The following is a 56,217-nucleotide window of genomic DNA, read 5'->3' as shown; positions in this document are numbered from 1 at the left end:
GCCATCAGCCGCGCCGACAGCGGAATCGCCTCGCCCGCCAGCCCTTGCGGATAGCCCGATCCATCCCACTTTTCCTGGTGCGAGTAGGCGATTTCGCGCGCGTAGCGCAAGAAGCCGTTGCTGCCGCCGAGCGTGCGTTCGACGCCGGCGATGGCATCGCGCCCGTACACGGTGTGCAGTTTCATCAGCGCGAATTCGCTGTCGCTCAATTTGCCCGGCTTGAGCAGCACCGCATCGGGCACGCCCACCTTGCCGATGTCGTGCAGCGGCGCCGCCTTGCGCAGCAGCGCGATGGCGTCGTTGGTCAGTTCGGCCGTGTAGGCCGACACAAAACGCAGCTCGCGCGCCAGCGCCGTCACGTAGCGCTGCGTGCGTAGCAGATGCTGGCCGACGCCGGGGTCGCGCGACTCGGCCAGCACCGCCATCGCCAGCACGGTCGCATCCTGCATCAAGCCGGCGTCGCGCACGCGCTCGGCCACCAGGTGCTCGAAGTGGCGATGCTGGTCGCGCAGCATGGCGTCGGCCGCGCACAACCTGAGCTGCGTGGCCACGCGCGCCAGCAACGCCGCCGCCGACAACGGCAGCCGCACCACATCGGCCACGCCGTCGCGCCACGCGCGTTCTTCCAGCTGCGCGCCATCGTCTGCGATGAGCATGATCACCGGCGTCTCGCTGCTCAACACCTGGCACTTCAAGCCGTGAAACACGCGCAGGCTGTCGGCATCGGCCAGCGCGCCACCCAACACGATCAGGTCCGGCAGCGGCGCCTGCTGCGCGATGCGCAGCGCGTCCTCGCCACTCCTCGCCAGGCGCACGTGGTAGCGCTCCTGCAGCAGCTCTTCGATCTGTACAAGGTTGTCGGATACGCCATCCACGATCAGGATGCTTGCCTTGAAATTCATGTCCATTCCGCCCCGCCTCCCCGCGTCCGCATCACCGCAATAACCGGCCCCGGCAATCATAGCCTGCGCCCGCGTGTATGTTTCAGCTTTTTTACAATTCCCTGAAACAATTGACTAATCGGTACGTTTAGAATACTTCCTCTTTTTCACGAGAAAAGTCAGGGAAAACATGATCCGTATGCCGGTCTTAGTTGCATTGTTCTTGGTGGCGGGCGTTGCCTCGGCCGCCGAACCGTTCGACGATAAATTCCGCCAGCTCGAGGAGGTGCTGCCGACGCCGAATACGATCCGCAATGCGGCCGGCGCTCCCGGCCACGCCTACTGGCAGCAGCGCGCCGACTACACGATCCGCGCGCGCCTCGATGAAAACAAGCGCACCATCAGCGCGACCGAGACGGTCACCTATCACAACAACTCGCCGGACACCCTGGCCTACCTGTGGGTGCAGCTGGACCAGAACATCTTCAAACCCGATTCGGACGCGCGCATGTCGGCCACGGTGGCCTCGCGCGAGGCCTGGGCCAAGGCGCGCAGCGATGAAGACGGCATGCGCTTCGAGGGCATGCGCTCGATCCTGGAAAACCCCGGCTTCGAAGGCGGCTTTGCCATCGGCGCGGTCAAGGGCGCGGACGGTAAACCACTGCGCCATACGATCAACAAGACCATGATGCGGATCGACCTGCCGCAGCCGCTGAAGCCGGGCGCGCGCCTGTCGTTCAACATCGACTTCAGCTTCAACATCAACGACGCCAAGGTCCAGGGCGGGCGCACCGGGTACGAAAAATTCGACGACAAGAACGACCTGTTCGAAATCGCCCACTGGTTCCCGCGCATGGCGGCGTACTACGACGTGTATGGATGGCAGCACAAGCAGTTCCTCGGCGCCGGCGAGTTCACGCTCGAATTCGGCGACTACGACGTGCAGCTGACCGTCCCGGCCGACCATATCGTGGCCAGCACGGGCGAGCTGCAAAACCCGGGCGAGGTATTGACGGCGACCCAGCGCGAGCGCCTGCAAAAGGCCCGCACCAGCAGCAAACCGGTGATCATCGTCACCCAGCAGGAAGCCGAGGCGGCCGAAAAATCGCGCGCCAGCGGCACCCGCACCTGGCACTACAAGGCAAAAAACGTGCGCGATTTCGCCTTTGCCAGCAGCCGCAAGTTCATCTGGGATGCGCAGGGCTACAAGAAGGGCGGCACCGACACGATGGCCATGTCGTACTACCCGAAAGAGGGCAATCCGCTGTGGGAAAAGTACTCGACCCAGGCTATCGTGCACACCATCGAACAGTACAACAAGTATGCGCTGGACTATCCGTACCCGGCGGCGATCTCGGTCAATGGCCCGATCGGCGGCATGGAATACCCGATGATTTCGTTTAACGGCCCGCGTCCGGTCAAGGACAAGAAGACCGGTGAACTGACTTATTCCAAGCGCACCAAGTATGGCCTGATCGGCGTGATCATCCACGAGGTAGGCCACAACTACTTCCCGATGATCGTCAATTCCGACGAGCGCCAGTGGACCTGGATGGACGAGGGCCTGAACACCTTCATCCAGGGCCTGGCGCAGAACGCGTGGGAAGAGAACTATCCGCAGTCGCGCGGCGAAGCGCGCACCATCGTCGACTACATGCGTTCGCGCGACCAGGTGCCGATCATGACCAATTCCGAATCGCTGCTGCAGTTCGGGAACAACGCCTATGCCAAGCCGGCGGCGGCCCTGAACGTGCTGCGCGAAACGGTGCTGGGGCGCGAGCTGTTCGACTTCGCCTTTCGCGAATATGCGCAGCGCTGGAAGTTCAAGCGCCCGACGCCATCGGACTTTTTCCGTACCATGGAAGACGCCTCCGGCACGGACCTCGACTGGTTCTGGCGCGGCTGGTTCTACACCACCGACGCGGTCGACGTAAGCGTCGACGGCATCAGCGAATATGGCGTGAGCACCAAGAATCCCGAGATCGAAAAAGCCTGGAAGAAGTCGCAGAAGGATGCCGAGCCGGTATCGGTGACCACCCAGCGCGACAAGGGCACGCCGCGCCGCGTGGACGCGCATCCGGAACTGAAGGATTTCTACAACGAGCATGACGACTTCACGGTCACCAACAAGGACCGCAACAAGTACCAGGAAGCGGTCGAAGGACTGGAAGACTGGGAAAAAGCGCTGCTCGCGAAAGGCAAGCACCTGTACCTGGTCGACTTTTCCAACATCGGCGGGCTGGTGACGCCGCTGGTGCTCGAGATCGAGCTTAAATCCGGCAAAAAATACATCGAGCGCGTTCCGGCCGAAGTGTGGCGCTACTCGGCGAAGAAGATCACGAAGCTGATCGTCACCGATGAACCGATGGTCGGCCTGACCCACGATCCGTACTGGGAAACGGCCGATATCGACAACAGCAACAACGCCTGGCCGCGCAAGATCACGCCCTCGCGCCTGGAGCTGTTCAAGACCGACCGCACCAAGGACGACATGATGAAAGACTTCAATACGCCCTTGAAGACCAAAGAAGACCCGAGCAAGACCAAGTAGACCAAGCAGCAAAGGCGGGCACGCTGGCGTGCCCGCTTTTTTTCGTACGACACCACCCTGCCCCCAATGATCATCAAACACCTTTCCCTGGCCCTGGCGGCCTGCCTGGCGAGCTGCCTGACCTCCGCCGCCACTGCGGCGCCAGCCTTCGACGACAAGTTCCGCCAGCTCGAGGAACTGCTGCCCACGCCCGGCATCACCCGCACCGCCTCGGGCGCGCCCGGCCACGCCTACTGGCAGCAGCGCGCCGACTACAAGCTGCGCGCCACGCTCGATGAGACCAAACGCCGCATCGACGGCAGCGGCACGGTCACGTATCACAATAACTCGCCGGATACGCTGTCGTACCTGTGGGTGCAGCTGGACCAGAACATGTTCCGCGCCGATTCGGACAACCGCGCCATCTCCACCGTGCCCTCGCGCGAGGCGTGGGCCAAGGGGACCGAGGCGGACGGCATGCGCTTCGAGGCGATGCGCTTCATCGCCCTTAGCCGCACCTTCGACGGCGGCTTCAACATCACCGCGCTCACGGACGCCGGCGGCCAGCCGCTCAGGTACACCATCAACAAGACCATGATGCGGATCGACCTGCCGCAGCCGATGAAACCCGGTTCGCGCTTCTCGTTCCAGATGACGTGGAACTTCAACATCCCGGAAATGAATGTGCTGGGCCGCCGCTCCGGTTACGAAAAATTCGAGGAAGACAAGAACGACCTGTTCGAAGTCGCCCAGTGGTACCCGCGCATGGCGGCCTATTACGACGCGGCCGGCTGGCAGAACAAGCAGTACCTGGGCGATGGCGAATTCACCCTGGAATTCGGCGACTACGACATCGAACTGACCGTCCCGGCCGACCATATCGTGGCCAGCACGGGCGAGCTGCAAAACCCCGGCGCGGTGCTCACGGCGACCCAGCGCGAACGCCTGCAACAGGCCCGCACCAGCAGCAAACCGGTGATCATCGTCACGCAGAAGGAAGCCGAGGCGGCCGAAAAATCGCGCTCGAGCGCCAGCAAGACCTGGCACTACAAGGCGAAGAACGTGCGCGATTTCGCCTTTGCCAGCAGCCGCAAGTTCATCTGGGATGCGCAGGGCTACAAGAAGGGCGATACCGACGTGATGGCGATGTCGTACTACCCGAAGGAAGGCAATCCGCTGTGGGAGCGCTATTCGACCCAGGCCATCGTCCACACCATCGAGCAGTACAACAAGTACGCCTTCGACTATCCGTATCCGATCGCGATCTCGGTCAACGGCCCGGTGGGCGGCATGGAATACCCGATGATTTCGTTTAACGGCCCGCGTCCGGGCAAGGACAAGAAGACCGGTGAACTGACCTACTCGCGCCGCACCAAGTATGGCCTGATCGGCGTGATCATCCACGAGGTAGGCCACAACTACTTCCCGATGATCGTCAATTCCGACGAGCGCCAGTGGACCTGGATGGACGAGGGCCTCAACAGCTTCCTGGAGTACCTGTCCGAGCGCGCCTGGGAAGAAGACTTCCCCGACACGCGCGGCGACCCGCGCGCCATCGTCGACTACATGCGCAGCAAGAACCAGGTGCCGGTGATGACCAATTCGGAGTCGGTTCTCCAGCGCGGCAACAATGCCTACGCCAAGCCGGCCACTGCGCTGATCGTGCTGCGCGAAACGGTGCTGGGGCGCGAGCTGTTCGACTTCGCCTTCCGCGAGTACGCGCAGCGCTGGAAGTTCAAGCGCCCGACGCCAGCCGATTTTTTCCGCACCATGGAAGACGCTTCCGGCACGGACCTCGACTGGTTCTGGCGCGGCTGGTTCTACACCACCGACGCGGTCGACGTGAGCGTGGACGGCATCACCGAATACGGCGTGAGCACCAAGAATCCGGACATCGAAAAAGCCTGGAAAAAGGCGCGCAAGGATGCCGAGCCGGTGTCGGTGACCGCCCAGCGCGACAAGGGCACGCCGCGCCGCGTGGACGCGCATCCGGAACTGAAGGATTTCTACAACGAGCATGACGACTTCACGGTCACCAACAAGGACCGCAACAAGTACCAGGAATCCCTGGAAGGGCTGGAAGACTGGGAAAAGGCCCTGCTCGCGAAAGGCAAGCACCTGTACCTGGTCGACTTTTCCAACATCGGCGGACTGGTGACGCCACTGGTGCTCGAGATCGAACTCAAATCCGGCAAAAAATACATCGAGCGCATTCCGGCCGAAGTGTGGCGCTATTCGCCGAAGAAGATCACGAAGCTGATCGTCACCGACGAACCGATGGTTGGCCTGACCCAGGACCCGTATTGGGAAACGGCCGATACCGACGTGGCCAACAACGCCTGGCCGCGCAAGATCACGCCCTCGCGCCTGGAGCTGTTCAAGACCGACCGCACCAAGGATGACCTGATGAAGGACTTCAGGACACCGTTGAAATCGAACGACGGCAAGGCCGCGCAATGAAGCGCCGCCTCGCGCTCGGCGCGCTGCTGGCCTGCGCCTGCCTGGGCGCGCAGGCGCACCGCTTTCACGCGGGGATCACCGATATCTCGTTCAACCAGAACACCGGCAGTATCGAAGTCGTGCACACCTACATGGCGCACGATATCGAAGCGCTGCTGGCCAACCTGTACCAGCGCCAGCCCGACCTGTCCGACCCGCACGATGAAGCGGTGCTGCGCAAGTACATCGACAGGCAGTTCTACCTGCAGGGCCCCGGCCAGGCGCGCCTGCCGCTGCGCTGGGTCGGCGTGACCACCAGCGTCGAGAGCGTGGTGATTTATCAGGAAGTGGAGAAGACCCCGCTGGCGGCCGTCGCGCGCGTGCATGACGAGGTCTTGTCCGACTTCTTGCCCGACCAGGTCAATACCGTCAACATCAACCGCGGCGGCGCCATCGGCACGCTCACCTTCGACCGCACCAAAAAAGAACAAGCACTCCCGTGACCATGCAAACCGTTTTACGCCTTACCCCGATCGCCCTGTCGCTCATGGTGTGCCACAGCGCCGCGCGCGCCGACGACCTGGTTTTACAGCGCGTGCTGATCGACGGCTCGCGCGCCAGCCAGCTCGGCATCGCGGACGCGGCCAACGCCGGCAGCCTGAGTCAGAAGCAGCTGGAAATGCGCACCGTGTACCGCCCCGGCGAACTGCTCGAAGCGATCCCCGGCCTGATCGCCACCCAGCACAGCGGCGAGGGCAAGGCCAACCAGTTCTTCCTGCGCGGCTTCAACCTCGATCACGGCACCGATCTGCGCACCACCGTCGACGACATGCCGGTCAACCAGCGCAGCCACGCGCATGGCCAGGGCTGGACCGACCTCAATTTCCTGATTCCCGAACTGGCCGCGCGCATGGATTACCGCAAAGGCCCGTACTCGGCGCGCGATGGCGACTTTGCCTCGGCCGGGGCTGCGGCCGTCACCTACGCCAACCGGCTGGCGCAAACGACCACCAGCGCCAGCATCGGCCAGAACGGCTTTGCGCGCGCGCTGCTGGCTGGTTCGCCCGAGGCGGGCGGCGGCAACCTGCTGTACGCGCTGGAGGTGATGCACAACGATGGCCCCTTCACCCGGCCCGACGACTACCGCAAGGTCAACGCGGTGCTGCGCTACAGTCAGGGCTACGCCAACAACGGTTTCACGGTGAGCGCCATGGCCTACCGCGCCAGCTGGAATGCGAGCGACCAGATTCCCCAGCGTGCCGTCGATGACGGTTCGCTCGGCCGCTTCGACGCCATCGACGACAGCGACGGCGGCCAGGCGCGCCGCTACAGCCTGTCCGGCGTGTGGCGCCGCACGGGCGCGGACCAGGCGTCCAAGGTCAACGCCTACGTGATCCGCAACCAGCTCGACCTGTATTCCAACTTCACCTATTTTCTCAACGATCCGGTCAACGGCGACCAGTTCAGCCAGCCGGACCGGCGCGTGACCAGCGGCGTCGACGCCACCCACACCTGGCATGGGCACGGCACCGGCGTCAATTCGGACGTGACGGTCGGCCTGCAACTCCAGAACGACAATATCTTCAACGGTTTGTACAACACGCGCCGGCGCGAGCGCCTTTCCACCACGCGCGAAGACCACGTCGTCGAATCGAGCTTGGGCCTGTTCGCCGAACACCAGGTGCGCTGGAGCGACAAACTGCGCAGCAGGGCCGGCCTGCGCGCCGACAGCTACCGCTTCGATGTGCAGGGCGGCGCCAGCGGCGGCGGCGGCCCGGCGCGCGCGCGCGACCATCAGCTCAGTCCCTCGCTGAACCTGATCTTCGGCCCCTGGGCGCAGACCGAGTGGTATCTCAACGCCGGCAACGGCTTTCACAGTAACGATGCGCGCGGCACGGTGGAGCGCACCACGCCGGCCCCGGGCCTGGCGCGCACGCGCGGCCTGGAAGTGGGCGTGCGCAGCGAGCTAGTGCCCAGGCTGCAAAGCGCGCTCTCGCTGTACCGGCTCGACATGGCCTCGGAACTGGTCTACGTGGGCGACGCCGGCAACACCGAAGCCGGCCCGGGGAGCCGCCGCACCGGGATCGAGCTGTCGAACTACTACAAGCCGTTCAAATGGCTCTCGCTCGATCTGGACCTGGCTTTCGCCAAGGCCCGCGCACGCGGCGCGGGCGTGGTTGCGGGCGCGGACCGCATCGCCGGCGCGGTCGAAGGCGTGGGCCAGTTCGCGCTCACGCTCGACCAGGGTCCCTGGTCGGGCGCGCTGCGCCTGCGCTACGTGGGCGCGCGTCCGCTCGTCGAAGACAACAGCGTGCGCGCTGCGGGCAGCACCACCATGAATGGCCGCATCGGCTACCGCCTGGCCAATGGACTGCTGCTGGAGATCGAAGGCTTCAACCTGACCAACCGGCGCGATTCGGCGATCGCTTATTACTATGAGTCGCGCCTGGCTGGCGAGGCGAGCGCGCGCGAGGATGTGCACTTCCACCCGATCGAATCGCGCTCGCTGCGGCTGACGCTTGTGAAAAAATGGTAAGTGCCTGCACCTGACGGCCGGCGCCGAAAAATGCTACGCTATCGGGATGACAACACACGCACCGCCCTTTAACGATATCGCCCAACTCACCGATGCGCTGCGCACCAGCGGCTACGCCCTGCTGCGCCCTGCGGACGTGGCCGCGCTGGCCGGCTGCAGCCTCGCCGAACTCGATGACCTGATCCCAAGCTGGGACCATCTGGCGCCAGACAACTACCTCAAGGACGGCGGCAGTTACCGGCGCCGGCGCCACTCCTGCTTCATCCAGGATGGCGCCACCTTGACCCAGACCGCGCACCGCGCGCACTGGCAGCCGATCGAATACAACGCCCTGCACGGCGGCATGCACCGCCTGTTCGAACCGGTCGAACCAGGCACGGTGGCGCTGCCGGCATGGGGCAAGCTGCTGCGCGCCCTGGGCGACGCCTGTTCGCGCGTGCGCCCGGCGCAGCCCTGGTACGTGGAAGCGCACCAGTTTCGCATCGATACGCTCGAAGGCATCGGCCGTCCCACCCCGGAAGGCGCGCACCGCGACGGCGTCGACTTCGTGGCCGTGCTGCTGGTCGGGCGCAGCCATATCAAAGGCGGCGAGACGCGCATTTTCGACGCCGCCGGCCCGGATGGCAAGCGCTTCACCATGCTCGAACCATGGACCCTGATCCTGCTCGACGACGCCACCGTCATCCACGAATCGACCCCGATCCAGCCGGCTGGCGAGAACGGCCACCGCGATACCCTGGTGCTGACCTGGCGCACGGGAGGCTTCCAGGGCGACACGGAGTAAAAAACAGTGACATTATCGTATCTGTAAATTTACCATGTGGCGCGATAAATCCGATATAGTCGTGTGCAACGCAGCCGCCGTGCAAGGAGCCATGTCGTGGACTCGACGTACCAAATCCAGCCAGAAGAATTCGAGATACTGATCGTCGAAGACAGCCCGACCCAGGCCGAGCGGCTGCGGCGGCTGATCCAGTCCAAGTCGTACCGGGTGCGCGTGGCCCTCAACGGCCAGCTGGCCCTTGCCCTGATCCGCGAGCAAAAACCCGACCTGGTCCTGTCCGACATCATCATGCCCGAGATGGACGGCTACGAACTTTGCCGGACCATCAAGTCCGACCCGGCCCTGGGCGAGATCCCGGTGATTCTGGTGACGGCGCTGAACGACCCCAAGGACATCATCCGCGGCATCGAGTGCGGCGCCGATAATTTCGTGCGCAAGCCGTATGCCGAGGATTACCTGCTCAGCAGGATCAGCCACATGCTGCTCAACCTGCGCCTGCGCGAAGGGCCGCCGCCGGAGGTGGAGGCGGGCATTGCGCTTTATCTCGGCAACCAGAAGCATTTCATCAACGCCGGGCGCCAGCAGATCCTCGACCTGCTCATTTCGACCTACGAACAGGCGGTGCAGGTCAACAGCGAGCTGCAGGCGCGCGAGCGCCAGGTGATCGAACTCAATATGCGCCTGGCGCACCACGCGGCCGAACTCGAAACCATCAACCGCGAAATCGCGCACAAGAACCTGGAACTGGCCGAAGCGAGCCGCATGAAGTCGGCCTTCATCGCGAATATGTCGCACGAGCTGCGCACCCCGCTCAATGCCATCATCGGCTTTACCGGCGCGCTGCTGATGAAGCTTCCCGGCCCGCTCACGCCGGACCAGGACAAGCAGCTCAACACCATCCGTTCGAGCGCGCGCCATCTGCTCTCGCTCATCAACGACATCCTGGATGTGGCCAAGATCGAAGCCGGCAAGGTGACCCTGGCGCTCGAGCGCGTGCAGTGCCAGGACCTGATCAACCATACGGCCGACACCCTGCGTCCGCTGGCTGCGCAAAAGGGATTGTCGCTGTCGGTGGAACTGCCGCCTGAAGCGATCGTGATCGATTCGGACCGGCGCGCGCTGACCCAGATTATTATCAATCTGGTTAATAACGCGATCAAGTTTACGGACCAGGGATCGGTGAAGGTGGCCTTGTCGCAGCGGCTCGACGCCAGCCAGTTACTGACGGAGTTCAGCGTGACCGACAGCGGGGCCGGCATCAAGCCGGAAGACCAGTCGAAGCTGTTCCAGGCGTTTTCGCAGCTCGATTCAACCTCGACCCGGCATGCCGAAGGGGCGGGACTGGGACTGTACCTGTGCCAGAACCTGGCCAATCTGCTGGGCGGGAACCTGTATTTCACGAGCGACTACGGCAGCGGCAGCACCTTCATCCTCGCCTTGCGCGAGAAGCGCTGACCCTTGCACTACCCGGCCGCGCGCAGGGTCTGACATCGCCAGGCCTGCGGATCGGCAGGCCTGGCCGCTGTCACGCATCAGTGACGCCACTCCCACTGTGACCCATTAGACACGACATTGGACATTGCAGGCAGGTTTGCCCCCCAAACCGTGCAGCGGCGCCCTCAACGGTTGATGCGGATTTCCTTGCTCGTTATACTCGATCGTTGTCTGCGTTTGTATTGACAAGGAGCCTGAGCGATGACTGAGCGAAGAATCATTGTAACTATGCAATCCAGTGAACCATCGAAGCCATTTTGGGAACGCCATTTAGTTGCCATTCTTGCATTTATTGCGGCAGTTTTTGCTGTGGCGCTCGCCCTGTCCGATGCAGCATCCAGGCTGATTGTGAATCAGCCTCCGGATACCGAAATCCGGATTACCGACCCGAACACTGGAACCGGACCAATTGCCCTGGCACTTGCCACTGACGGGGACGGCGAGGTGAAAGACATATCATACCGTTGGGAAGTTGCGGGATCCGGCGTCATACCGAAGGAGGTGGCCGGCACCAATAACTCGCAGGTATTTCTGCCAACCAATCGCGCCGGGCACTTTACAGTGATGGTGACTGTCACTGACAAAGGCAAGAAATCCAGGCGACGCGATGCCAAGTTTGATATCACTGCAGAGCAAGCAGCACTGGCGGCGGGTGCGCGGCCCGCCACGCCAAGCACGCCGGCGCCCGTTGCCCAGGTACCGATCGCGGGCGCCGAACGGATGGTGCTCGAGCGCCCCACCACGCTGAAGTGGGCACATTCCTCGGTACGCGACATCACCACCAACGGGCATGCCTTGCTGATCGAGGCCGATGCGATCGACAAGGACCTTGTGATTCGCGCCTTTGCCGGTCCTGCGGCCGCTGGCGTCCAGGGTGCATCTGGCCAGTCAGGAACCAATGGTGGACCGCAACAGGCCGGCTCTGCTGGGCAGCCCGGAAGAGAGGGCGCAGCGGGCACGCCTGGCAAACATGCCGGCGTAATCCGCGTGACAGTCAACAATCCTATGGTCGCCAGACTGACGATCGCCAATCATGGCCAGGACGGCGGCGACGGAGGCACAGGCGGTTCGGGCGGCCCCGGTGGGGCGGGCGGACAAGGTCATTCGGCACAGTCAGGCATGTTCGATTGTTCTTCCGGTCCCGGCTATGGCGGCACGGGGGGCGACGGAGGTAGCGGAGGCGCCGGCGGGCACGGTGCGGATGGCGGCAACGCCGGACCGGTGGAGGTCCGCCTGCTTGCTCAAGCTGACGATACGAATCTGAAGGTCACGGCGGTCGGTGGGGCGGCGGGTAAACCGGGCATGGGCGGGCCGGGCGGTGCCGGCGGAGGCGGCGGGCAGGAAGGGAGCGCGAGCGGGCTTTGCCGCCCCGCGGGACGATCCGGACAAAGCGGGCGTCCCGGCGCCATGGGTCCGTCCGGCGGGCCAGGCAAGGCAGGCGAGGACGACAATATCACTGCCAAGCTTGGAGAGCGCAACCTTAGCGGGAAAGGAACTGTCAAGCTTCCCTAAGCTGGGCTGGCCTGCACCGTTGGACGCTGTGCTCCACACCAAAAAAAACGCCCGCGACCTTGACGGTGCGGGCGGCAATCCAATCTTCTGAGAAAACTGGAGGAGACAAGTCCACTATATTCTCATTTATGGTGCGCTGCAATACGGTATTTCTACGGTGTTGCGCTACGGATACAAATATTTCACCCTACACTTGCAATAATTGAAACCCCAGCGCCTTGCGCGGCATGTCCGGAAACAATCTGGCCAGTTGACCATCCGGCAAACGCAGGTGTTTTTCGGCCACCTGCGCCAGCACCGAGCGAAAATCGGTGCTTACCGGCAGGTCGCGTCCTTCGTTGAGCGCGTCGTCGCCCACGCCCTGCCAGTCGCCATACACCTTGCCGCCGGCTACCCGTCCGCCCAGCAGCCACATGGCGTTGCCATGCCCATGGTCGGTGCCGGCGTTGCCGTTCTGGCGCGCGGTGCGGCCAAATTCCGACATCACGATGATGGTCGTGTGCTCGAACATCGGCCCGAGGCGCTGCGCCAGCGTGGCCAGCCCGAGTCCCACGGGCGCCAGCCGGTTGGCCAGCTGCCCGCTCGCCGCGCCCTGGTTGGCATGCGTGTCCCAGCCACCGAGCGCGATAAACGCCACCTGCATGCGCGCATCGCTGCGCATCAGGCCCGCCAGCCGCGCCGCATCGTCCGGAAAACCATTCGGTAGCGGCGCGCCGTTGTCGGCCGCCTGCATCTCCTGGCTCATCGCCGCCTGCATCACCTCCTTGTGCGCCACCCTGCCCTCGCTGTAGGCGCGTCCGAAGCGCGCGTGCGAGGCATACAACTGGTCGAACGCGGCGCCCACCGCCGGGCGGTCGAGCACATCGGCGCGGGTCGCCCCGGCGCCGTTGGGCAGGTTGATCGCCGCCGCCGGCCCGCTCAGGATGCGCGGCATCAGCGGGCCGATGCTGATCGCGCGGCTGGCCGCGGAGTCGCCCGGCAGCGCCGTCACCAGCCGGTTCATCCAGCCATCGGGCGTGCTTTTGCGGCCCGGCGTGGCCGTCTCCATATAGATCTGCGCGTCGAAGTGCGAACGGCTCTCGTCGGGCGAGCCGCTGGCGTGCACGAACGCGAGCTGCTTTTGCCGCCACAGCGGCATCAGGGGTGCCAGCGCCGGATGCAGGCCGAAGTAGCCGTCCAGGTCGAGCGCACCGCCGTCCGTACCGGGCAATTCCAGTCCGATGGTCGGGCGCAGGCGCCGGTAGTTGGCGTCGCCGACGGGCGCGACCACGTTCAGGCCATCGACGGCCCCGCGCAGCATCACGACGATCAGTTTCTGGCGGGTGGCGCTGGTGCCGCTGGTGCCGCTGGCAGCCCAGGCGCTGCGCCCGAGCGGCACCAGCAGGCTGGCGCCGGCCGCCATCGAGGATAAAAAGTCTCTGCGTTGCATGCGTCTCTCCTGTTAGCGCTGCATAAAATCGGGGCCGCCCAGCAGCATCGCCGCGCGCAGGGCAAGCGGCGAGGCCGCCACCAGTTCCTGCGTGCGCGGCGACACCGAAGCACCCAGGGTCGCCGCCAGCAGCAACGGGTCGAGCGGGGCCGGCGTGACCGAACTGGCGTCCGCCAGCGCCACCACTGGCGCGCCTTTGGCCAGCGCCAGCCGCCCCGCCCCGAGCGCCGTGGCGAACACGATGCGCCGGGTCAGCGCATGGGGGTTCATCCAGGCCGCTTCGGTATTCTTGTAGCCGTCCGGCGTCTGGCAGCCGTACAGCGGCATGCCGAGCTGGGTCAGGGTGCCGAGCAGCGGGCCGATGTCGCCCGGCGGCGTGGCGCTGGCGCGCGCCGCCGACACCACATATTGATACGGGGTCTTGAACTTGGCGCCGATGGCGGCCGGGTCCAGGAATTGCTCGCTGGCGAACAGCACCCGCAGCACGCCGCGAATGTCGCCGCCATTGGCTTGCCAGGTTGCCGCCATGCGCTCGACCAAGGCCGCCGGCGGATCGTCGCGCACGAAGTACTGGGCCAGCTTGTAGCTCAGGTGGCGCGCCGTGGCCGGATGCACGGCCAGCACGTCGAGCGCCATTTCGCCTTCCTGCTGGCCGTCGGCCGCCACCGCGCGTCCCAGCCAGGTCTTGGCGCCCTGGTCGTGGCGCCTGGGATCGAAGCGGAAGGTTTGATCCTCGCCGATCAGGGCGCGCTGGTCGTAGGTCCAGCCGGTCAGCATGCGTGCCAGTTCGGTCACGTCGCGCTGGCTGTAGCCGCCGTCGACGCCGAGCGTGTGCAGTTCCATCAGTTCGCGCGCATAGTTTTCGTTCAGGCCGCGCGCACGCCCCTTGGCCTTGGCCGGGGCGGCGGCGGCGGACAGATAGTTGTCGAGGTAGTACAGCATGGCCGGGTGCTTCGCGGTGGCGCCCAGCAGCTGGCGAAAGGAGCCGAACACGTACGGCCGGATCGCATCGCGCTCGTAGCTGGCTACCAGCGCCTGTACATTGCCCTTGGAGGCGGCCACGTTGAAATGGTTGAACCAGAAGTCGACCATCACTTCTTCGAGCTGGCGCGGACTGGCGATGGCGCGCAGCAGGCGCGCTTCGGCCGTTTCGCGGGCGATGCGGGCCACGCGCGCGCGGCGCAGCTCCTGGGCGGCCGGCGTGTCGTCGCGCGCATTGCGGCGCGCTTCTTCAAATTCGGCCAGGGTCTTGCCGGCGCTGCGGTTGGGCGTTTCCAGGCTGGCCAGGCGCTCGCCCAGCGCGGCCGGCAAGGCGATCGATTCGGGGGCGAGCTGGCTGTCGATATAGGCGCGCACGCCACTGCGGGTCACGCGTTCCAGGCCGCCCGGCGCTGGGCCGAAGGCGATACGGTTCAGTACATGGGCGGCCTCCTGGCCGGGCGGCAGCGGCGCGGCGCGCGCGCCGGCCAGCGCGGCGGCGGCGAACAGGACGAAGACAGTGCGTTTCATGGGCAGGCCGATCGAAAAGTGGCAAGGAACATCCCCGCCTTACAGGTATTGCGCCTCAAGCGGTAAAAAGTTCCCGTTAATTTGCGCACAAGATGGCCCTCAATGTAAGCCGAATGTAAAGATGTGCCGGTTTAGTTAAAACGAACGCTTTAGTTATATCAATCGTTTGATTTTCGTGATTAAATCGCGGCATGGAAAAAACACTGACTTTACTGGCCGACGATGCGCGCCGCACGCGCTCGGACGGCGCGCAGTCGCGCGAGCGGCTGCTGCTGGCGGCGACCCGCCTGTTCGCCGAGCAGGGCTTCGCCAAAACCTCCACCCGCGAGATCGCGCTGGCCGCCGGCACCAACATTGCGTCGATCAGCTACTACTTCGGCGACAAGGCCGGCTTGTACCGCGCCGCCTTCACCGAACCGTCGCCCGGCTGCGAGGCCAACCTGGAGGCGTTCACCGCGACCGACGCCACCCTGCGCGAAACGCTCGAAGGCTTCTACGGCATCATGATGGCCGACCTGAAACGCGGCGACATGGCGCGCCTGTCGATGCGGCTGTGGTTTCGCGAGATGCTCGAACCGACCGGCGTGTGGGCCGAAGAAATCGACAACGGCATCAAGCCGGCCCACGCGGCGCTGGTGATGGTGCTGGGCCGCCACCTGGGCCTGGCCACGCCCGACGACGACCTGCTGCGCCTGGGCTTTTCGATCGTCGGCCTGGCGGTGCAGCTGATGGTCACGCGCGACGTGATCGACCGCATCAACCCGCACCTGCTGCAAGACGACGCCGCCATCGATGCCTGGATGGCGCGCCTGGTCGACTACGGCGAAGCGATGGTCAACGCCGAACTGGCGCGCCGCAAGGGCGACGCCGCGCAAACAATCCAAGCGACTCAACCGATTAAAAAGCCACGAAAGAAGAAAGCATGAAGATCGTCCATGTACTGAGTGCGGCCCTGCTGCCGCTGGCCCTGGGAGGATGCGCGCTGGCGCCCCCAAGCAAAACCGACGCGCCAGTGCCGCCCCAATGGCAGGCGCCGCTGCCGCACAACGGCAGCCTGACCGACCTGTCGGCCTGGTGGCGCGAACAGGGCGACCCGCTGCTGGGGCAACTGGTGGAGGCGGCGCAGACGGCCAGCCCGAACGTGGCCACGGCGCGCTCGCGCATCGTGCAGTCGCGCGCCGACCGGGTGGCGGCCGGCGCCGCGCTGGCGCCGACCCTGGACGCTTTCGGCAATGTGAGCCGCACCAACCAGCAAGGCACCCAGGCCCTCGGCACCACCAGCCAGGGCGGCCTGCAAAGCGCCTGGGAGATCGACCTGTTCGGCGGCCTGCGCGCCACCCGCAACGCGGCCGAGGAACGGCTGGCTGGGGCCAACGCCAGCTGGCACGACGCGCGCGTGGCGGTGGCGGCCGAAGTGGCGAACCAGTATTACAGCCTGCGCTCGTGCGAGCAGCTGCTGGCGGTGGCCCGCCTCGACGCCGCTTCGCGCGACGACACGGCGCGCCTGACCGGGCTGTCGGCCGACGCCGGGTTCCAGGCGCCCGCCACGGCGGCCCTGGCGCGCGCCAGCGCGGCCGAGGGCAAGAGCCGCGCCACCTTGCAGCGCGCCTTGTGCGACATCGATATCAAAACCCTGGTGTCCTTGACCGCGATCGACGAGCCGGACCTGCGCGCGCGTCTGCTGGCCAGCACGCCGGTGACGCCCCCAGGCGTGACGATTGCGGCCCTGCCGGCCCAGGTGCTGGCCCAGCGCCCCGACGTATTTATCGCCGAACGCGAAGTGGCGGCCGCCAGTTTCGAGGTCGGCAGCGCGCAGGCGCAGCGCTATCCGCGCCTGTCGCTGCAAGGCTCGATCGGCCGTGCGAACCTGCGCAGCGGCGGCGACAACAACCAGTTCGACACCTGGAGCATCGGCCCGCTGGCCTTGACCCTGCCGATCTTCGACGGCGGTCGGCGCAGCGCCAATGTGGATGCCGCCAGGGCGCGCTACGACGCGGCCGTGGTCGCGTACCGTGCCAGCGCGCGGCGCGCCGTGAGCGAAGTGGAACAAGCGCTGGTAAACCTGAACAGCGCGGCCGAGCGCAGCGTTGATGCGCAGGTGTCGCTGGACGGCTACCGCGCGGCCTTTCGCGCCGCCGAAGACCGCTACAAGAATGGACTGGGCAGCCTGCTGGAACTGGAAGACGCGCGCCGCACCCGCCTGGCCGCCGAGAACGCGGTCGTGACCTTGCAGCGCGAACGCAGCGCCGCATCGGTGGCGCTGTACCGCGCCGCCGGCGGCGGCTGGACCGCCACCCCGAACTGACCGCCCGACACGACTACGGATACAACACCATGACAAACTCTGCACAGACCACTTTGAAAAACCTCAAGCTCAAACCGGCCGCCGCGCTGGTGATCGGCGCCCTGGTGCTGGCCAGCGGCGCCCTGATGGCCGTCTCCTCCGATTCGGTGGCGGCCGACGACAAGAAAGACGCCGCGCCCAAACCGGCGCTGACCGTCACCACCACCAAGCCGTCGCCGGCCACCCTGGCGATCAAGCTGGGCGCCAACGGCAACGTGGCGGCCTGGCAGGAAGCGGTGATCGGCAGCGAGTCGGGCGGGCTGCGCCTGACCGATGTGAAGGTCAACGTCGGCGACGTGGTCAAAAAAGGCCAGGTGCTGGCCGTGTTCTCGGCCGACAGCGTCAACGCCGACGTGGCGCAGGCGCGCGCCGCCCTGCTCGAAGCGGAAGCGAATGCCGCCGAAGCGGTGGCCAACGCGGCGCGCGCCCGTACGCTCGAAAATTCGGGCGCGCTGTCGGCCCAGCAGATCAGCCAGTACAAGACGGCCGAGCAGACCGCCAGGGCGCGCATCGCCTCGGCCAGGGCGGCGCTGTCGTCGCAGCAGCTGCGCCTGAAGTACACGCAGGTGACCGCGCCCGACGATGGCGTGATTTCGGCGCGCACCGCCACCGTCGGTTCGGTGGTGGGCGTGGGCACGGAACTGTTCCGCATGATCCGCCAGGGACGCCTGGAGTGGCGCGCCGAAGTCACGGCGGCCGAACTGGCGCGCCTGAAACCCGGCACCAGCGCCGTGGTCAAGGCGGCCAACGGCAGTGAATTGACCGGCAAGGTGCGCATGATCGCGCCGACCATCGACCCGCAGACCCGCTCCGCGCTGGTGTATGTCGACCTTCCGTCGGCCACCTCTGCCGCCGGCGCCAACGCGCCCTTCAAGGCCGGCATGTTCGCCAGCGGCCAGTTTGAACTGGGCACCTCGGACGCCATGACCGTGCCGCAGCAGGCGGTGGTGGTGCGCGACGGCTTCAGCTACGTGTTCCGCCTGAACCAGGATAACCGGGTCAGCCAGCTCAAGGTGCAGGCCGGACGGCGCCTGGGCGAGCGCATCGAAGTGACCAAGGGCCTGACACAAGATTCGCTGATCGTGGTCAGCGGCGCCGGCTTCCTGAACGAAGGCGACCTGGTACGCAACGTGCCTGCCGCCGCTCCGGCCAAGACGCCGGCGAGCGCGGCCAAATAAGGAACCACCATGAATTTTTCATCCCTATCAATCAAGAACCCGATACCGGCGATCATGCTGTTCGTGTTGCTGACCCTGGCCGGCCTGCTGGCCTACAAGGCCAACCCGGTACAGGACTTTCCGGACATCGAACTGCCGATCGTGAGCGTGACCGCCACGCTCGACGGCGCCGCGCCGGCGCAGCTGGAAACGGAAGTGGCGCGCAAGATCGAGGATTCGGTCGCCACCCTGCAAGGCGTGAAGAACATCTCGACCAAGGTGCTCGATGGCGTGGCCACGGTGACGGTCGAATTCATCCTCGAGAAAAATATCTCGGAAGCGGTGAACGATGTGCGCGACGCGGTGGCGCGGGTCAAGGCCGACCTGCCCGCCGAAATGCGCGATCCGACCGTGACCAAGATTTCCACGGCTGGCCGCGTGATCCTGACCTATAGCGCCAGCGCGGCGCCGGGCAAGGGCGGGGTGCCGCTGGACGACCAGGAACTGAGCTGGTTCGTCGACAATGCGGTCGCCAAGCGCATCCTGAGCGTGCCGGGCGTGGGCGCGGTCAAGCGCGTGGGCGGCGTGCAGCGCGAGATCCGGGTGGAACTCGACGATGCGCGCATGGCGGCCTTGCAGGTGGCTGCGGTGGACGTGTCGCGCCAGCTGCGCAGCGTGCAGCGCGAAGCGCCGGGCGGACGCGGCGACGTCTCGGGCGCCGAGCAGTCGGTGCGCACCATCGCCACCGTGCAGACGGCCGATCAACTGGCGGCGATGGATATTCCGCTGCCGGACGGCCGGCGCGTGCGCCTCGACCAGATCGCAAGCGTGACCGATACGGTGGCCGAGCCGCGCTCGGTGGCCGAGCAGGATGGCAAGCGCGTGGTCGGCTTCGAGATTTTCCGCACCAAGGGCGCCAGCGAACTGGCGGTGGCCGAAGGCACGCGCGCCGCCGTGGCCGAACTGCAGGCGGCCCATTCGAACGTGGCGCTGAAGGAAGTGATCGACAACGCCCAGCCGGTGCAGGAAAACTTCGACGGCTCGATGGAGCTGCTGTACGAAGGCGCGATCCTGGCGGTGCTGGTGGTGTGGTGGTTCCTGCGCGACTGGCGCGCCACCCTGGTGGCCGCCGCCGCGCTGCCGCTGTCGGTGATTCCCGCGTTTTTGGGCCAGTACCTGTTCGGCTACACGCTCAACACCGTGACCCTGCTCTCGCTGGCGCTGGTGGTGGGGGTGCTGGTGGACGATGCGATCGTCGAGATCGAGAATATTTCGCGCCATCTGCGCATGGGCAAGAGCCCGATGCAGGCGGCCATGGAAGCGGCCGACGAAATCGGCATGGCGGTGATCGCCACCACCTTCGCACTGGTCGCGGTGTTCCTGCCGACCGCCTTCATGGGCGGCGTGCCGGGCCTGTTCTTCAAGCAGTTCGGCTGGACCGCGGTGCTGGCGATCCTGGCCTCGCTGGTGGTGGCGCGCCTGCTGACACCGATGATGGCAGCCTACATCCTCAAGGACCTGCCGCATGAAGAGGAAAAGGACGGCTGGCTCATGACGCGCTACATGAATGCCATGCAGTGGTGCCTGAAGCACCGCCTGGTGACCGTGATCGCCTCGGCCCTGTTCTTCGTCGGCTCGATCATGCTGGTGCCGCTGCTGCCGACCGGCTTCGTGCCGGCGGCCGACCGCGGCCAGACCATGATCAACGTCGAACTGCCGCCCGGTTCCACCCTGGCCGAGACGCGCGCGGTGGCCGAACGGGCGCGCCTGGCGGCGATGGAAGTACCGGGCATCCAAGGCATCTTCAGTTCGATCGGCGGGGGTTCGAGCGGCGACGCCTTCGCTCCCGGCGCCTCGGCCGAAGCGCGACGCGCGGTGCTGACCCTGACCACGCTGCACCGCAACGACCGCAAGGAATCGATGGACCAGCTGGAGCGCCAGATCCGCGCCAAGCTCGATCAGATCCCCGGCGCCAGGTTCAACGTGGGCCCGGCCGACACCGGCGTCAAGATGCAGCTGGTGCTGCGCAGCGAAGACCCGGTGGCGCTGACCGCCGCGGCGCAGCAGGTGGAACGCGAAATGCGTACGCTCAAGGGCGTCGGCAACGTCAGTTCGAGCGCATCGCTGGTGCGTCCCGAGATCATCGTGCGGCCCGACTTTGCCAAGGCGGCCGACATGGGCGTGACCGCCGCGTCCATCGGCGAGACGGTGCGCGTGGCCACCGCCGGCGACTACGACACGGCGCTGACCAAGATGAACCTGAGCGAGCGCCAGGTGCCGATCCGGGTCAAGCTGCCGGACGCGGTGCGGGCCGACCTGTCGGCGCTGGGACGGCTGACGGTGCCGGGCAAGAACGGCCCGGTCATGCTCGACAACGTGGCGAGCATCACCATGGAAAGCGGACCGGCGCAGATCGACCGCCTCAATCGCAGCCGCAATGTCACGCTCGAAGTGGAGCTGTCGGGCCGCTCGCTGGGCGAAGTCAACGACGAAGCGCGCGCCCTGCCCGCGATGCAAAACCTGCCGGCGTCGGTGAAGATCGCGGAACTGGGCGACGCCCAGGAGATGCAGTCGCTGTTCGCCAGTTTCGGCGTGGCGATGCTGATCGGGGTGCTGTGCATCTACGGCGTGCTGGTGTTGCTGTTCAAGGACTTCTTGCAGCCGGTGACCATTCTGGCGGCGCTGCCGCTGTCGATCGGCGGCGCGATCGTGGGCCTGCTGCTGACCGGAAAAGCGCTGTCGATGCCGTCCATGATCGGCCTGATCATGCTGATGGGGATCGTGACCAAAAATTCGATCCTGCTGGTCGATTATGCGATCCTGGCGCGCGAGGCGGGCATGAACCGCTTCGACGCGCTGGTCGACGCCTGCCACAAGCGCAGCCGCCCGATCATCATGACCACCATCGCCATGGGCGCCGGCATGATGCCGCTGGCGCTGGGCTGGGGCGCCGACCCGAGCTTCCGCTCGCCGATGGCGATTGCCGTGATCGGCGGCCTGATCACCTCCACCCTGCTCAGTTTGCTGGTGGTGCCGGCCGTGTTCACCTACATCGATGACCTGGAACACTTGCTCAAGCGCGGCATGGAGCGCCTGCGCCGCGACAAGGGCGTGGTCCACCACACGGCGGCGGTCGATTTGTCGAAATAAGACGGCAAGCCCCGCAGCATCGAACGCCAGCCTCGCGCTGGCGTTTTTCTTTTGAAAACAATAAATGGCGCTAGCGTTGTTTTTTTATCAGTTAAATTGCATCAATATAACTTTCTTGCTTGAAAATCACCAATATACGCGTTATGATGTGCCCCATTCCCGCATTTGCAACAAGCCTTGCCTCATCCCCGCAATGCTCCTCCATTTAATTCCCCCGTTATCGGAAACGACATGAAAAACATTGCTAAAAATATTACCCTGGGTGCGGCACTGTGCACCTCCCTGCTGTTCGCCTCGAGCGCGCAGGCGACCTGGAACGGCACGACCGCCAAGAGCGACGTGACCCTCAACGGCGCCGGCGCCGATGCGGTCGACTACGCCGTGCTGGTCAATCCGCAGGGCTTTTTCGTCACCAAGGGCGGCAGCGGCGGCTTTGCCAGCGACTTCGCGCTGTACGGCTCGAAGCAGGGCTGGACCTCGATCGCCGCCTTCGGCAGCCACGCCGACAATGGCGTCTCGGTCAGCACGAACAAGCTGGGCACCAACCTGACCTTCACCTTCGACAAGGCCGACAGCCGCCACGGTTCGTGGACCGTCGCCAACAACGATGCGAAAAACAACGTCAAGCTGGACCTGGTGTTCGCCATGTACGGCGGCATGGGCAGCTCGGCCTTCCTGTTCGACAATGAAACCATCGGCGCCGCGTCGACCAGCAACGGCAGCTGGACCTTCAACGGCCTGGCCCTGTTCGGCAACAAGGCCGGCTACGAAAACCTGACCATTTTCGCGCGCGATATCAGCAAGACCGCCTTCGAGGTACCGACCACCCCGGTGCCGGAACCGGAAACCTACGTCATGCTGCTGGCCGGCCTGGGCCTGGTCGGTTTCATGACGCGCCGCCGCAAGACCGCGCAGCCGCTGTTCAGCTGATCGCTGCGCCGCACCCATCCATAACGCCAGCCTCGTGCTGGCGTTTTTGTTGGGCTGCGACAACGTTGAGAATGCCACGTGAAGGTGTCCATCGCCGCCTGCCGCTCGGCCGGATTGCCGCATGTAGCCCGCCGTTGAGGCCGGTACAGCATCTTTTTCGGTGCGCTGTTATTACTCATTAGCAAGATACTAACGCGTAATAGTTGCATTCAGGTCATTTTCATTGCATCGAAATAACATTCTCACTTGAATCTCATCAATACATGCGATACTATTCGTCATGTACTACCGCATTCGCTTTAAGCGCTGCCTAACCCCCGCAATGCTTTCTCGATCACTTTCTTAAATTTCGGAAACGACATGAAAAACATTGCCAAAACGATTACCGTGGGCGCGGCACTCTTTACCACCATGCTGTTCGCCACCGACGCGCACGCTGCCAATGGCAGCGCCGGCAAGACCGCCAGGAGCGACGTCACCCTCAATGGCGTGGGCGCCGATGCGCTCGACTATGCCGGCGGCGTCAATCCCCAGAGCGGCAACGCCAGCAAAGGCGGCAGCAGCGGTTTCGCCAGCGACTTTGCGCTGTACGGCTCGAAGCAGGGCTGGACCTCGATCGCCGCCTTCGACAGCAGCGCCGACAATGGCGTGGCCATCTCGACCAGCAAGCTGGGCACCAGCCTGACCTTTACCTTCGACAAGACCGACGGCCGTCATGGTTCGTGGACCGTGGCCAACAACGACCTGAACAACAACGTCAAGCTCGACCTGGTGTTTGCGATGCATACCGGCGGCGGCAGCTCGGCCTGGCTGTTCGATAACGAAGTCCTCGGCGCCGGCGCCAAAACCAGCGGCAACTGGACCCTGAACGCGCTCAACCCGGGTGGCAAGCTGTCCGATTACTCGAACCTGACCATCTTCGCGCGCGACATCAGCAAGACCGCCTTCCAGGTGCCGACCACGCCCGTGCCGGAACCGGAAAGCTATGTCATGCTGCTGGCCGGCCTGGGCCTGATCGGCTTCATGTCGCGTCGCCGCAAAGGCGAGCACGACACCTTCCACTGATCCGCACGCGGTTTTCCGGACGAAAAAAAACGCCAGCATCGCTGGCGTTTTTTTTGGCTGAAGCTGACCTGCCGTGCTTACACTTTCGGCGGATCAGTTTCGCGCGCGAACGAACGGTGACCGGCCAGCGCCGTCTTGAACGCCGTCAAGGCCGGGGCCAGGGCGCCGCCCTCGGTGCCGATCAGGGCCGGATCGGCCGAACCGTCCGGCAGGGCCGGCGGCACGCCCGCCTTCTTCAACAGTCCGGCACCGGCCCCGACCACCAGGATCGGCTTGCAGTGACGATACTGCTCGCGCACGAAGTCGAGCGCGTGGGCGTCGCGGCCGAGCACGGTGACGGCATCGCCATCGGGCACGACCACCGCGTCGTACAGGACCGACGGGCCGGCTTCGAGCGTGATTTCCACGTCGAGGGTGCCGCCCTCGCTGGTCTTGACCTTGCCCAGCTGGCTGCCGACCACGCGCGGTACGGCGCCGTCTTCCAGCAACGAGCTGTAGATGGCGCGCACCATGGCGCCATCGACGCCGTTGGCGACCAGCAGCGCCACCTTGCGCGTGCGGATCCCGGTTTCACCCGGACGGCTGAGCAAGGACAGGGCTGGCGACGGCTCGTACTCATGCATCGGACGGTCGGTCGCCAGCGGCAGCGGCGCCGGCACATCCATGCCCAGGCCGGCGGCGATGGAACCGGCCAGCACCGGATTCACATTGGCCAGGGTGGCCAGCACGCGCTCGCGCACGGCCGGGGTCTGCACGCGCGTCAGCTCGAAGCGGAAGGCGGCGGCAATGTGGGCCTGTTCCACCGGGCTCTGGCTGTTGAAGAACAGGCGCGCCTGCGAATAGTGATCGGCGAACAGTTCCGGATTGCCGCGCACCTTGTCTTCCGAGATGGTCTGCGGAAAACTGGTGAAGCCGTTTTTCATGCCGGCCTGGAACGGGCAACCGCCTGCCAGCGAGTTCGGCTCGTAGTTGACGCGGCCACGGTGGATGGCCTGGCGGTGCATGCCGTCGCGCTGGTTGTTGTGCACGGGCGCGATCGGCGCATTGACCGGGATCTCGTGGAAATTCGCCCCGCCGAGGCGGCTGATCTGGGTATCCAGGTAGGAATGGATACGGCCTTGCAGCAGCGGATCGTTACTGAAATCGATGCCGGGAACGATGTGGGCGGTACAGAAGGCCACTTGTTCCGTTTCGGCGAAGAAGTTGTCCGGGTTACGGTTGAGTACCATCTTGCCGACCGGGGTCAGTGGCACCAGTTCTTCGGGCACGATCTTGGTCGGGTCGAGCACGTCGAAGGCGAACGATTCGGCCTGCTCTTCGGTGAAGATTTGCAGCGCCAGCTCCCACTCGGGGAAATTGCCGCTGTCGATGGCTTCCCACAGGTCGCGGCGATGGTAGTCGGGATCGGCGCCCACCAGCTTGGCGGCCTCGTCCCACACCAGCGAGTGCGTGCCCTGCAGCGGGGTCCAGTGGAATTTGCAGAACACCGATTCGCCGGCCGCATTAATCAGGCGGAAAGTGTGCACGCCGAAACCCTGCATGGTGCGGTAGCTGCGCGGAATGGCGCGGTCCGACATCTGCCACAGCAGCATATGGGTCGATTCCGGCATCAGCGACACAAAATCCCAGAAGGTATCGTGGGCGCTCGATGCCTGCGGCATCGCATGGTGCGGCTCGGGCTTGACCGAGTGCACCAGGTCGGGGAACTTCATGGCGTCCTGGATGAAGAAGACCGGCATGTTGTTGCCGACCAGATCCCAGTTGCCTTCGTCGGTATAGAACTTGACGGCGAAACCGCGCACATCGCGCACGGTATCGGAGGAACCCCGTTCGCCGGCGACGGTCGAAAACCGGGTGAACACGGGCGTGCGCTTGCCGGGCTGGGCAAACAACGATGCGCGCGTTACTGCGCTCATGTCCTGGTAGGCCTCGAAATAGCCATGGGCGGCCGAGCCGCGCGCGTGCACCACGCGCTCGGGAATGCGCTCATGGTCGAAATGGGTGATTTTTTCGCGCAGGATAAAATCTTCCATCGCGGTCGGTCCACGCAGGCCGATCTTGAGCGAATGCTGGTTATCGGCAATCGGCACGCCCTGGTTGGTGGTCAGGCGCTGTCCGCCGCCGTCGACGCGTACGCGGTCGAGCGGGCCCACGGTCGGGTTCACACCCACCGGCGCCACGCCGCTGCCGAGCTTATCGGAGGCGATGGTTTCGGTCGGGGTGCTGCCGGTGGCGAGCGCGGTCGATGGCTCGGCCGTCGCGCCAGCGGGCGGCGTGCGCGAAGCGTCGCCGTACTCGGCCGGCTTGTTCGGATTGAACGGCATGGCTGCCGCCAGCTGTTGACCAGCGACGGTTTTGACGAGCAACTGTTCGGCGATCGGATCGCTACTGCCCAGGCTTGTCGGCGGCTGGGCGTTGGACGGGCCGGAGACGGTGCTCAGGACGGAGCCGGCGCCATCTTCCGATGAGCCAGTTTTCTTACGTGTAACCATTAAATACCTCAACTAAAATATGTGGGACGAGAGACCGGCGCGGGAATGCGACACCACCTTGCCAGGGCACGGTAGCGAAACGATCAAAACGGGGTGTAGGGACGTACGGGCTGGCCCGGACGGCGTAAGCCGCCCGGGACCATGCCAGCGCATGAAGCGCAGATCAGTTACGACGGCCCAACAGTTTCGACAGCGTGTAGCCGATGCCCAGCGCGACCAGGACCGAGGTCGCCGGGCTGGTGCGAACATAGTCGCGGCCGGTTTCTGCGAAGTTCTTGTAGGCGTCGGTCAGCTGACGGGTTTTTTCATCGACGCGACCGGTCACGCCGCTCAGGGCGCCGCTGACTTTGTCGACGCCGGCGTGGGCGCTGGAAGCCAGGCGGTCCACCACTGGCTGGGCTGCTTCAGCGGCCTTGTCGATGGTTTTGTGCATATCGGTCGCGCTTTTGCTCAGATCGCTGCCCTTGTTGTTGTCGTTAGGCTTGTTATTGTCGCTGCGGCCGGCGCCAAGATCCTTGCCCATGCTGCTGCCCGAACCTTCGTTACCCAGATTGCTTGCGTTGCCGCCATTCGATTTTTGATTGTCCATGATCCATTCCTCTAAAAGTTTTATACCAGCGCGGTGGTGACACCTTTTTTGGTGCCGAATACAAAAAATATAACGATTGCCCTTTGCTCACTGTGCGGTGACTAACAGAGTTGCCATGCATGCCAGGAGGCATCGTTATGCGGGACGGAGGGAATATGGATGTCGGCCGCTCTGCGCGGCCTCAAAAGTGCGCTATTAATGCCTGCGAATACAGGATCGGATGAGCGAATAATCTGCCTAAGTAGGTGTGCAGAAATTATTGTGATTTTATAGCGAACAGAAGCGGATGCATTGCGAGGCGCACGCCGCGACGCAGTGCGAGCACTGCTAGGAGCCTGCGCGGCAGAAGGAGTCGAGGCGAAACGCGTGGGAAAAGAACCCAATTCACACCCACTTTTGAGGTCTGTAGCCTAGCTACAGACCGAGAAATGGGTGGGAAGTGGGACTTTTCTCCACCCGTTTCGGCCGACGAGCTTCTGCCGCGCAGGCTCCTAGCGGTGGGCAACGCGGCAAGGCGCCGCTTATGGAAGCTAGAAATCGCAAGAATTTATGCGCACTTACTTAGATTAATGGTGTTGCAGTTGCGCGGCCCAGTAAGCCCCCCGCGTCCTCTGACCTGCGCGCGATGGCGCAGTGAGCCGGGCGCGCACGAACCTGGACTGTGCGACTGGCCTGCGCTCGCAAGGCGCGGGCTGTCGGCACTGGTCGGGCCCCGCAGTGCAACCGGTCTAAGAGTCGGCTAACAGCCGGCTAGCAATCGGCCCGATGGCCGCCATGGTGCGACATGCCAAAGCCAGCTCCATGCGCCCTTCCCGTCGGGCCGAACAGCGCGGCAACCAGAGGATCGCGGTAGGGATGGCCCTTCCATTCGGATGCCAGCACGCGCTGGATCGGGTGCGGATCGGGTTCGGTCGGGTCGGGCAGGCCGGCGGCACGGTACACCATGTGCGCGCGCCGGGTACGCGGATCGCGTCCGATGGCGCCTTCGCGGAACAGCTCCAGGCATTGCTGGCGTACTTTTTCGGCGTCGGCGCCGAGGCGCTGGGCCAGCGGGGCGACTTGCGTAGGGCCGTGCGCCAGAGCGGCCAGGATATTGCAACGCAGTTGATCAACCAGATAACGTCTCATGCTGCCCTCCAGTAAGTGTCGATAGCTTGGGCCAGGGCATCGCCGTCAAGGCGATGGCGCAGCGCGGTTAATTCCCCGATCACGCCACCGGCGGCGACGGCGGCGTTGCGGCTCTCTCGCCAGGCGCATGCGACAGCGAGCAACTGGCGCGCTTCGTGATTGAGTTCTGGTTGGACGGTCATCTGTTCTCCTTGGTGGAATGCCTGCCGCTGGCGCGGACGTGGCGGGGCGGCCGCCATTGCAATTGCCAATGGCGCCGGACTTGTGGTCAAACTGGTCAAACTGCCGGATCAGGCCCGGCGGGCATCGTCGTGCGCGCGCACGCGTGGCGCCGCCACATGTTGCCGCTGTCGCGCAAGCCGCTGGCGCAACACTCAGGCTCAGCCGAGTGGCCGCGCCAGACGGTGTGCACCGGGCCCGCGCGCGGGGAAATCGCGATCTCCCCGCGCAGCAAAACCCTGCTAAAGCCGGGAAAAAACCGGACTGTTATCGTTGCATCCATAACCACTATATTAGTCTTACTAATCACCTTTGTCAACAGTCAGACTGATTGCTTTTTATTAGTTTTCCTTATATTGTTCGGTCTATGCCAGCCCTCCCCCTAAACCAACACGAGCTCGCGGAAGCAGCGCAGCTCAAGCAACTCTTCATTGAGTGGCAACACGCGCGCCGCAGCCAAGGGCTGCCTGCGTCCCAGGAAGCTGCCGCCAACCAGATGGAGTTCGGCCAAAGCGCGTTGAACCAATATCTCAACGGAAAAATCCCTTTGAATATCGACGTCGCCATCAAGTTTTCGAAGATGCTGGGCGTACCGATCTCGGCCTTCAGTGCCGCACTGGCCTCGCAGGCGGACGATTACGCCGCCGCCAAGGATGCGATGGCCATGGCGCAGTCGAGCGGGAACGATTTCCGCCTGGTCGGCAGGCGCATCACGATCGACACCGAGCAGGACGACTCCATCCCCATCAAGAAGGTCAGCCTGACCTTGCGCGCCGGCGTCATGGGCTTCGAGGCATCGCAGGAGGATCACACCGACACGACCATCAATCTGCCGCGCCGCTTCATCGAGAAGAACGACCTGGTGCCGCAATGCCTGCTGGCCATCAGCGTCAAGGGCGACAGCATGTGGCCGCTGATGATCGAAGGCGATGTGGTCGTCATCAATATTGCCGATACCAAGCCGATCAACAACGAGTTGTACGCAGTTAATTTCGATGGCGAAGCGGTGGTCAAGCAACTGGTGCGCGAGGGCCGCGAATGGTATCTGTCTTCCATGAATCCGGACCCGGCGTACCACCGGCGCGCCTGCCGCGGCGGCGAATGCATCATCGTCGGGCGCGTGGTCCGGCAAGAAGCGCGCACCTTGATGAATCGCGTCTGAGGATGCCTGCGGGCATCCAAGGAATGGATTTGACTGTCTACCTGCCCCACCGCGCCCGCCCTGTGCGGGCATGTCGACGTGCCTGCTGGCCACAGTCGCACATCAAATTATCAGTCCGACTGTTCGACGGAAAAATTAGTCGGGCGAATAGGTAAAATGGGGATCTGCATTGCGCTGCCTCAAACGCGCGGCCTTGACGCTGGTCAGCAGGACGTTATGCTTGACCGATGAACGGACCATCACGCGAGGAGATCGAGTCACGCCTGGCAGCCCACAGAAGCTGGGCCGAGACACGCATGTCCTTGATTGACGCGAATGTCCAAACGCTGGTCCTGCGGATGGACGAACGCGACCGCATAGACGCCGAGCGTCGGGCTGAACGCGCCCGGCTGGAAGCAGAGTGGCGCGAACAACAACGGGCCGAGCATGCGCGCCTGGACGCGGAGCGTGCCGAGCGCTATCGACTGGAAGTAGAACAACGAGAGGAAATCAGGAGAGAACGCGAACGCCGGGAAGCCGAGAGCGCGAAGGAACGCGAACGGCTGGAAGCGGAACGCAAGCATGCGGAAGCCGAAAGCAAAAAGGAACGCGAACGCCTGGAAGCCGAAAGCGCAAAGGAACGCGAACGCCTGGAAGCGGAACGCAAGCAAGCCGAAGCCGACAGCAAAAAGGAACGCGAACGCCTGGAAGCGGAATACAAGAAAGCCGACGCCGAATGGCGCCAAACGCAAGCGCAATGGCATCAAGCCGAGCTCGACGAGCGAAAAGAACGTCAACGTGTCGAAGCGGAGCTATGGGCCGAACACCGTCGCCAGTCGGCGGAGCGCCAGCAACGGGAAGTCGAGCGCCAGCGTGAGGCGCGGGAACAGTGGGTCGAGTACCGGCGCATGGAGGCGGAGCGGCGCGCTGAAGTCGAAAAACGCCTCGATGAGCGCTTTGACAACATGGATCGCCACTACCTTGAGATCAAGGCCGACATGAAAGACCTCAAGAAAACCGTCATCATCACCGCGATCACGGCATCCCTGGCAACCGTATTCGGGGTCGCCGCCTTCAACGCGACGCTTTTGTCGGGCATGATCAGCAGCTTCGAATCCGGCAAAACCACCGCCCGCGCGCAGGGCGGAAAAACCCTGTTACCGATTCCATCCCTGCGACCATCGACGCCGGACTGACAACACCATCAAGCCGCAACAGTGGCCACCCACAAGAAAAAACCCGCTACGCCGTGAGGCGTGCGGGTTCTGACTTGATGCATATACTTGGTGCCGATTGCCGGAATCGAACTGGCGACCTTTTCATTACGAATGAACTGCTCTACCAACTGAGCTAAATCGGCGAAGACGCGTATTCTAGCAAAGAACCCGGCAAAATTGCTAGTCCGAATCCGCGATCTTTCGGTTTTTTGTCAAAAAAACCAGTTTTACTCGGCGTGATAGCTGCTCACGCGCTCAACTTCGCTCTTCGAACCGAGGAACACCGGCACCCGCTGGTGCAGCTTGTGCGGGGCGATATCGAGGATGCGGGTGCGTCCGTCGGTCGCCGCGCCGCCGGCCTGTTCGACGATCATCGCCATCGGATTGGCTTCGTACATCAGGCGCAGCTTGCCCGGCATCGAGGTGTCGCGCGTATCGGCCGGATACATGAAGATGCCGCCGCGGTTCAGGATGCGGTGCACGTCGGCCACCATCGAGGCGATCCAGCGCATATTGAAGTCCTTGCCGCGCACGCCGGTCGACCCGGCCAGCAGCTCGTCGACATAGCGCTGCACCGGCGCATGCCAATGACGCTGGTTCGACATATTGATCGCAAATTCCTTGGTCGCCTCGGGAATCATCATGTGGCGCTGGGTCAGCACCCACGAACCCATTTCGCGGTCCAGGGTGAAGCAGTTCACCCCATTGCCGGTGGTGAGCACCAGCATGGTCTGCGGGCCGTACACGGCATAGCCGGCGGCGACCTGCATGCTGCCGGCCTGCATGAAGTCCGCTTCGGTCGGCGTGCCCATGCCTTCGGGCGCCTTGAGCACCGAGAAGATGGTGCCGATCGAGACGTTGACGTCGATGTTGGACGAGCCGTCGAGCGGGTCGAACAGGAGCATGTATTCGCCCATCGGATAACGGTTCGGGATCGGATGGATCGATTCCATCTCTTCCGACGCCATCGCCGCCAGGTGGCCGCCCCATTCGTTCGCCTCGAGCAGGATCTCGTTCGAGATCACGTCCAGCTTTTTCTGCACTTCGCCCTGGATGTTCTCGGTGTCGGCGCTGCCGAGGATATCGCCGAGCGCTCCCTTGCCGACCGAATGGCTGATGGTCTTGCAGGCGCGCGCGACCACTTCGATCAGCAGGCGCAGTTCGGCCGGAATGGAGTTATGCAGCCGTTGTTCTTCGACCAGGTGTTGCGTGAGACTGACGCGTTTCATTCACTTCCCTTTGGTGTGTTTAATATTCTTTGGTCGTCGCGGCGATTAATTGGCAAGCGCCTTGCTCACCACTTCGCGCACGTCGTTGGATAATTTTTTCACGCCGGCGACCTTCTGCAGGGCCTTCTTCATGTGCGCCTGCAGGGCCGGCGCGTACCTGCGCCAGCGGTCCATCGAGCGCGCCAGGCGGCTGGCCACCTGCGGGTTGAGGGCGTCGAGCGCGATCACCTGCTCGGCCCAGAAGGCATAGCCGCTGCCGTCGGGCGCGTGGAACTGCGAGGCATTGCCGACGCAGAAAGTAAATACCAGGCTGCGCGCGCGGTTCGGATTCTTGATGTTGAAGGCCGCATGGCGCATCAACTCGCGCACCGCCGCCACGTCGGTCGCCGGGGCCGCGGCCTGCATCGCGAACCATTTGTCGATCACCAGCGCCTCGTTGTCGAAGTCGGCGTAGAACGATTGCAGCGCCGCCTGCGCCGACGCGGCGCCCGCGTGGATCAGGGCCCCCAGCGCAGCCACCCGGTCGGTCATGTTGCCGGCGTTGTCGAACTGCGCCTGCGCCAGCGCGATGCCCTCTTCGCTGGAGGTCGACGCCAGGTAGGCCAGGGCCAGGTTCTTCAGGCCGCGCCGCCCCGCCGACAAGGCGTCGGGGCTGTACGCGCCCGGGGTCTGGTTGGCGTCGTACTGGGCCCGTAAATCGACCCGCAGCGCCTCGCCGATGGTGCGCCGCACGAACTGGCGCGCCTGGTGGATGGCCTGCGGATTGACCACCTCCATCTGGTCGGCGATCATGCTTTCGGACGGCAGCAGCAAGGCCTGCTCGCGGAAGGCGGCATCGAGCGATTCGTCGGCCAGGATCTTGCGCAGCGCTTCGATGAAGGTGGTGTCCAGGTCGAGCGTGTCGCCCGCGGCCACCGCGCTTGTCAGCTTGAGCAGGCGCGCCATGGCCAGGCGCTGGCCCGCTTCCCAGCGGTTGACCGGGTCGCTGTCATGGCTGAACAGGTGCAGCAGTTCGGTGTCGGTGTAGTCGTATTCGAGCACCACGGGCGCCGAAAAATCGCGCAGGATGGACGGCGTCGGCGCTTCCTTCACACCACTAAAGCGGAAAGTGCGCGATGCGTCGGTCAGTTCCAGCACGGCGGTGACGGCATCGAGCCCGTCGACGTTCAGGTGCAGGTCGCGCCCGTCGGCGCCCAGCAGGCCGACCGCCACCGGAATATGAAACGGCAGCTTGCGCTCCTGGCCGGGCGTGGCCGGGCAGCGCTGGGTCAGGGTCAACTCGTACGTCAATGCGTCGGCGTCGTAGCGCCCTTCGGCGTGCACCACGGGCGTTCCGGCCTGGCTGTACCAGCGCTCGAACTGCGACAGGTCGCGTTCTCCGGCATCGGCCATGGCGGCGCGGAAGTCGTCGCAGGTCACGGCCTGGCCGTCATGGCGTTCGAAATACAGGTCCATGCCCTTGCGGAAGCGTTCGCGCCCGAGCAGGGTCTGGTACATGCGCACCACTTCCGCGCCTTTTTCGTAGACGGTGACGGTGTAGAAGTTATTGATCTCCACGAACGAATCGGGCCGCACCGGATGCGCCATCGGCCCCGCGTCTTCCGGGAACTGGGCCTGGCGCAGGGTGCGCACCTGGTCGATGCGGGTCACCGCGCGTCCACTCTCGGTGCCGATCATATCGGCCGAGAATTCCTGGTCGCGGAACACCGTCAATCCTTCTTTGAGCGACAGCTGGAACCAGTCGCGGCACGTGATGCGGTTGCCGGTCCAGTTATGAAAATACTCGTGTCCGACCACCGCTTCGATGCCGGCATAGTCGATATCGGTCGCCACGCGCGGGTTGGCCAGCACGAACTTGGTGTTGAAGATGTTCAGGCCCTTGTTTTCCATCGCGCCCATGTTGAAGTCGCCCACGGCGACGATCATGAAGCGGTCCAGGTCGAGTTCGAGCCCGAAGCGCTCTTCATCCCAGCGAATCGAGTTCTTGAGCGACTGCATGGCGTAATCGGTCTTGTCGAGGTTGCCCTCCTCCACCCACACCTGGAGCAGCGCCGAGCGCCCGTCGGCCAGTTTGAACGTTTCTTCCTGGCACACCAGGCGCGCCGCGACCAGTGCGAACAGATAGGAAGGCTTCTTGAACGGGTCTTCCCATTTGGCAAAGTGGCGCCCGTCGCCCAGGTCGCCTTCTTCGATCAGGTTGCCGTTCGACAGCAGTACCGGATAGGTCGCCTTATCGGCACGCAACATCACCGTGTATTTCGCCATCACGTCGGGACGGTCGGGGAAATACGTGATGTTGCGGAAACCTTCCGCTTCGCACTGGGTGAAAAAGTTGCCGTTCGATACGTACAATCCGTTCAGGGTCGTGTTCTTGACCGGCGCGGTCAGGGTTTCGATTTCCAGCGTAAGGTCATCCGGCGCGTTGGGAATGACCAGCATCTTGTCGTCGAGGCGATAATCGCGCTTGGACAGGGTCTTGCCGTTCATGCGCAGCGCCACCAGGATGATGTTCTCTCCATGCAACTCAATCGCGCGCCCCTTGCTCTCGGGATTGCGCGTCATGGTCAGGCGGCTGGCGACGATGGTGCGCTGCGGGTCGAGATCAAAGCCAAGTTCGACCGTTTCCACCATAAAGCCGGGCGGGGTGTACTCTTTGCGATAGATGGTTTGCGGAGTGTCTGTGCGCATGGGATCTCGGAAGGGACGGTGAGTCGGGAGCCTATTTTACCAATACCACAAGCTTGCGCCGCGCCTCATTGCCTCGTAATTGCCTGTATCGCAGTGTGAACGTGGGTAACAACTTGTAAAAATTCTGCGAAAATAGACTGTGAGCCATAAAGTTAGCTTCGGTGAAATCCGTTTTGAGTCATGGGAGTAATGCAATGAGACGATTATTGATGGCCGCCGGTGCGGCGCTGACCCTGCTGCTGGGAGGCTGCGCGAGCACGATCCGCAGCGATGTGACCACCTTCCACCAGTGGCCGGCCGAGTTGCAGGATAAAACCTATGTCTTCGAAGCGCCGCCGGTGCAGGACGATACGCTCGAACTGCGCAGCTACCAGAACCTGGTGCGCGGCGAACTCAATCGCCTGGGCTTTCGCGACGCCGGCGACAGCGGCAAGCCGACCCTCAAAATCTCGATGCGCTTCACCACCACCGACATCCCGGTGCGCATCGTGGAAATGGTCGATCCCTTCTTTTACGCCAGCCCGCGCTTCGCTTTTGGGGGCTACGGCTACCGCGGCCGCTACTGGGGTGCGCGGCGTTACTGGGGCGGCTGGCACAGCCCCTTCTACGACCCGTTCTGGACCGGCGCGCCGATGTACCGCGAACGGATCGATCACCAGTACCGGCGCGAACTGCAGGTCGGGATCAAGTCCATCCCGGACGGCAAGCGCCTGTTCGACGTCACCGTGCATAACATGAGCCGCGACATGTCCACCCCGGCATTGATGCCGGCGCTGGTGCACAGCGCCTTTGCCGAATTCCCGGGCGTGAGCGGGGTGGCGCGGCGGGTCGAACTGAAACGCGAAGGCTGATTGGCCAGCCCTCACCAAAAACGCGCTCCATCGAGCGCGTTTTTTCATGGATGACCGAGCCAGGCCTCCGAGCCGAAGGTGATCCCCACGATCAGCAGCACCGCCAGAATCAGCCCGATCAACAGGCGCCCGAACTTGGGCGAGCCATCGTCGCCACCACCCTGCGCGCTCATGGCACCAGGATCGACGAACCGGTCGTCTTGCGCGCTTCAAGGTCGATATGCGCCTGCGCGGCGTCGGCCAGCTTGTAGGTCTGGTGGATATCGATCTTGACCTCGCCGCTGGCGACCACCGCGAACAGGTCGGCCGCCATGGCTTCGAGGTCGGCGCGCTTGGCGGCGTAGCTGAACAGGGTCGGACGGGTGATGAACAGCGAGCCGCGCGAGGACAGCTCGGCCAGCGAAAAATCGGGCACCGGTCCGGAGGCATTGCCGAAGCTGACCATCGTGCCGAGCGGGCGCAGGCAGTCGAGCGACTTGGTAAAGGTATCCTTGCCGATCGAGTCGTACACCACCGAGACCTTGTCGCCGTTGGTGATTTCCATCACGCGCGCCACAAAATCTTCGGTGTTGTAGTTGATAACGTGGCTGCAACCGGCGGCCTTGGCCAGCGCCGCTTTTTCGTCGGAACCGGCGGTGCCGATCATGTTCACGCCCAGCGCGCGCGCCCACTGCGAGGCGATCAGGCCCACGCCGCCGGCGGCCGCGTGGAACAAGATGGTGTCGCCGCGCTTGAGCGGCACGGTGCGGCGGAACAGGTACTGCACGGTCAGCCCCTGCAGCATCATGGCGGCGCCGGTCTCGAACGAGATCGCGTCCGGGAGACGCAGCAGCAGCGCCGACGGCATGTTGCGCACTTCGCTGTAAGACCCGTTCGGGCGGCCCGCGTAGGCCACGCGGTCGCCCACGGCCACTTCGGTCACGCCCTCGCCAATGGCTTCGACCACGCCCGCGCCTTCCATGCCCAGGCCAGCCGGCAGCGGCTGCGGATACAAGCCGGTGCGGAAGTACACGTCGATATAGTTGATGCCGCACGCGGCGTGGCGCACGCGCGCTTCGCCCGGTCCGGGTTCGCCCACGTCCACATCGACGTATTCCATGACCTCGGGGCCGCCGGTGCGGTTGATACGGATTGCTTTTGCCATCATGCTGGACTCCTGTCTGATTCTGGGATTGGTTGTGCGGCCGCGAGCCTGAGATGCGACAGCAGCAGGTGAGCGGTCGACAGATTGGTGGCGCAAGCCACATTGTGCACATCGCAGGCGCGCACCAGCGCGTTGATATCCGGTTCGTGCGGCTGCGGCGTCATCGGGTCGCGCAGGAACACCACCGCGTCGATCTGGCCCTCGACCAGCGCCGCGCCGATCTGCAGGTCGCCGCCAAAGGGGCCGGACTCCTTGCGTTCCACCGCCAGCCCCAGTTCCATGATCAGGCGCGCGCCGGTGGTGCCGGTCGCCATCAGCTGGCAGCCGCGCAGGAAATCGACGTACTCGCCGGCGAGCACGATCATGTCATCCTTCTTCTTGTCGTGCGCGATCAGGGCGATGCGGGGCATGGTCGGTGGGTTCATTCGGTCGCTTTCATGGGGTCGGGTGGGTCGGGTCGGGCTATTGGCTATTTTTTCTTCGACAGCATATAAATCCCCGCCAGTACCATCGCGGTGCCGCCCAGCTGCACGGCGGTGATCGGCTCGCCCAATACCAGCGCGCCGAGGAACAGGGTCGAGACGGGGCCGATCATGCCGGCCTGCGAGGCGGTGGAGGCGCCGATGCGCTGCACCGCGATCATGGTCATGAACACCGGCAGCACGGTGCAAAAAATCCCGTTGGCCAGCGAGTACCAGTACACCGCCGCCGGCTGCACCAGCATCGAGGCGGGCCGCAGCACGAAGAACTGGCCGATGCACACCGCGCTCGAGACGCACATCGCATACGCCACCAGGCGCAGGGAGCCGATGCGGCGCACCATCTCGCCCGACATCAAGAGGTACACCGCGTACGACACCGCCGAACCCAATACCAGCAGCGCGCCGATGCTTGTGCTGCCGGCGCCGCCGTGCAGGTCATGCACGAACACCAGCACGATGCCGCAGTACGACACGAGCAGCGCCAGCCACTCGATGCGGCTGATGTGGCGCTTGAGGAATACCGAGGTAATGAGCAGGACAAACGTCGGCGTGAGGAACAGGATCAGGCGTTCCAGCCCGACCGAGATGAATTGCAGGCCGAGGAAGTCGAGAAAACTGGAGAGGTAGTAGCCGACCACGCCCAGGAATACCAGGCGCCAGCGGTCGGCGACCGGCAGCGGCGCCTCGGTTCTCATCTTCCAGATGGCGACGGCGGCGAACACCGGCAGCGAGAACAGCATGCGGAACGCGAGCACGGTGACGGCGTCGATCTGGTAGCGGTACATCAGCTTGGCCAGCACCGCCTTGGTCGAGAACAGCACCGCGCCTGCGATGGCGAGGGCCAGGCCGGCCATCAGGGCCGGGCGCGGGATCGATTGGGCGAGGGCGGGCGTTGCGCTTTTGTTCATGCAGCGATTGTAGAACGAATCGCGCAAACTGGCTGGAGGCCGGCGGATTTCGGCAAGGCCGCTATGCTAAAATGTCGGCCACTGATGCTGAGGGCGTTGACTTAAAAGCGCCGTCGCCCCCGCGCAGGCGGGGGGTCCATAACACCTATGTTCACAGGTGCCATGGATTCCCGCCTGCGCGGGAAAGACGGCTTTAAGGTCAGTGACTGCTTTAAGCGGTTTAGGTCACGCCATTAGCCACTGATGCATACCGTCTAAGGAAATTTCGACATGGCTGGACACAGCAAATGGGCCAATATCAAGCACAAGAAGGCCGCTACCGACGCCAAGCGCGGCAAGATCTGGACCCGATTGATCAAAGAGATCACCGTTGGCGCGCGCATGGGCGGCCCCGACATCGCCACCAACCCGCGCCTGCGGCTGGCGGTGGACAAGGCGGCTGACGCCAATATGCCGAAAGAGAACGTCACGCGCGCCATCCAGCGCGGCTCGGGCGGGCTCGAAGGCGTGAACTACGAAGAGGTGCGCTACGAAGGCTACGGCATCGGCGGCGCGGCCATCATCGTCGACTGCATGACCGACAACCGCGTACGTACGGTGGCCGAAGTGCGCCACGCCTTCAATAAACACGGCGGCAACATGGGCACCGAGGGTTCGGTCGCGTTCATGTTCAAGCACTGCGGCCAGTTCCTGTTCGCGCCCGGCGTGGACGAAGACAAGTTGATGGAAGCGGCCCTGGAAGCCGGCGCCGAAGACGTGGTGGCCGACGAAGAAGGCGGCTTCGAAGTGCTGTGCGATCCGTTCAGCTTCGCGGCCGTGAAAGAAGCACTGGAAGCTGCCGGCTTCAAGGCCGAAGTGGCCGAGATCATCATGAAGCCGTCGACCGAAACCGTGATCGGCGGCGACGACGGCATCAAGATGCAAAAAAATCTCGACGCGCTCGAGAACCTCGACGATGTGCAGGAAGTCTATACCAACGTCCTGATCGAAGATTAAGCTCCTATGAAAATCCTGGTAGTCGGCTCTGGCGGCCGTGAACATGCACTGGCCTGGAAACTGGCCCAATCCGAACGTATCCAGATGGTCTACGTCGCCCCGGGCAATGGCGGCACGGCGCGCGACATCCGCCTCGTCAACGTCGAACTGTCGGACCCGGAGCAACTGGCCGAATTCGTCCAGCGCGAAGGCATCGCCCTGACCGTGGTCGGTCCCGAAACGCCGCTGGCGGCCGGCATCGTGAACCTGTTCCGCGGCCGCGGCCTGAAGATTTTCGGGCCCACCAAAGAAGCGGCGCAGCTGGAAAGCTCGAAAGACTTCGCCAAGGCGTTCATGCAGCGCCATGGCATTCCGACGGCGGCCTACCAGACGTTTTCGGACGTGGCGCAGGCGCACGCCTACATCGAAGCCAATGGCGCGCCGATCGTCATCAAGGCCGACGGCCTGGCTGCCGGCAAGGGTGTCGTGGTCGCCATGACGCTCGAGGAAGCGCACCAGGCGGTCGACGACATGCTGGCGGATAACCGCTTTGGCGACGCCGGCGCGCGCATCGTGATCGAAGAATTCTTGGCGGGCGAAGAAGCGAGTTTCATCGTCATGTGCGACGGCAAAAACATTTTGCCACTGGCGACCAGCCAGGATCACAAGCGCCTGAAAGACGCCGACGAAGGCCCGAACACGGGCGGCATGGGCGCGTATTCGCCGGCGCCGATCGTCACGCCGGCCATGCATGCACGGGTGATGCGCGAGATTATCAACCCGACCATCAACGGCATGGCCAAAGACGGCATCGTGTTCACCGGCTTTTTGTACGCGGGGCTGATGATCGACGACAAAGGCAATCCGAAGACTTTGGAGTTCAACTGCCGCATGGGCGACCCGGAGACGCAGCCGATCATGGCGCGCCTCAAGAGCGACCTGGTGACGGTGATGGAGCATGCGGTGAACGGCACGCTCGAGACGGTCGAACTGGATTGGGACCGGCGCACGGCGGTGGGCGTGGTGCTGGCAGCTTGCGGCTATCCGGACGATCCGCGCAAGGGCGATGTGATCGACGGCATTCCCGCCGAAACGCCGGAATGCGTGACCTTCCATGCGGGCACCCGCCAGGTGGATGGCAAGCTGGTGACCAGCGGTGGCCGCGTGCTGTGCGTGGTGGGCCTGGGCGACAGCGTCAAGATGGCGCAGAAGCAGGCTTACGAAACGGTCGACAAGATCCACTTCAACGGCGCGCAGTTCCGCCGCGATATCGGCTGGCGCGGGTTGAAGCACTAAGAATAGACCACGACCGCTTACATCGTCGTCCCCGCGAAGGCGGGGACGACGGTTTCAGGGGCTATATCATAAAACACCGGCACGGTGTACAATTCGTCCTCAATTTTTATTCCCGATTTTATTCTCCATTTCCGCTCCCCGATGTCATCCCCCTCCCCTGCGGCCGTCAAGGCCTGGCTACTCGACCTGCAAGCGCGCATCGTGCAAGCGCTCGAAGAAGCCGACGGCAAGCCCTTCCTGCGTGAAGAATGGCAGCGTCCCGAGGGCGGCGGCGGCATCTCGCGCCTGATCGAGGAAGGCAATGTACTGGAACGCGGCGGCGTCAATTTCTCGCACGTGATGGGTTCCAACCTGCCGCCATCGGCCGCCGCCTCGCGTCCCGAACTGGCCGGCCGCGCCTGGGAAGCGATGGGCGTGTCGCTGGTGGTCCACCCGCGCAACCCGTACGCGCCGACGGTCCACATGAACGTGCGCTTCTTCACCGCCACCGCGCCGGGCGAAGAACCCGTATGGTGGTTCGGCGGCGGCATGGACCTGACGCCCTACTACGGCGACGAAGGCGACACGCGCCACTTCCACCAGACCTGCCATGACGCCCTGGCGCCGTTCGGCAGCACCCTGCACGCGCGCTTCAAGCACTGGTGCGACGATTACTTTTACCTGAAACACCGCAAGGAGCCGCGCGGCGTGGGCGGGATTTTCTTCGACGACTTCAACGAAGCCGGGTTCGAGCTCTCGTACGCGATGACGCAAAGCGTGGGCGACTCCTTCGTCAAGGCTTACCTGCCGATCCTCATCGCCCGCAAGGACACGCCGTACGGCGAGCGCGAACGCGACTTCCAGGCCTACCGGCGCGGCCGCTATGTCGAATTTAACCTGGTGTGGGACCGCGGCACCCTGTTCGGCCTGCAGTCGGGCGGCCGCACCGAAGCGATCCTGATGTCGATGCCGCCGATCGTCAAGTGGCGCTACGACTGGCACCCGGAAGCCGGCAGCGCCGAAGCGAGGCTGTACAGCGACTTCCTGGTGCATCGCGACTGGCTCGCTACGTGACCTTGTGCGTCGCGCTGCTGGGAGGCAGTTTCGACCCGGTCCATAACGGTCATGTGGCGCTGGCCACCTTGTTTGCCACCCTGCTCGAACCGGACCAGCTGCGCATCCTGCCGGCCGGCAGCCCTTGGCAAAAGAGCGGCTTGCAGGCGCGCGACGCCGACCGCATCGCCATGCTGCGCCTGGCCTTCGCCGGCGCCGCTGAGAATATCGCGCAGGCGGTCACGCTCGACCTGCAGGAAATCGAACGCGGCACGCCGACCTACACCATCGACACCTTGCGCAGCGTACGCGCCGAACTCGGGCCGGATGCATCGATCGTTTTTTTAATGGGGTCCGACCAGTTGCAGCAGCTCGACAGCTGGCGCGAATGGCGGCAGCTGTTCGAACTGGCCCATATCGGCGTGGCTGCGCGCCCTGGATTTTCGATGGCCGATGCGGCATTGCCGGCGGCCGTCGCCGAAGAACTCACCATGCGCCGGGGCAGCCTGGCGCAATTGCGTAACACCCCGTCCGGCAGGGCTTACCTGGCCGAGACGCTGGACGTGGACATCTCCGCCACCCAGATTCGTGCGGCATTACAACGGGGCGAGAAGGCAAACTCGCTTATCTCCCCGGTAGTGCTAGACTATATTCAACAACATAATTTATACGAAATCTAATGGATATTAAAAAACTGCAGACCCTCGTCGTCGACGCCCTCGAAGATGTGAAGGGCCAGGACATTACCGTGTTCGATACCGTTCACCTGACCAGCCTCTTTGACCGCATCGCCGTCGTTTCCGGCACCTCCAACCGGCAGACCAAGGCGCTGGCCGCCTCCGTGCGCGACAAGGTCAAGGCAGCCGGCGGCGACGTGATCGGCATCGAAGGCGAAGACACCGGCGAATGGGTGCTGGTCGATCTGGGCGACATGATCGTCCACATCATGCAGCCGGCGATCCGCCAGTACTACCGCCTCGAAGAAATCTGGGGCGACAAGCCGGTCAAGCTGGGCGCGGCCAAGCGCAAGGGCACCGTGGAAGCGGCCGAAGCGGCCGAAGTCAAGCCGAAGTCGAAGCACCTCGCCTCGACCCAGGAAGCGCCTGAAGTCAAGCCGGTCAACGAACGCAAACCGGCCGCCAAAAAAGCCGCCGCCGCCAAGACCCCAGCCGCCGCCAAAAAAGCGCCAGCCAAAAAAGCCGCGTCGAAAGCCGTCGGCAAAGTGGTCAAGGTCGCCGCGACCAAGACCGAAGAAGCCGCCGTCAAGGCCCTCAAGGCACTGCCGCCGAAACGCGCCGCCGCCGTCAAGGCCCCGAAAGCTCCGGCCGACGCCGTGCCGGTCAAGAAAGTCATCAAGCGCGTCGCCAAAAAAGACGCAGAGTAAGCATCGATGCAGCTCATGATCGCTGCGGTCGGCCACAAGATGCCCGCCTGGATCGAGACCGGCTTTTCCGAGTACACGAAGCGCATGCCGCCTGAATTGCGCATCGTGCTCAAGGAAATCAAGCCGGTCGAACGTTCCGGCAGCAAGACGGCGGCTACCGCCATGGCGCTCGAACGCGAGCGCATCGAAGCGGTCCTGCCCAAGAACGCACGCATCATCGCGCTCGATGAACGCGGCAAGGACCTGACCAGCGTGGGCCTGTCCCAACAGCTGATGCAGTGGCAGCAGGACGGGCGCGACACCGTCTTCCTGATCGGCGGGGCCGACGGCCTCGATCCCGAACTCAAGGCGCGCGCCGAGGGGCTGATTCGTATTTCCAGTATGACGCTCCCGCACGGTATCGTGCGTGTTATGCTTGCCGAGCAGTTGTATAGGGCGTGGTCGATCACGCAGAATCACCCTTATCATCGCGTCTGACAAAAGGGAATGCGGGAATCCGATGAAACCGATCGACAGAAAAATCTACCTTGCCTCGAAAAGCCCGCGCCGGCGCGAATTGCTGCGCCAGATCGGCGTGGAATTCGAGCTGCTCACCTTGCGCAACGATACGCCGCGCGGGCCGGACGTGACCGAAGTGGTGCACCCGGGCGAAGCGGCCATCGACTACGTGGCACGCGTGGCCAACGAAAAAGCGGCCTTCGGCTGGAACATGGTGCAGCACCGCCGCCTGACCCTGCGTCCGGTGCTGGCGGCCGACACCACCGTGACCATCGATGGCGCCATCCTCGGCAAACCCGGCTCGCCCAACGAAGCGATGGAGATGCTCGAACGCCTGTCCGGCCGCACCCACCAGGTGATGACCGCGATCGCGGTCTATCATACCGACATGAAGCGCCAGCTCACGCAAGTGTCGCAGGTGCGCTTCGCCAAGCTGTCGGCGGCCTCGATCAAGGCCTACTGCTCCACCCCCGAACCGTACGACAAGGCCGGCGGCTACGGCCTGCAAGGCCTGGCCGCGCTGTTCGTCGAACATATCGAAGGCAGCCATTCGGGCATCGTCGGACTGCCGCTGTTCGAGACCGCGCAGCTGCTGCGCGAAGCGGGCATTCCGCTGGCCTGATGCGCCCTTGTGCGCGCGCCAGTGGCTCCCGCCGGCCTCGTCCCTATAACTATAATCTGCACGGCGGCCCTGAACCATGAACGAAGACATCCTGATCAACATCACTCCGCAGGAGACGCGCGTGGCGCTGATCCTGCAAGGCGCCGTGCAGGAACTGCACATCGAGCGCACCCTCACGCGCGGGCTGGCCGGTAACGTCTACTCGGGCAAGGTGGTGCGCGTGCTGCCGGGGATGCAGTCGGCCTTCATCGACATCGGCCTCGAACGCGCCGCCTTCCTGCACGTGGCCGACATCTGGGAAGCGCGCACCCACGAAGGCCCGAGCGTGGCGCCGACCCCGATCGAGAAGATCCTGTTCGACGGCCAGGTGCTGACGGTGCAGGTGATCAAGGACCCGATCGGGACCAAGGGCGCGCGCCTGTCGACCCAGATTTCGATCGCCGGGCGCATGCTGGTGTACCTGCCGCAGGACAGCCATATCGGCATCTCGCAAAAGATCGAAAAGGAGTCCGAGCGCGAACTGCTGCGCACGCGCCTTCACAGCCTGCTGCCGGCCGAGGAAAAAGGCGGCTACATCGTGCGCACCATGGCCGAGGAAGCGTCCGACAGCGACCTGGCGGCCGATGTGGACTACCTGCGCAAGACCTGGAGCGCGATCCTGCACGGCGCCAAGACGCGTCCCGCCACCAGCCTGCTGTACCAGGACCTGAGCCTGGCCCAGCGCGTGCTGCGCGACTTCGTACACGACGAAACGGCCACCATCCAGGTCGACTCGCGCGAGAACCACGCCATGCTGGTCGAATTCGCCAAGGCCTACACGCCGACGGTGCTCACGCGCTTGCAGCACTACACCGGCGAGCGTCCGCTGTTCGACCTGTACGGCGTGGAAGAAGAGATCCTGCGCGCGCTGGGGCGGCGCGTGGACCTCAAATCGGGCGGCTACCTGATCGTCGACCAGACCGAGGCCATGACCACGATCGACGTCAACACCGGGGGTTTTGTCGGCGGGCGCAATTTTGCCGACACCATTTTCAAGACCAACCTAGAAGCGGCGCATGCGATCGCGCGCCAGCTGCGCCTGCGTAACCTGGGCGGGATCATCATCCTCGACTTCATCGACATGGACAACAACGAGCACCGCCACGCGGTGCTGCAGGAGTTGAAGAAGACCTTGTCGCGCGACCGCACCAAGGTGTCGGTGTCGAATTTTTCGGCGCTGGGACTGGTGGAAATGACCAGGAAGCGCACGCGCGAGTCGCTCGCGCACATCCTGTGCGAGCCTTGCCCGGCCTGCGCCGGCAAGGGCCAGGTGAAAACCAGCCGCACCATCTGCTACGAGATCCTGCGCGAATTGATGCGCGAGGCGAAGCAGTTCAATCCGCGCGAATTCCGCATCCTGGCCTCGCAGGAAGTGGTCGACCTGTTCCTGGAAGAAGAGTCGCAGCACCTGGCGATGCTGGGGGACTTCATCGGCAAGCAGATTTCGCTGCAGGTCGAGACCGCGTATCACCAGGAACAGTACGACGTCATCCTGATGTAGCGGCACGGGCGGTTCATGCTAGCAGATTGAACCGCCGATACTTTTACCGGTGCGCAGGTCGAATCCGACATAGCAAGCGTAACCGGTGTCCGGATCATAGATGCACGACACGCCATCCTTGGTCCGCTCGCGATGGCCTGGGGCCGTCGTGCAGGTGTCCTTGTCATCCGGGTGCATCGAATCGAACATCTCTTTTGCCACCGTGCCTTCGACACGGATCGACACCTTGCGGTCCTTGCGGGTCGGCGCCTGCAGTTCTCCCAGCGAGCCGCTGTACATCAGATACTCGCCTTTGAGCGGCCTGTAATGGGCTTCCCACGGCTCTTTAGTCCCGGCGTGAGCGAATGAACACAGTCCGCTTGCAAACAAGAGCGCGATGAGAATATTCTTCATGCCGGCACGCTGATTACAGCCAACGGCCGCTCGACCAGGAACATCGGCGCTGGCGCCAGCCCGACAAAACCCCTGCTGTCTTGAATCGAAATTGGTGTTTTTGCCATCGTATTTTTCCTGCGTAAAGATATAAAAAAAGCGGCCAGCGGCCGCCCCTGCATCAGGCCACTTCACACCCCATGGCCTTTGTTTATCCGCGCAGCGTGGGCGGATCAAGGATCAAGCGCGCTAGCAGCTGGCGCCGCTGATGCTTTTACCGGTGCGCAGATCGAAACCGAAATTGCAGTTGTAGCCACTGTGCGGCTGGTATGTGCAGGTCACATTGCCCTTGCGCCGCTCGCGGTACCCCGCGGCATCGGTACATTTGCGCTTTTCATCGGGCTGCATCGCATCGAACATGCCCTTGGCAGCCGAGCCTTCAACGCTAAAAGCCACCTTGCTGTCATTCCGGCCCGGCGCTTTCTGTTCCTGCAGCGAACCGCCATAGATTTCATACTCGCCCTTGAACGGCTTGAATGTGCCTTCCCAAGGCGCTTTGTTGTCTGCATAAGCGTAAAAAGGCAAGGCAAGCGCCAGCGTCATCACGACAAAAATCTTCTTCATGACGCTACCTTGATTCCTTGGATTGTCTTGCGTAAAGATATAAAAAAGGCGGCCAGTGGCCGCCCCTGCATCAGACCACTTTATTGGCCGCTGCGTCCCAGCCGCCCGCGGTATTGCCGCCAGCGCCACCGGTAATTTTTTGCTGGACGTACTTCCACTTCACCTTCGAGAATTTGAGGGCGACGCTTTCGGTCATGACGCTGCCGGCACCGACGCTTGGCGCGACGTGACCGACCAGGACGTTTTCCAGTTCGATCTCGTAGTATTTGATGCGTTCGCCGGCGCCATCGGCGCGCCAGAATTCAAACTTCGCTTTTGCCAGCGTCTTACCCGAAGCGCAGTTTTGCGCGAGGATAGGCGAGGCCAGGTCGGCGATTTTGACAAAGCTAATTTCCGACAATTCGGCGCGCTCGGCGGTATGGCCGCCAGCGGTCGAGGAGGTAGCCGAACGTGGCTGCGATACAGCCCAGGCTACCGATTCACACTCGATCCAATCCTTGTGGCCAGAGTCGGCGGACTCGCCTTTGATGCCGTCGATTTGGAGATATACGTCAATTGCCATCGTAGCTTCCTTAAACAGGGGCGAAATTGCCTAACGCATTATAGCAAAAACATTAACGTTGGAATTATGTATTATTTTAATGTCAATTGTTAAATGCGCTACCGCGCGCTATCTCCCGCATGCAGGCGCAGCCAGCCGATGCGTGGCCAGTGCGATCGCGCTGATGGTGCGCGCTTTCCTGACGCCGGCCGCGCAGGCGAAAACATGCACCGCTGTCGCATCTCGATCAAACGTTAAATGGCAGCGACATGGAAAAAGTCCAGGCGCCGGCAACGTCATCGCGCCCGCCGGCCTTGAAAGGGTTGTGCAAGGAACTGAAAAAAGCGGCCAAAGCCGCCTTCTATTAAAAAACGCCTGAGGAGGATGAACTCTCCATCAGGCGTTTTGTTTGCATCCGGCGCCGCATGCCGCGCCGCTGCAGCGATTGGCGGCCAGAGGCCGCCGTTCGATCAGACGACCTTGTTGGCTGCCGCGTCCCAACCACCGGACGTATTGCCGCCAGCGCCACCGCCGATTTTTTGCTGGACGTACTTCCACTTCACCTTCGAGAATTTGAGGGCGACGCTTTCGGTCATGATGCTGCCAGCACCGACGCTTGGCGCGACGTGGCCGACCAGGACGTTTTCCAGTTCGATTTCGTAGTATTTGATGCGTTCGCCCGCGCCATCGGCACGCCAGAATTCAAACTTCGCTTTTGGCAGCGTCTTACCCGAAGCGCAGTTTTGCGCGAGCAAAGGCGAGGCCAGGTCGGCGATTTTGACAAAGCTAATTTCCGACAATTCGGCACGCTCGGCGGTGTGGCCACCAGCGGTCGAGGACGTAGCAGAACGTGGCTGCGATACAGCCCAGGCCACCGATTCACACTCGATCCAGTCCTTGTGACCGGAGTCGGCGGACTCGCCTTTGATGCCGTCTATTTGGAGGTATACGTCAATTGCCATAGTAGTTTCCTAGGTCAGGGCGAAATTGCCTTTAACTATTATAACAAAAGCACCAACGTTGAATTTATGCCTTACTATAAAATTAATTGTCAATGAGTGGGAATGCCGATAGCTGCGGCATGCACCAACCCTCCCCGCCATCCCATGGCGGCTGCCAATGCGGCCTCTCGCGGATGCCATCCTGGCGATTTACGCCCTGCCAAATGCTTTATATGCTAATCTGGTTAGATTGCAATTACAACAACATACTCAGGAATATAGAATGTCGATGCTGGTATTGAATGGCGCTACACACCCGCTTCATCTTGGCGATCACGATGAGCATCGTCATGCATAAGCACGCGCTGAGAATCGCCGCTGCGCTGCTGTCGTGCGCGTCCTTTGGTCCGGCCGCGCTGGCGAAAACATGCACCGGCAAGCAGGCCGATGCTGCCGAGGCGATGGTCGATCGCCTCGACACCTGGGAACAGTTCTACCATTTCCGCAAGCAATATGGTCACTGCGACGATGGCGGCCTGTCGGAACTCATTTCCGGTGCGGTGGCGATGCAGCTCGAAAATCGCTGGAGCACGCTGCCCGAACTGGCAAAATTCATCAAGCACGATCGCGCGCTCAAGGCCTTTGTGATCCGGCATGTGAACGGCACCCTCGACACCTCCGACACCAATCGAATCCAGTCACTGGCAACGTCATCCTGTCCGGCGAACTTGACGGGGCTGTGCGCCGACCTGAAAAAAGCCGCAGCGAACGCCTTCAAATAGCAACGCGCTTGAGCAAGGTGCCGCCGACTCAACTGCGTTGACAGAGGCAGAAAATCCCCGAAATCCGACGATTCTGCTCGCAACGTATGCCAATCTGCTATAATTGTAATTCAAACAACACTATTAATAGAAAACTATGTCCACTTTAGTATTTAATGGTTCGACCCACAAGATTCATCTTTACGATAACGATACGACGCTAATTGGATCTTGGGTGGCGTATAACAATGTTATACGCGCCGCGACGCTGACGCATATTCCCAACGGTAGATATATGTCGCAAGACAGGAGCTCGCCCAAGCACCACGTTCGGGATGCGAACGGTATGTATGGTTTGCATGGGATCGTCCGCTTCTTTGTGCCGGGCCACGAGGGGATCGGGGTGCATTCTGGCCGGCTTCATCACCCGACCAACCCAGGCCCGCGACATCCGACAAAGGGATGTATTCGCACAACAGACGAAGCAATGGCGGTGATCGTTGACCATATGCGCACCTCTCCAATCACGACGGTCCGAGTGGAACACAACTGTGGGACGCATTCACACAGCGCACGACGCCGCACCAGGCCTAGTCGTGCATAAGGCCGCATTGAAGATTGGCGCCGCCCTCATGTTATGCGCTTTCCTGAGCCCGGCCGCACATGCGAAAAAATGTACCACGGCGCAGGCCGACGCTGCGGAAACGATGGTCGATTATCTTGATAACTGGGATAAGATCGACCAGGCACGCAAGCAATTTGGTCATTGCGACGAAGGCAGCATTGGGGAAGGCTTTTCAGAAGCCGTGGCGCGCAGGTTGGTGGACAATTGGGACACACTTCCCATGCTGGCGAACCTGATCAAGAAGGACCGCGCGCTGAAACGGTTTGTGACGTGGCATTTGGACCCAACGTTAAATAGCAGCGACCTGGAAAAAATCCAGGTGCTGGCGACATCGTCGTGCCAGCCGGGGTTGAAAAAGCTGTGCGCCGAGTTGAAAAAAGCCGCCACGGCCGCTCTTAAGGAAGGACTGGAATTTTCTTGATGGCCGACTCCGCACACGAAAAAAGCGCTCAGCTGCGCTGCAAATCCACGCCATGCCCCGGCATGACTGCGGCGCACACAACACGCCGCAACAGGCCTCCACATGCATAAAACCGCCTTGAAAATCAGCGCCGCACTGCTGTTGTGCGCTTTCCTCAGTCCCGCCGCCCACGCGAAAAAACGATGCACCCGGGCGGACGCCGACGCCGCGCAGGCGGTGCTGGATCATCTCAGTAGCTGGGAAAAGATCGACCAGGGACACAGGCGATACGCCCAATGCGACGACGGCAGCATTTCCGACGGCTTTTCAGAAGCGATAGCGCGCCGGCTGGTCGACAATTGGGACACCCTGCCCACGCTGGCGGACCTGATCAAGAAGAATCGCGCCCTCAAGCCTTTTGTCATGATTCATTTGAATCAAACCTTGAATAGCGAGGACCTGGAAAAAATCCAGGTGCTGGCGACATCATCGTGCCGGCCCGAGTTGAAAACGCTGTGCGCCGATTTGAAACGCGCAGCCACGGAAGGGCTCCGCTAAAAAAAACGCTTGAGGAAGATAACTCTCCCTCAAGCGTTTTTGTTTGCGCCATGAGCCGCGTGTGCTCATGGTGCATCGCACGGCGGCCAGTGGCCGCCGTTTGATCAGACAACCTTGTTGAGCGCCGCGTCCCAACCACCGGACGTATTGCCGCCAGTGCCGCCACCGATTTTTTGTTGCGTGTATTTCCACTTCACTTTCGAGAATTTCAGTGCAACGCTTTCAGCCATGATGCTGCCAGCGCCGACGCTCGGAGCGATGTGACCAACCAGGACATTGTCCAGTTCGATCTCGTAGTATTTCACGCGCTCGCCCGTGCCATCGGCGCGGAAGAACTCGAACTTCGCTTTTGCCAGGGTTTTACCCGAAGCGCAGTGTTGCGCCAGCACTGGCGAAGCCAGGTCGGCGATTTTGACAAAGCTGATCTCGGAGAGTTCAGCGCGCTCGGCGGTGTGACCACCGGCGGTCGACGACGTAGCCGAACGTGGCTGCGAAATAGCCCATGCGACGGACTCGCACTCGATCCAGTCCTTGTGGGTGGAATCGGCGGACTCGCCTTTTACGCCTTCGATTTGGAGGTATACGTCAATTGCCATAATGATCTCTATATGTGCAGGGCGAAATTGCCTTTTACGATTATAGCAAAATTACCAACGTTAAAATTATGACTTATTCAATTCTTAATAGTTGACATTTCCGCGCCCAAGGTGTTCAAAATCCGCCTGAAAATTCGCCAAACTCGCTGTTATGTGTTGCGCATATGCTACTGAGCGCACGAGTCCGCCTGATACGATCCGCACACACGTGGCCTTCACGTGGCAGGCCCGGTGCGCTGTCGGCCCCGGGAATATGTTCAATCCTCAGCGGAGGTAGCCATGTTCTTCAAATTGATCGGCGCGGCGGCGCTTGCAAGTTGCGCCGCGCTAGCCCAGGCGGGCCCCATCGAGTTCCAGTTCAGCTATACGGGGTTTTACGACAAGGTGAGCAACCAGTTCGATCCGGCGGCTTTGATCGCAGGCAGCTTTATCGCCGATGACCATAACGGCGACGGCCTGTTTGCAAAGGAAGAACTGATTTCGTTCAAACACAATGGTTCGAACGATTACATCGGTTGCGGTGTCGGCGACCAGTATTTCTGGAAATGCAGCATCGAGCGCTTCGGCTACCGGATCGGCGGGCCGCTCAAGTTCTCCACCACCTGGTCGATCTCGGATGTGTCCTATCTGGTCACCAGCTCCACCATCACGGGCGAAGAATACGTCTACACCTACCGCAGCGCCAACGGGGTCGACAGCCGCGGCTTGATCTGGACCGACCAGACCGTGTTTGCGATCAAGGCGCTCAATGCGGTGCCGGAACCGCTGTCGCTGGCGCTGATGGCGATCGGCGCGGCCGGCCTGGGCGCGGCGCGCTGGCGGCGCCAGCGCGCTGCCTGAGCCGCCGCGCGGCCCCGGCCGCGTCAGCTTTCGACGTCGACGCCCTGGATCGTGCCGTCTTCAGCAAACTTGACCGCGACCACGTAGTTGGTCAGGTCTTCGCCGAAGGTGAAGTCGAACATCGCGAACGAGGCATCCGAGTCGTCCGGCATCGGATGCAGGCCCACATGGCTCAGGTGCAGGGTGGCCAGCATGCGCTCCTCGACCGGCAGCGCGGCGTCGGTGCCGTCGATCAGTGCTGCCAGTTCCTCGGGCGAGAACTCTTCCAGGTGATGGTCGACATACGTTTCCCGGACCACGCCGCCGGCATGGAAGTCGGCCACGCAGGCGGCATGCGCGCGCGCGATCTTGCTGTCGAGCTGCTCCATGAAACCCGCGACGCGGTCGAGCACGGCTGGATCGAGGTCCTTGACCGCCGAGAACTCGGTAATGCCATCCTCGCCGGGGAATGCGTTGAAGAAAGCGAGCGAGAGGTCGATTTCGCGTCCATCGACCAGATACGTCGCTTCGTTGTATTCCTCGGGCAACGCCAGGTTGATGGCGCCGAAGTGGGGGATGATTTTTTCCATGATGTTTCTCAATTGACCAGAACTTGCTATTTTATCAGCCGGATGCAATCGCGCCGGAAAGCCAGGCGCCGCCGCCAGCGTGCGCCAGGCCCTCAGGCCTGCCACACGCCGTAGCCGGCCTCGCGCAACCCGATGCCCAGTTCGACTTCCATGTCGGCCGCCCCCGCATACGGCATCGGGTTGTACACCGCGTACAGGTCCGGCAGCAGGCGCAGGCCGTACTTCTGCACGAACTTGTTGGCCTGGATGCCGGCCTTGTGCTTGTCGAAGCGCAGGTCGATGCTCAATCCCGTCATGCCCACGTACACGCACGGTTTGCCGGTGACGTAATCCGGGTTGGACTTCTTGAAGCGCGGCTCGTACAGCACATCTTTTGAGAGCTCGATCACATACACACTGTGGTGGTAACGCCGGCCCATCGGTGGCTTACGGCCGCGTGGCGTTGCGGCCCAGCGGTCCGATGTCGGCGCTGTCAAGCACGCGCTTGCGCGCACCGCTGCGCACCACCGCCAGCATGGCCTGCCCCATCTGGCGCGTGGTCAGCACGTGCTTCGGCATGGCGGCGCGCAGCAGCGGCAGCACGGGCTTCATCAGCGCATAGAAAATGCGGTAGGCGGGGGTCCTGGACTTGATGCCGTCGAGCGGCTCGATCATCCCGGGGCGGAAGATATACACGCCGCGAAACGGCAGCGCCAGCAGCGCGTTCTCGGTCTTGCCGCGCACCCGCTCCCACATGGTGGCGCTGGTTTCACTGCTGTCGGCGCCGGCGCCCGACACATACACGAACACCATGCGCGGATAGTTCGCCACCAGCGCATTGGCCGCCGCCAGGGTCATGTCGTGCGTCACGCGCGTGTAGTCCGCCTCGCTCATGCGCGATGACGTCACGCCGATGCAAAAGAAGCAGGCGTCGATGTCGCCCAGCTGCGTGGCGACGGCGGCGTAGTTGAACAGATCGGCGTGCACCAGGTCGCGCAGTTTGGGATGGCGCTGCCCGCTCGGGGCGCGGCCGATGGCGATCACCTGCTCCACATCGGCGGCCTGCAGGCATTCGCGCAGCACGCCCTGCCCGACCATGCCGGTGGCGCCAAACAGCAGAACTCTCACGTCGTCTTCCCCTTTGCAGCGCAGCGGCGCATCAGGGCGATATGATAGGCCTTATCGCCAGCGCGCGCAGGCTGTTGCACTCAGTGCTCGATACGCAGCGCGCGCACGCTGCCGTCGTCGTTCAGCTGGACCGCGATCACGGACGTGGTGTAATAATCGTCGAGGCCGAAGCGGAACACGGCGAACGACAGATCCGGTGTATCGGGAAGCGGATGCAGGCTGATGTGGTTCACTTGCACCATCGACAGCAGGCGCTCATCGAGCGGCAGTGCCTGGTCGGCGCGCTCCAGGCGATACTCGAACAGGTCGGGCTGCGTCAGCAGAAAATGCTCGATATACTGCTTCCTCACCACCCCGCCGTCATGGAAATCGGCGATCAACGCGGCGCGGCTGCGTTCGATATGGCTGTCGATCTCCTCCAGGAAGTGCGCGACGCGGTCGAGCAGCGCAGGGTCGAGGTCGCGCACCGGGAGCCGCATGCAGGCGCCGTCCTGTCCAGGCGCCGTTGTGTACAGCGCCAGCGACAAGTCCATCTCTTCCCAGCGCCCGCCGGACTCCAGGTCGTAGTCTGCCTCGTAATACCGGTAAGGCGCCGCCAGGTCGATGGCGCCGAAGTGCGGGATGATTTTTTCCATGTGAGTCTCGCTTTACATCATCGCGCCGGCAGCGCCGACGGAAAAAACAGTTGCTGCCCGTGCGGGCGGAAGGCGGCGATGCGGGCCTGCCCTTCGCTGGAGGTGATCCAGTCGATCAGCTGGCGCGCAGCGCGCTCGTTGATCCCCGGATGGCGCGCCGGATTGACCGCGATGATACCGTACGGGTTGAACATCCTCGGGTCGCCTTGTACAACGATCGCCAGCGCTGCCTTGTCCTTGACCGTGGCCCAGGTGGCGCGGTCGGTCAGGGTGCAGGCTTGCAGCTCGGCCGCCATGGCCAGCACCTGCGCCATGCCCAGCCCGGCCGACACATAGCGCGGCGCTGGCGGGCGCACGCCGGCCATGTTCCAATAGCTCTGTTCCATCTGGTCGGTGCCGGAATTGTCGCCGCGCGAAACAAAGCGCACCTCGCTCGCGGCCAGCTTGCGCAAGGCGGCGACGATATCGGACCCGCCCTTGATGCCGGCCTTGTCGGACGGCGGGCACACCAGCACGAAGTCGTTGTACATCACATCGCGCCGGTTGACCCCATGGCCCTCGGCCACGAAGCGGTCCTCGGCGGCGCGCGCATGCACCAGGGTGACGTCGACATCGCCATTTTTCGCCAGTTCCAGCGCCTTGCCGCTGCCCACGGCAAGCACCTGCACCCTGGTGCCGGTCTTCGCCTCGAACAGCGGCAGCAGCCAGGCCAGCAAACCCGAATTATCGGTGCTGGTGGTGGTGGACAGGCGCAGCGGCGGGTCACCCGCCAGGGCCAGTGGGCAGGCGATGCACAGCCACAGGGCGAATCCGGTTTGCTTGATCATTTGGTTTCGATCCTTCCATCACGAAGTTTAAGGCGCTGCACGCCGGGCAGGCCAATCAGGTCACGATCGTGGCAGGCCATCACCACCGTGCCGCCGGCGGCGCTCAAGGCCGGAATGAGCGATATGACCTGTTCGCGCGCGGCGCCATCAAGGTTGGCGCTCGGTTCGTCGAGCAGCAGCAGGGAAGGCCGCAGCACCCAGGCGCGCGCCAGCGCCACGCGCTGCACCTCGCCGCCCGACAGGCGGGCCGGATCGCTGCCCTGCAGATGCCCGACCCCCGCCCATGCCATGGCCTGCGCCACCGCCTGCGCCGCCTGCGCACGGGGCACGCCGCGCGCGCGCAGGCCGTAGCCGATGTTGTCCGCCACGCTGGTCGAAAACAGTACCGGATGCTGGTGCACGTACACGATCGCCGCGCGCAGCGCCGGCGGATAGGGCGACCATGGCGTGGCCTGCCCTTGCCAGGTCACGCCGGACGCGTCGCCCGCTTCCAGTCCGGCCAGCACGCGCAGCAGGGTACTCTTGCCGGCGCCGTTGATCCCGGTGAGCACATAGGCGCGGCCGGCGTCGAGCGCAAAGGCGTCGAGGTCGAACAGCACGCGCGCGCCATGCGCCTTGCGCAGCCGGTCGATGCGCAGCAGCGTCATTGGACGGCTCCGGCGGCGCGCGTGTCGCCCTGCAGCAGCATCAGCGCGCCGTTCATGAGCAGCGCCAGCGCCACCAGCACCATGCCGAGCGCGATGCCCTGCGCGAACTCGCCCTTGCTCGTTTCGAGCGCGATGGCGGTGGTGATGGTGCGCGTCTCCCCGGCGATATTCCCGCCCACCATGAGCGCGCAGCCGACTTCCGAAATCACGCGCCCGAAGCCGCTGATCAGCGCCGCCACCACGCCAAAGCGCACTTCGCGCAGTACCGTCAACATGGTGCGCCAGCGCGACGCGCCCAGGGCGAAGGCGGTTTCGGCGTAGCGCGGATCGAGCGCCTGCACCGCCGCCAGGGTAAAGGCCACCAGCACCGGCGTGGCGATGACGCACTGTCCGAGCACGATGCCCGGCTGCGAAAACAGCCAGTGCAGCGAACCCCATGGTCCGTGGCGCGACAGCAGCAGATACAGCAGCAGGCCAATCAAGACCGTCGGCAGCGACAGGCTGGCCTGCACCAGCCAGATTGCGATGCGGCGGCCGGGAAAGCGGTAGCTGGCAATCGCATACCCGAGCAGCACCGCCGGCGCGCTCGCCAGCAGCAGGCCAAGCACGCTGGTCTTGAGCGACACCCACACGATGCCCCACAGCGCGGCGTCGCCCGACAGCAGCAGCGCAAAGGCGGAGCGCGTGGCGTCAAGCAGCGGCATCAGGGCGCGAGCGGCTCGAAGTCGAGGCGGTCATGGCCGGTCAGCAACAAAAAGTGCTTGCCGCTGCAGCGCGCCAGCAGCGCCATGCCGATCTTGTCGGCCACCATGTGGCCCATCTGGGTGGTGCCGGAGCGCGACAGCAGGAACGGAATGCCCATCTGCGCGCCCTTGATCACCATCTCGGAGGTCAGGCGGCCGGTCGTGTAGAACACCTTGTCGCCGCCGGCCACGCCATCGAGCCACATGCGCCCGGCAATCGCGTCGACCGCGTTGTG

At 63.5% G+C, this 56,217-nt stretch carries 55 protein-coding genes and 1 tRNA gene (2 of these 56 cut by a window edge); 29 read left to right on the top strand and 27 right to left on the bottom strand.

Going from position 1 to position 56,217, the window contains the following annotated elements; translation table 11 throughout:
* A protein-coding gene (locus tag F1609_RS02590) for an HD-GYP domain-containing protein (RefSeq protein ID WP_167074330.1) crosses the window boundary here: on the bottom strand, nt 1-902 show its 5' portion. 184 nt of this gene lie to the left of the window's left edge; 902 of the gene's 1,086 nt are visible here — the first part of the coding sequence; its start codon is at nt 900-902; its stop codon lies off the left edge, out of view.
* Between the two features lie 169 nt (nt 903-1,071).
* Here F1609_RS02590 and F1609_RS02585 point away from each other — a divergent pair, with 169 nt between their 5' ends.
* The 7 genes from F1609_RS02585 (at nt 1,072) to F1609_RS34995 (ending at nt 12,176) form a co-directional block, all read left to right on the top strand.
* Nucleotides 1,072-3,432 (top strand): M1 family metallopeptidase, encoded by a 2,361-nt coding sequence (locus F1609_RS02585; RefSeq protein ID WP_370661588.1) that lies wholly within the window; start codon nt 1,072-1,074, stop codon nt 3,430-3,432.
* 66 nt (nt 3,433-3,498) lie between these two features.
* Complete coding sequence (locus tag F1609_RS02580) at nt 3,499-5,871, top strand: M1 family metallopeptidase (RefSeq protein ID WP_167074327.1); 2,373 nt, start codon at nt 3,499-3,501, stop codon at nt 5,869-5,871.
* Nucleotides 5,868-6,353: a DUF6702 family protein gene (locus tag F1609_RS02575; RefSeq protein ID WP_167074325.1), complete on the top strand. Its 486-nt coding sequence runs from the start codon at nt 5,868-5,870 to the stop codon at nt 6,351-6,353. The genes F1609_RS02580 and F1609_RS02575 overlap by 4 nt, the downstream gene beginning before the upstream one ends.
* A gap of 2 nt (nt 6,354-6,355) precedes the next feature.
* On the top strand, nt 6,356-8,386 hold the full coding sequence (locus F1609_RS02570; protein WP_167074323.1) for a TonB-dependent receptor: 2,031 nt from the start codon (nt 6,356-6,358) through the stop codon (nt 8,384-8,386).
* Between the two features lie 46 nt (nt 8,387-8,432).
* Nucleotides 8,433-9,170: a 2OG-Fe dioxygenase family protein gene (locus tag F1609_RS02565; RefSeq protein WP_167074322.1), complete on the top strand. Its 738-nt coding sequence runs from the start codon at nt 8,433-8,435 to the stop codon at nt 9,168-9,170.
* A 96-nt stretch (nt 9,171-9,266) separates the two neighbouring features.
* The gene (locus tag F1609_RS02560) at nt 9,267-10,625 is read left to right on the top strand and encodes a hybrid sensor histidine kinase/response regulator (protein ID WP_167074320.1); all 1,359 of its coding nucleotides are present in this window, start codon (nt 9,267-9,269) and stop codon (nt 10,623-10,625) included.
* A 267-nt stretch (nt 10,626-10,892) separates the two neighbouring features.
* Entirely contained in the window at nt 10,893-12,176 is a 1,284-nt protein-coding gene (locus tag F1609_RS34995) for a collagen-like triple helix repeat-containing protein (RefSeq protein WP_167074318.1), read from the top strand.
* Nucleotides 12,177-12,363: 187 nt separating this feature from the next.
* Here the strand turns inward: F1609_RS34995 and F1609_RS02550 are convergent, their stop codons facing one another.
* Nucleotides 12,364-13,605: a DUF1501 domain-containing protein gene (locus tag F1609_RS02550; RefSeq protein ID WP_167074316.1), complete on the bottom strand. Its 1,242-nt coding sequence runs from the start codon at nt 13,603-13,605 to the stop codon at nt 12,364-12,366.
* 12 nt (nt 13,606-13,617) lie between these two features.
* The gene (locus tag F1609_RS02545) at nt 13,618-15,114 is read right to left on the bottom strand and encodes a DUF1800 domain-containing protein (RefSeq protein WP_167074314.1); all 1,497 of its coding nucleotides are present in this window, start codon (nt 15,112-15,114) and stop codon (nt 13,618-13,620) included.
* A gap of 191 nt (nt 15,115-15,305) precedes the next feature.
* Here F1609_RS02545 and F1609_RS02540 point away from each other — a divergent pair, with 191 nt between their 5' ends.
* From F1609_RS02540 to F1609_RS34180, 6 genes are all read left to right on the top strand, one after another.
* A complete protein-coding gene (locus F1609_RS02540) occupies nt 15,306-16,040 on the top strand; it encodes a CerR family C-terminal domain-containing protein (RefSeq protein ID WP_167074312.1) in 735 nt (244 codons plus the stop codon).
* Nucleotides 16,037-17,419: an efflux transporter outer membrane subunit gene (locus F1609_RS02535; protein ID WP_167074310.1), complete on the top strand. Its 1,383-nt coding sequence runs from the start codon at nt 16,037-16,039 to the stop codon at nt 17,417-17,419. The genes F1609_RS02540 and F1609_RS02535 overlap by 4 nt, the downstream gene beginning before the upstream one ends.
* A 29-nt stretch (nt 17,420-17,448) precedes the next feature.
* Nucleotides 17,449-18,636, top strand: coding sequence for an efflux RND transporter periplasmic adaptor subunit (locus F1609_RS02530; protein ID WP_167074308.1), 1,188 nt, complete (start codon nt 17,449-17,451; stop codon nt 18,634-18,636).
* Between the two features lie 9 nt (nt 18,637-18,645).
* Nucleotides 18,646-21,765, top strand: coding sequence for an efflux RND transporter permease subunit (locus F1609_RS02525; protein WP_167074306.1), 3,120 nt, complete (start codon nt 18,646-18,648; stop codon nt 21,763-21,765).
* Nucleotides 21,766-21,996: 231 nt separating this feature from the next.
* Complete coding sequence (locus tag F1609_RS34405; protein ID WP_229421573.1) at nt 21,997-22,695, top strand: PEP-CTERM sorting domain-containing protein; 699 nt, start codon at nt 21,997-21,999, stop codon at nt 22,693-22,695.
* A 360-nt stretch (nt 22,696-23,055) separates the two neighbouring features.
* Nucleotides 23,056-23,760, top strand: coding sequence for a PEP-CTERM sorting domain-containing protein (locus F1609_RS34180; RefSeq protein ID WP_196785388.1), 705 nt, complete (start codon nt 23,056-23,058; stop codon nt 23,758-23,760).
* Between the two features lie 77 nt (nt 23,761-23,837).
* On the opposite strand, the gene F1609_RS02510 is transcribed toward F1609_RS34180, so the two are convergent.
* The 4 genes from F1609_RS02510 to F1609_RS02495 form a co-directional block, all read right to left on the bottom strand.
* Nucleotides 23,838-26,252: a catalase gene (locus F1609_RS02510; RefSeq protein ID WP_167074304.1), complete on the bottom strand. Its 2,415-nt coding sequence runs from the start codon at nt 26,250-26,252 to the stop codon at nt 23,838-23,840.
* A gap of 163 nt (nt 26,253-26,415) precedes the next feature.
* Nucleotides 26,416-26,841: an ElaB/YgaM/YqjD family protein gene (locus F1609_RS02505; protein ID WP_229421571.1), complete on the bottom strand. Its 426-nt coding sequence runs from the start codon at nt 26,839-26,841 to the stop codon at nt 26,416-26,418.
* Nucleotides 26,842-27,591: 750 nt separating this feature from the next.
* Nucleotides 27,592-27,969, bottom strand: a complete 378-nt coding sequence (locus F1609_RS02500) for a hypothetical protein (RefSeq protein WP_167074302.1) — start codon at nt 27,967-27,969, stop codon at nt 27,592-27,594.
* Nucleotides 27,966-28,151, bottom strand: coding sequence for a hypothetical protein (locus F1609_RS02495; protein ID WP_166889906.1), 186 nt, complete (start codon nt 28,149-28,151; stop codon nt 27,966-27,968). The genes F1609_RS02500 and F1609_RS02495 overlap by 4 nt, the downstream gene beginning before the upstream one ends.
* 404 nt (nt 28,152-28,555) lie before the next feature.
* Between F1609_RS02495 and F1609_RS02490 the strand changes: the two genes are divergently transcribed.
* Entirely contained in the window at nt 28,556-29,350 is a 795-nt protein-coding gene (locus tag F1609_RS02490) for a LexA family transcriptional regulator (RefSeq protein WP_267876761.1), read from the top strand.
* 296 nt (nt 29,351-29,646) lie between these two features.
* Nucleotides 29,647-30,525, top strand: a complete 879-nt coding sequence (locus tag F1609_RS02485) for a coiled-coil domain-containing protein (RefSeq protein WP_167074301.1) — start codon at nt 29,647-29,649, stop codon at nt 30,523-30,525.
* Nucleotides 30,526-30,613: 88 nt separating this feature from the next.
* Here F1609_RS02485 and F1609_RS02480 read toward each other — a convergent pair.
* The 3 genes from F1609_RS02480 to pepN all read right to left on the bottom strand — a co-directional run bounded on the left by F1609_RS02480 (nt 30,614) and on the right by pepN (nt 34,463).
* Nucleotides 30,614-30,689, bottom strand: a tRNA-Thr gene (locus F1609_RS02480).
* 84 nt (nt 30,690-30,773) lie between these two features.
* Nucleotides 30,774-31,775 carry a class 1 fructose-bisphosphatase gene (locus tag F1609_RS02475; protein ID WP_166889899.1) on the bottom strand — a complete coding sequence of 334 codons (1,002 nt, stop codon included), beginning with the start codon at nt 31,773-31,775 and terminating at the stop codon, nt 30,774-30,776.
* 45 nt (nt 31,776-31,820) lie between these two features.
* Nucleotides 31,821-34,463 carry an aminopeptidase N gene (gene pepN / locus F1609_RS02470; protein ID WP_167074299.1) on the bottom strand — a complete coding sequence of 881 codons (2,643 nt, stop codon included), beginning with the start codon at nt 34,461-34,463 and terminating at the stop codon, nt 31,821-31,823.
* Nucleotides 34,464-34,657: 194 nt separating this feature from the next.
* Between pepN and F1609_RS02465 the strand changes: the two genes are divergently transcribed.
* Nucleotides 34,658-35,314 (top strand): DUF4136 domain-containing protein, encoded by a 657-nt coding sequence (locus F1609_RS02465; protein ID WP_167074297.1) that lies wholly within the window; start codon nt 34,658-34,660, stop codon nt 35,312-35,314.
* Between the two features lie 44 nt (nt 35,315-35,358).
* On the opposite strand, the gene F1609_RS34990 is transcribed toward F1609_RS02465, so the two are convergent.
* From F1609_RS34990 to F1609_RS02450, 4 genes are read right to left on the bottom strand one after another with little or no spacing between them, the layout of a single operon-like run.
* A complete protein-coding gene (locus F1609_RS34990) occupies nt 35,359-35,487 on the bottom strand; it encodes a hypothetical protein (RefSeq protein WP_267876760.1) in 129 nt (42 codons plus the stop codon).
* Nucleotides 35,484-36,458, bottom strand: a complete 975-nt coding sequence (locus F1609_RS02460) for a quinone oxidoreductase family protein (protein ID WP_167074558.1) — start codon at nt 36,456-36,458, stop codon at nt 35,484-35,486. The genes F1609_RS34990 and F1609_RS02460 overlap by 4 nt, the downstream gene beginning before the upstream one ends.
* Nucleotides 36,458-36,883, bottom strand: a complete 426-nt coding sequence (locus F1609_RS02455) for a methylglyoxal synthase (RefSeq protein ID WP_167074295.1) — start codon at nt 36,881-36,883, stop codon at nt 36,458-36,460. Before F1609_RS02455 ends, F1609_RS02460 begins: the two co-directional genes overlap by 1 nt.
* A gap of 44 nt (nt 36,884-36,927) precedes the next feature.
* A complete protein-coding gene (locus F1609_RS02450) occupies nt 36,928-37,848 on the bottom strand; it encodes a DMT family transporter (RefSeq protein ID WP_167074293.1) in 921 nt (306 codons plus the stop codon).
* 270 nt (nt 37,849-38,118) lie between these two features.
* On the opposite strand from F1609_RS02450, the gene F1609_RS02445 reads away from it, so the two are divergent.
* From F1609_RS02445 to rng, 8 genes are all read left to right on the top strand, one after another.
* Entirely contained in the window at nt 38,119-38,844 is a 726-nt protein-coding gene (locus F1609_RS02445) for a YebC/PmpR family DNA-binding transcriptional regulator (protein ID WP_167074291.1), read from the top strand.
* Nucleotides 38,845-38,850: 6 nt separating this feature from the next.
* On the top strand, nt 38,851-40,119 hold the full coding sequence (gene purD / locus F1609_RS02440) for a phosphoribosylamine--glycine ligase (RefSeq protein WP_167074289.1): 1,269 nt from the start codon (nt 38,851-38,853) through the stop codon (nt 40,117-40,119).
* A 141-nt stretch (nt 40,120-40,260) separates the two neighbouring features.
* A complete protein-coding gene (gene hemF, locus F1609_RS02435; RefSeq protein ID WP_167074287.1) occupies nt 40,261-41,172 on the top strand; it encodes an oxygen-dependent coproporphyrinogen oxidase in 912 nt (303 codons plus the stop codon).
* The gene (locus F1609_RS02430) at nt 41,169-41,831 is read left to right on the top strand and encodes a nicotinate-nucleotide adenylyltransferase (RefSeq protein ID WP_167074285.1); all 663 of its coding nucleotides are present in this window, start codon (nt 41,169-41,171) and stop codon (nt 41,829-41,831) included. The genes hemF and F1609_RS02430 overlap by 4 nt, the downstream gene beginning before the upstream one ends.
* Nucleotides 41,831-42,535, top strand: a complete 705-nt coding sequence (rsfS, locus tag F1609_RS02425) for a ribosome silencing factor (RefSeq protein WP_167074283.1) — start codon at nt 41,831-41,833, stop codon at nt 42,533-42,535. Before F1609_RS02430 ends, rsfS begins: the two co-directional genes overlap by 1 nt.
* Before the next feature lie 6 nt (nt 42,536-42,541).
* Nucleotides 42,542-43,012, top strand: coding sequence for a 23S rRNA (pseudouridine(1915)-N(3))-methyltransferase RlmH (gene rlmH, locus F1609_RS02420; RefSeq protein ID WP_166873557.1), 471 nt, complete (start codon nt 42,542-42,544; stop codon nt 43,010-43,012).
* A gap of 22 nt (nt 43,013-43,034) precedes the next feature.
* Complete coding sequence (locus F1609_RS02415; protein WP_167074281.1) at nt 43,035-43,655, top strand: Maf family protein; 621 nt, start codon at nt 43,035-43,037, stop codon at nt 43,653-43,655.
* Between the two features lie 76 nt (nt 43,656-43,731).
* A complete protein-coding gene (gene rng, locus F1609_RS02410) occupies nt 43,732-45,195 on the top strand; it encodes a ribonuclease G (protein ID WP_166889867.1) in 1,464 nt (487 codons plus the stop codon).
* An 18-nt stretch (nt 45,196-45,213) separates the two neighbouring features.
* Here the strand turns inward: rng and F1609_RS02405 are convergent, their stop codons facing one another.
* The 4 genes from F1609_RS02405 to F1609_RS02390 form a co-directional block, all read right to left on the bottom strand.
* Complete coding sequence (locus F1609_RS02405) at nt 45,214-45,762, bottom strand: hypothetical protein (protein WP_229421567.1); 549 nt, start codon at nt 45,760-45,762, stop codon at nt 45,214-45,216.
* A gap of 54 nt (nt 45,763-45,816) precedes the next feature.
* Entirely contained in the window at nt 45,817-46,191 is a 375-nt protein-coding gene (locus F1609_RS02400) for a hypothetical protein (RefSeq protein WP_167074279.1), read from the bottom strand.
* A 70-nt stretch (nt 46,192-46,261) separates the two neighbouring features.
* On the bottom strand, nt 46,262-46,753 hold the full coding sequence (locus F1609_RS02395; RefSeq protein ID WP_167074277.1) for an Hcp family type VI secretion system effector: 492 nt from the start codon (nt 46,751-46,753) through the stop codon (nt 46,262-46,264).
* Nucleotides 46,754-47,202: 449 nt separating this feature from the next.
* A complete protein-coding gene (locus F1609_RS02390; RefSeq protein WP_167074275.1) occupies nt 47,203-47,694 on the bottom strand; it encodes an Hcp family type VI secretion system effector in 492 nt (163 codons plus the stop codon).
* Between the two features lie 317 nt (nt 47,695-48,011).
* Here F1609_RS02390 and F1609_RS02385 point away from each other — a divergent pair, with 317 nt between their 5' ends.
* From F1609_RS02385 to F1609_RS02375, 4 genes are all read left to right on the top strand, one after another.
* Complete coding sequence (locus tag F1609_RS02385) at nt 48,012-48,455, top strand: hypothetical protein (protein ID WP_167074273.1); 444 nt, start codon at nt 48,012-48,014, stop codon at nt 48,453-48,455.
* A 136-nt stretch (nt 48,456-48,591) separates the two neighbouring features.
* Nucleotides 48,592-49,038 carry a L,D-transpeptidase family protein gene (locus F1609_RS35325; RefSeq protein ID WP_370661587.1) on the top strand — a complete coding sequence of 149 codons (447 nt, stop codon included), beginning with the start codon at nt 48,592-48,594 and terminating at the stop codon, nt 49,036-49,038.
* A complete protein-coding gene (locus F1609_RS02380) occupies nt 49,031-49,480 on the top strand; it encodes a hypothetical protein (RefSeq protein WP_167074271.1) in 450 nt (149 codons plus the stop codon). Before F1609_RS35325 ends, F1609_RS02380 begins: the two co-directional genes overlap by 8 nt.
* A gap of 102 nt (nt 49,481-49,582) precedes the next feature.
* Nucleotides 49,583-50,017 carry a hypothetical protein gene (locus F1609_RS02375; protein WP_167074269.1) on the top strand — a complete coding sequence of 145 codons (435 nt, stop codon included), beginning with the start codon at nt 49,583-49,585 and terminating at the stop codon, nt 50,015-50,017.
* Between the two features lie 104 nt (nt 50,018-50,121).
* Here F1609_RS02375 and F1609_RS02370 read toward each other — a convergent pair whose 3' ends face one another.
* Nucleotides 50,122-50,613, bottom strand: a complete 492-nt coding sequence (locus tag F1609_RS02370; protein WP_167074267.1) for an Hcp family type VI secretion system effector — start codon at nt 50,611-50,613, stop codon at nt 50,122-50,124.
* A gap of 279 nt (nt 50,614-50,892) precedes the next feature.
* Here F1609_RS02370 and F1609_RS02365 point away from each other — a divergent pair, with 279 nt between their 5' ends.
* Nucleotides 50,893-51,453: a PEP-CTERM sorting domain-containing protein gene (locus F1609_RS02365; RefSeq protein ID WP_167074265.1), complete on the top strand. Its 561-nt coding sequence runs from the start codon at nt 50,893-50,895 to the stop codon at nt 51,451-51,453.
* 23 nt (nt 51,454-51,476) lie between these two features.
* Here F1609_RS02365 and F1609_RS02360 read toward each other — a convergent pair whose 3' ends face one another.
* The 8 genes from F1609_RS02360 to F1609_RS02325 form a co-directional block, all read right to left on the bottom strand.
* Nucleotides 51,477-52,022, bottom strand: coding sequence for a DUF2004 domain-containing protein (locus F1609_RS02360; protein ID WP_167074263.1), 546 nt, complete (start codon nt 52,020-52,022; stop codon nt 51,477-51,479).
* Nucleotides 52,023-52,114: 92 nt separating this feature from the next.
* On the bottom strand, nt 52,115-52,441 hold the full coding sequence (locus tag F1609_RS02355) for a hypothetical protein (protein WP_167074261.1): 327 nt from the start codon (nt 52,439-52,441) through the stop codon (nt 52,115-52,117).
* A gap of 7 nt (nt 52,442-52,448) precedes the next feature.
* Nucleotides 52,449-53,129, bottom strand: coding sequence for an NAD(P)H-binding protein (locus tag F1609_RS02350; RefSeq protein ID WP_167074259.1), 681 nt, complete (start codon nt 53,127-53,129; stop codon nt 52,449-52,451).
* 80 nt (nt 53,130-53,209) lie between these two features.
* Nucleotides 53,210-53,764: a DUF2004 domain-containing protein gene (locus F1609_RS02345; protein ID WP_167074257.1), complete on the bottom strand. Its 555-nt coding sequence runs from the start codon at nt 53,762-53,764 to the stop codon at nt 53,210-53,212.
* A gap of 17 nt (nt 53,765-53,781) precedes the next feature.
* Nucleotides 53,782-54,591 (bottom strand): ABC transporter substrate-binding protein, encoded by an 810-nt coding sequence (locus F1609_RS02340; RefSeq protein ID WP_167074256.1) that lies wholly within the window; start codon nt 54,589-54,591, stop codon nt 53,782-53,784.
* A complete protein-coding gene (locus F1609_RS02335; protein WP_167074254.1) occupies nt 54,588-55,238 on the bottom strand; it encodes an ABC transporter ATP-binding protein in 651 nt (216 codons plus the stop codon). Before F1609_RS02335 ends, F1609_RS02340 begins: the two co-directional genes overlap by 4 nt.
* Nucleotides 55,235-55,942 carry an ABC transporter permease gene (locus F1609_RS02330; RefSeq protein WP_167074252.1) on the bottom strand — a complete coding sequence of 236 codons (708 nt, stop codon included), beginning with the start codon at nt 55,940-55,942 and terminating at the stop codon, nt 55,235-55,237. The genes F1609_RS02335 and F1609_RS02330 overlap by 4 nt, the downstream gene beginning before the upstream one ends.
* Nucleotides 55,942-56,217, bottom strand: the 3' portion of a protein-coding gene (locus tag F1609_RS02325) for a formate dehydrogenase accessory sulfurtransferase FdhD (RefSeq protein ID WP_167074250.1). Its footprint extends 546 nt past the window's final position; only the last 276 of its 822 coding nucleotides appear in the window; the start codon falls outside the window, past its right edge; its stop codon occupies nt 55,942-55,944. Before F1609_RS02325 ends, F1609_RS02330 begins: the two co-directional genes overlap by 1 nt.

The sequence above is a fragment of the Massilia aquatica genome (genome assembly GCF_011682045.1).
In the GTDB taxonomy this organism is placed as follows: Bacteria; Pseudomonadota; Gammaproteobacteria; order Burkholderiales; family Burkholderiaceae_D; genus Telluria_A; species Telluria_A aquatica.
Note: the sequence above shows the minus strand (reverse complement) of the source record. Positions and strands in the feature narration are given on the sequence as shown.

What these genes read in the sequence shown, in the direction of transcription:
- F1609_RS02585 (WP_370661588.1), top strand. Translation starts at nt 1,072, where the DNA reads ATGATCCGTATGCCGGTCTTAGTTGCATTGTTCTTGGTGGCGGGCGTT.
- F1609_RS02580 (WP_167074327.1), top strand. Translation starts at nt 3,499, where the DNA reads ATGATCATCAAACACCTTTCCCTGGCCCTGGCGGCCTGCCTGGCGAGC.
- F1609_RS02575 (WP_167074325.1), top strand. Translation starts at nt 5,868, where the DNA reads ATGAAGCGCCGCCTCGCGCTCGGCGCGCTGCTGGCCTGCGCCTGCCTG.
- F1609_RS02570 (WP_167074323.1), top strand. Translation starts at nt 6,356, where the DNA reads ATGCAAACCGTTTTACGCCTTACCCCGATCGCCCTGTCGCTCATGGTG.
- F1609_RS02565 (WP_167074322.1), top strand. Translation starts at nt 8,433, where the DNA reads ATGACAACACACGCACCGCCCTTTAACGATATCGCCCAACTCACCGAT.
- F1609_RS34995 (WP_167074318.1), top strand. Translation starts at nt 10,893, where the DNA reads ATGCAATCCAGTGAACCATCGAAGCCATTTTGGGAACGCCATTTAGTT.
- F1609_RS02550 (WP_167074316.1), bottom strand. Translation starts at nt 13,605, where the DNA reads ATGCAACGCAGAGACTTTTTATCCTCGATGGCGGCCGGCGCCAGCCTG.
- F1609_RS02545 (WP_167074314.1), bottom strand. Translation starts at nt 15,114, where the DNA reads ATGAAACGCACTGTCTTCGTCCTGTTCGCCGCCGCCGCGCTGGCCGGC.
- F1609_RS02540 (WP_167074312.1), top strand. Translation starts at nt 15,306, where the DNA reads ATGGAAAAAACACTGACTTTACTGGCCGACGATGCGCGCCGCACGCGC.
- F1609_RS02535 (WP_167074310.1), top strand. Translation starts at nt 16,037, where the DNA reads ATGAAGATCGTCCATGTACTGAGTGCGGCCCTGCTGCCGCTGGCCCTG.
- F1609_RS02530 (WP_167074308.1), top strand. Translation starts at nt 17,449, where the DNA reads ATGACAAACTCTGCACAGACCACTTTGAAAAACCTCAAGCTCAAACCG.
- F1609_RS02525 (WP_167074306.1), top strand. Translation starts at nt 18,646, where the DNA reads ATGAATTTTTCATCCCTATCAATCAAGAACCCGATACCGGCGATCATG.
- F1609_RS34405 (WP_229421573.1), top strand. Translation starts at nt 21,997, where the DNA reads ATGAAAAACATTGCTAAAAATATTACCCTGGGTGCGGCACTGTGCACC.
- F1609_RS34180 (WP_196785388.1), top strand. Translation starts at nt 23,056, where the DNA reads ATGAAAAACATTGCCAAAACGATTACCGTGGGCGCGGCACTCTTTACC.
- F1609_RS02510 (WP_167074304.1), bottom strand. Translation starts at nt 26,252, where the DNA reads ATGGTTACACGTAAGAAAACTGGCTCATCGGAAGATGGCGCCGGCTCC.
- F1609_RS02505 (WP_229421571.1), bottom strand. Translation starts at nt 26,841, where the DNA reads ATGGACAATCAAAAATCGAATGGCGGCAACGCAAGCAATCTGGGTAAC.
- F1609_RS02500 (WP_167074302.1), bottom strand. Translation starts at nt 27,969, where the DNA reads ATGAGACGTTATCTGGTTGATCAACTGCGTTGCAATATCCTGGCCGCT.
- F1609_RS02495 (WP_166889906.1), bottom strand. Translation starts at nt 28,151, where the DNA reads ATGACCGTCCAACCAGAACTCAATCACGAAGCGCGCCAGTTGCTCGCT.
- F1609_RS02490 (WP_267876761.1), top strand. Translation starts at nt 28,556, where the DNA reads ATGCCAGCCCTCCCCCTAAACCAACACGAGCTCGCGGAAGCAGCGCAG.
- F1609_RS02485 (WP_167074301.1), top strand. Translation starts at nt 29,647, where the DNA reads ATGTCCTTGATTGACGCGAATGTCCAAACGCTGGTCCTGCGGATGGAC.
- F1609_RS02475 (WP_166889899.1), bottom strand. Translation starts at nt 31,775, where the DNA reads ATGAAACGCGTCAGTCTCACGCAACACCTGGTCGAAGAACAACGGCTG.
- pepN (WP_167074299.1), bottom strand. Translation starts at nt 34,463, where the DNA reads ATGCGCACAGACACTCCGCAAACCATCTATCGCAAAGAGTACACCCCG.
- F1609_RS02465 (WP_167074297.1), top strand. Translation starts at nt 34,658, where the DNA reads ATGAGACGATTATTGATGGCCGCCGGTGCGGCGCTGACCCTGCTGCTG.
- F1609_RS34990 (WP_267876760.1), bottom strand. Translation starts at nt 35,487, where the DNA reads ATGAGCGCGCAGGGTGGTGGCGACGATGGCTCGCCCAAGTTCGGGCGC.
- F1609_RS02460 (WP_167074558.1), bottom strand. Translation starts at nt 36,458, where the DNA reads ATGGCAAAAGCAATCCGTATCAACCGCACCGGCGGCCCCGAGGTCATG.
- F1609_RS02455 (WP_167074295.1), bottom strand. Translation starts at nt 36,883, where the DNA reads ATGAACCCACCGACCATGCCCCGCATCGCCCTGATCGCGCACGACAAG.
- F1609_RS02450 (WP_167074293.1), bottom strand. Translation starts at nt 37,848, where the DNA reads ATGAACAAAAGCGCAACGCCCGCCCTCGCCCAATCGATCCCGCGCCCG.
- F1609_RS02445 (WP_167074291.1), top strand. Translation starts at nt 38,119, where the DNA reads ATGGCTGGACACAGCAAATGGGCCAATATCAAGCACAAGAAGGCCGCT.
- purD (WP_167074289.1), top strand. Translation starts at nt 38,851, where the DNA reads ATGAAAATCCTGGTAGTCGGCTCTGGCGGCCGTGAACATGCACTGGCC.
- hemF (WP_167074287.1), top strand. Translation starts at nt 40,261, where the DNA reads ATGTCATCCCCCTCCCCTGCGGCCGTCAAGGCCTGGCTACTCGACCTG.
- rsfS (WP_167074283.1), top strand. Translation starts at nt 41,831, where the DNA reads ATGGATATTAAAAAACTGCAGACCCTCGTCGTCGACGCCCTCGAAGAT.
- rlmH (WP_166873557.1), top strand. Translation starts at nt 42,542, where the DNA reads ATGCAGCTCATGATCGCTGCGGTCGGCCACAAGATGCCCGCCTGGATC.
- F1609_RS02415 (WP_167074281.1), top strand. Translation starts at nt 43,035, where the DNA reads ATGAAACCGATCGACAGAAAAATCTACCTTGCCTCGAAAAGCCCGCGC.
- rng (WP_166889867.1), top strand. Translation starts at nt 43,732, where the DNA reads ATGAACGAAGACATCCTGATCAACATCACTCCGCAGGAGACGCGCGTG.
- F1609_RS02400 (WP_167074279.1), bottom strand. Translation starts at nt 46,191, where the DNA reads ATGAAGAAGATTTTTGTCGTGATGACGCTGGCGCTTGCCTTGCCTTTT.
- F1609_RS02395 (WP_167074277.1), bottom strand. Translation starts at nt 46,753, where the DNA reads ATGGCAATTGACGTATATCTCCAAATCGACGGCATCAAAGGCGAGTCC.
- F1609_RS02390 (WP_167074275.1), bottom strand. Translation starts at nt 47,694, where the DNA reads ATGGCAATTGACGTATACCTCCAAATAGACGGCATCAAAGGCGAGTCC.
- F1609_RS02385 (WP_167074273.1), top strand. Translation starts at nt 48,012, where the DNA reads ATGAGCATCGTCATGCATAAGCACGCGCTGAGAATCGCCGCTGCGCTG.
- F1609_RS35325 (WP_370661587.1), top strand. Translation starts at nt 48,592, where the DNA reads ATGTCCACTTTAGTATTTAATGGTTCGACCCACAAGATTCATCTTTAC.
- F1609_RS02375 (WP_167074269.1), top strand. Translation starts at nt 49,583, where the DNA reads ATGCATAAAACCGCCTTGAAAATCAGCGCCGCACTGCTGTTGTGCGCT.
- F1609_RS02370 (WP_167074267.1), bottom strand. Translation starts at nt 50,613, where the DNA reads ATGGCAATTGACGTATACCTCCAAATCGAAGGCGTAAAAGGCGAGTCC.
- F1609_RS02365 (WP_167074265.1), top strand. Translation starts at nt 50,893, where the DNA reads ATGTTCTTCAAATTGATCGGCGCGGCGGCGCTTGCAAGTTGCGCCGCG.
- F1609_RS02360 (WP_167074263.1), bottom strand. Translation starts at nt 52,022, where the DNA reads ATGGAAAAAATCATCCCCCACTTCGGCGCCATCAACCTGGCGTTGCCC.
- F1609_RS02355 (WP_167074261.1), bottom strand. Translation starts at nt 52,441, where the DNA reads ATGGGCCGGCGTTACCACCACAGTGTGTATGTGATCGAGCTCTCAAAA.
- F1609_RS02345 (WP_167074257.1), bottom strand. Translation starts at nt 53,764, where the DNA reads ATGGAAAAAATCATCCCGCACTTCGGCGCCATCGACCTGGCGGCGCCT.
- F1609_RS02340 (WP_167074256.1), bottom strand. Translation starts at nt 54,591, where the DNA reads ATGATCAAGCAAACCGGATTCGCCCTGTGGCTGTGCATCGCCTGCCCA.
- F1609_RS02335 (WP_167074254.1), bottom strand. Translation starts at nt 55,238, where the DNA reads ATGACGCTGCTGCGCATCGACCGGCTGCGCAAGGCGCATGGCGCGCGC.
- F1609_RS02330 (WP_167074252.1), bottom strand. Translation starts at nt 55,942, where the DNA reads ATGCCGCTGCTTGACGCCACGCGCTCCGCCTTTGCGCTGCTGCTGTCG.